Genomic DNA, 57,671 nt, shown 5'->3' on the forward strand with positions numbered 1-57,671 from the left:
GAGATTTTTTGATTTACGGATTTTTTAAATGCAGCAAAGATCTTAGCGAAAATCTTTGCTGCATTTAAAAAATCCGTAAATCAAAAAATCTCAAAATCCGAAAATCTCCCCTGCATTCTAAATCTCAAATAACTAAATAATTAAATAATCAGAACCATTTACTAATGATGTTTCTCCAGAAATCCAGGCCGTTGGCGAATAACAGGAGGCCAAACAGGATGACCATACCTACGATCTGGGCGTATTCCAGGAATTTCTCGCTGGGTTTACGGCCGGTAACAATTTCGTAGAGGAGGAACAGCACGTGGCCGCCATCCAGCGCCGGAATAGGCAGGATGTTCATAAAGGCCAGGATGATGGATAAAAATGCGGTCATCTCCCAGAACATCATCCAGTCCCAGGATTCAGGGAACAGGTTACCGATGCTCATAAAGCCTCCCAGGGATTCGCTGACTTTCACTTCTTTGGAAACAAAGATCAACCGCAGCTGCTGTACGTAGCTCACGAGTTTGTCGATACTCTTGGTGAAGCCCGCGGGGATAGCCTGCAGGAAGGTGTATGTTTTAACCTTGTAATCGAAGAATTTCTCCGGATCCTGGTAGTAGATACCCAGTTTACCGGTTTCTGTCAGCTTTACAGGGATGTTGAGCGTATCTCCATTTCTGATGACGCCAACGGTGATATCCTGGTTTTTATGCCCGCGGATTTCTTTGGCGAAGTCGGTAAAATAGGCTGCGGGCTTGTTATTCAGCGAGATGATCTGATCTCCTGGCTGGAACTTGCCGCTTTTTTCCGCTACAGAACCCTTTTCAAATTTGTCTGCGTAATACGGGAAACGTACATAGGCAAAAGGTTCCTTCTGTTTGATGAGGCGGTTTACAAATCCCTGCGGGATATTGAGATTCACCATTTCCCCGTTGCGGTCTACCTGAATGGTTTTGCCTTCATGCAGGATGATATCTGCAGGAATAGCGTTGAAACGTTCTATTTTGCGGTTGTCGACAGAAAGAATTTTATCGCCGTCGCGCAGACCGATGCTTTGTCCCAGGGAATCCACGGTAACGCCGTATTTCACGGCATCTGTAGGCAGGTATTTTTCGCCCCAGTACCATAACATCATGGCATAGATGAAAAATGCGAGCAGGATGTTGACGGTAACCCCGCCGATCATGATAATCAGGCGCTGCCAGGCCGGCTTGGCCCGGAATTCATAGGGCTGCGGCGGTTTCGCCATCTGCTCCTTGTCCATACTTTCATCTATCATACCGGATATTTTCACATATCCTCCCAGCGGTAACCATCCGATACCGTATTCTGTTTCACCTTTCTTGAATTTGAAAAGAGAGAACCAGGGATCAAAGAACAAATAAAATTTTTCTACCCTGGTTTTGAAAAGCTTGGCAGGGATAAAATGGCCTAACTCGTGCAATACAACCAAAATAGAGAGAGACAGTAACAACTGCCCGGCTTTCACCAATATAACCTCTGTTGTCATTTACTTTTTTTCTGCTTTAATCTGCCTAATATATCAGTTTTACTACATATTCCGGCAAAACCTTTTGTTAATTTTTAACGTCAGTTTATATAACTATAGAATTGATAAGGGAAGCAGCATGTTCACGCGCGGCATTATCGCACTCGTAATAATCATGCAGCGTGGGGGTTTCAATAAACGGCACCTTCCCCATCGTTTCTTCAATTACTTCTGTCATCTGCAGGAACCCGATCCTGTTTCGGAGGAACGCGTTCACGACTTCTTCGTTGGCTGCATTCATGACGCAGGCCGCATTACCGCCCTTCTGCATAGCCTCCATGGCGATGGCAAGGTTACGGAAAGTTTTGGTATCCGGCTGCTCAAAAGTGAGGGTCGGGTAATTCCTGAAGGAAAACCGCGGGAAATCGTTGGCCAGACGGTCAGGATACCCCAGCGCATACTGAATGGGCAGCTTCATGTCGGGCAGGCCCATCTGCGCTTTCAGGGAGCCGTCTACAAACTGCACCATGGAGTGGATGATAGACTGTGCGTGCACCACCACTTCAATCTGATCCGGATGCAGACCGAACAGCCAGCGGGCTTCGATCATTTCCAGCCCTTTGTTCATCAGGGTGGCGGAGTCAATGGTGATTTTCGCGCCCATGCTCCAGTTAGGATGCTGCAGGGCGTGGTCCTTTTTCACGTTGATGAGGAAATTGGGTTTCTTGCCCAGGAACGGACCGCCGGAAGCAGTCAGAATCACTTTTTCCACCTTACTGAAAGGCTCTCCCAGCAGGCACTGGAAGATAGCGGAGTGTTCAGAGTCTACCGGGATGATAGGCACATTTTTACGGCGGGCGGTAGCCATGACAATGTCTCCGGCTACTACCAGCGTTTCCTTGTTGGCCAGTGCCACAGGGGTGCCCTGTTCGATGGCAGACAAGGTAGGGGCCAGACCGGCAAAGCCCATAATGGCCGCCAGCATCATATCAATAGAGCTCCAGGAAGCCACTTCCACCATGGCTTTGGCGCCGGCAAACACTTTGATGCCTTTGTCAAAAAGTATGTCCTTTACCTGTTTGTATTTATCCTCGTTGCCAATAACAACGGCATTAGGCTTGAATCTGAGGGCCTGTTCTATCAGCAGGTCAGCGTTCTGCTGCGCTGTCAGCACTTCCACACAAAATCTGTCAGGATGCGCTGCGATCACATCCAATGCCTGTATGCCAATGGATCCGGTAGACCCGAAGATGGCAATCTTTCGTTTATTCATTACAGTGATTTACTTTTTTCTTCAGTTAACAAAAATGAACTTCCTGGCTGTAGCCTGCCGGCTTGCAGCTGTGGCTGTTTTTCAATTACTATTACTGTAAATACGGTGTCAGGTCATTGGCCAGCTTCCTGTCATTGCTCAGACGGGGTACCTTGTTCTGCCCGCCCAGTTTTCCAATAGCTTTCATATAGTCGATAAACCCTTGCTTGCGTACAGTCCTTATTTTCAGGGGTTGTAATATATTTCCTGTTAAAAGATCATCGTAATAAATATTCTTGCGGCGCATGTTCTCATCTACCTTCCGGGCAAAAGCCTCCAGGTTTTCCGGCATATTTTCAAACTCTACAAACCATTCGTGGAAAGGCAGTTCGCCGTTGGTCTGCACCATTGGCGCCACAGTAAATTCCGTGATCTGCACATTCTCTTCCTTTGCGGCTTTCATCAGGCTGTATTCTACTTCCTCCCCGATAACGTGCTCGCCGAAGGCGGAGATGAAATGCTTGATCCTGCCGGTCACCAGCAAACGATAGGGATTGGTGGATATAAACTTGACGGTATCGCCCAGGTTATAGCCCCACAGTCCGGCGTTATTGTTGATGATCATAGCGTAATTTACGCCTGTTTGCACATCTTTCAGTGATAAACGGGTAGGATTTTCGTTGAAAATTTCCTGCGCAGGGATAAATTCATAGAAGATGCCCGAGTTGGTATTAAGTAACAGGCCTTCCTGCTCCTGGGAGTCCTGGAAGGCGAAAAATCCTTCTGATGCCGGGAATGTTTCCACGGTATGTATCGGATGCCCTATAGAAGCCATCAGTTTGGCCCGGTACGGCTCAAAGTTAACGCCGCCGTATACCATCACATCAAAATTCTTGAATATCTCCCTGATGTGTTTGCCGTTGGTGCGTTCCATCAGTCTGTCGAAATACATCTGCACCCATGGCGGTATGCCGCTGATGAGGGTCATATCCTGATTGATGGTTTCTTCCACTATTCTGTCCAGCTTGGTTTCCCAGTCTTCGATACAGTTGGTTTCGTAGGCCGGAAGCTGGTTGGTACGCAGGTAGCGGGGAATATGGTGATTCACGATACCGCTGAGGCGGCCGGTAGGGATACCGCCTACTCTTTCCAGTTCGGGGGAACCGGAAAGGAAGATCATTTTTCCGTCAGCAAAAGCGGTATTGCCGGTTTCTCCCATATAGTTCAGCAACGCATTACGGGCAGTGTCTATATGATTGGAGATAGAATCTTTAGAGATAGGGATATATTTTACACCGCTGGTAGTACCGGAAGTTTTGGCCAGGTAAATCGGCTGTCCTTTCCAGAGTACGTTCTGTTTTCCTTCTTTGATGCGTTCAATGTAGGGTTTAAACTGTTCATAATCGCGGATAGGTACCGCCTGCCTGAATTCTTCGTGCGTACGTACAGCGTCCAGTTTATGATCTGCCCCGAATTCCGTCTTTTTGCCTGTCTTTATCAGCTCCTCCAGGATAGCATCCTGGTCTTCCACCGCCCTGAGCATCTCCTTCTTTATCTTATTATGAACGATAGAAGCAAATGGTTTGGCTAGCAGTGATTTAAACTTCATGCCCTTTATTTTATGATTGAGAGTACTTTTTTTCTGACATGCGGATGCCGGTATTCAGTTGTCATAGTTACGGTAAAAGAATTTAACCGGCTACACCATCCATCAAAAATGCCTGCATTCCTATTAACGCGTAAACGACAAAAGTATACAAAAATGCGTTGGATTGTACAGTAATTTAACAGTTTTTAGGGCTTTATTATATAATATAAACGGGGGATGCCTGACAGCACGCTGCACCACATAAAATGTTAAAAAAATATAAAATTCAGGAAAGTACGTATCTTTGAAAAGATTAAGTTTATTTCCTGCCTATAGTATATATTTACATATATGAATTAAAAAAAGCAGGAAATCTTTGTTCAATTGGAAAACAATTGATACTTTTGCGGAAATTATATTTTGGATAATTATGTTTGCAGTTGTAAAAATCGCAGGTCAGCAATTTAAAGTACAAAAAGACCAGGAAATATTTGTACAGCAGTTACAGGGAAATATTGGAGACAAAGTGGAGTTTTCCGATGTACTGTTGACAGATAACGCCGGTGCGCTGACCGTAGGCACTGATGTAAAATCAGTAGTAAAAGCAGAGATCCTGGGTCATGTTCAGGGTGAAAAAGTAATCGCTTTCAAAATGAAGAGAAGAAAAGGCTTCAGAAAGAAAATCGGTCACCGCACCCATTTTACAAAGATCAAGATCAATGAAATAGCTTAATATTTTAAGCTAGGTTAACTTATTTAGATAAAGTTTTTAAAGTAATTATACAATGGCACATAAAAAAGGTGAAGGTAGTGTAAAGAATGGCCGCGACTCCCACAGCAAAAGGCTGGGAGTAAAAATCTTCGGTGGTCAACCTGCTGTTTCTGGTAACATCATCGTTCGTCAGAGAGGCACAGTTTATCATCCCGGTCAGAATGTAGGCGTTGGAAAAGATTTTACGCTTTTCGCAGTTGCTGACGGTGTGGTTGAATTCAGAAAAGGCCGTGAGAACAAAACTTACGTTTCCGTTAAAGCATTTGACACCACTGCTCAGGCAGAAGCCTAATCAGTGTTAGCCATAAAGTTTTTTTATACCCAATATTTTTTTACTAACCCAAATTCAAAAAACAATGGCAACAATTAAAAAAGCGGCTGCTAAAAAAGCTGCGCCTAAAAAGAAAGCTGCTGCTAAGAAAGCTGCTCCTAAAAAGAAAGCTGCTGCTAAAAAAGCCGCTCCTAAAAAGAAAGCTGCTGCTAAGAAAGCTGCGCCTAAAAAGAAAGCTGCGCCTAAAAAGAAAGCTGCTGCTAAGAAAGCTGCGCCTAAAAAGAAAGTTGCTGCTAAAAAACCAGCTGCTCCTAAAAAGAAAGCCGCTGCTAAGAAAGCTGCTCCTAAAAAGAAAGCTGCTGCTAAGAAAGCTGCTCCTAAAAAGAAAGCCGCTGCTAAAAAACCAGCTGCTAAAAAACCAGCTGCCAAGAAGAAAGCGCCTGCTAAAAAAGCACCAGCTGCTCCTTCTACTCCTGCAGCTCCGGCAAACTAAGATCGGAATTACAAAATGTAGTTATAAGAACCCAGGTAGTAATACCTGGGTTTTTTCGTTTTAAGCATACACTTCAGGAAATTACGAATTGCGAATTGCGAATTACGAATGTTGAGCGAAGATGAAAGCGAAGAAATAAATTCTTGATTCGCTTTCATCTTCGCTCAACATTCGTAATTCGCAATTCGTAATTTGTAATTCCTGTATAACTCGTAATTCGTAATTTTATCCCATGGATAACTATTCAATAGCCGATAACTTCTCCCTGCTGTCCAAACTCATGGATATTCACGGAGAAAACAGTTTTAAAGCCAAATCCTTTGCCTCCGCGGCATTTACGATAGAAAAATTACCCGCACAGCTGAAAGATACTTCCCGTGACGAAATCTTTAAGATCAAAGGAATCGGTGAATCTACCGGTAAAAGTATTCTCGAAATGCTGGATACCGGCAACTTCGGACTGCTCGACAATTACCTGCAGATCACCCCGCAGGGTATCCTGGAAATGATGAAGATCAAAGGACTGGGACCTAAAAAAATTGCAACTATCTGGAAAGAACTGGAAGTGGAATCTATGGGAGAGCTGCTATATGCCTGTAATGAAAACCGCCTGCTGCTCCTCAAGGGATTCGGTGAAAAAACACAGGAAAACGTACGCCAGAATATAGAATTCTATCTATCCAACAGAAACAGGTTCCTCTACGCAGAAGCGGAAGAAACGGCCAACATCCTGCTCCGGCAGCTGCAGGAACTGCTGTCGCCTGCTCCAGTAGCCATTACCGGCGCTTTCCGCCGCCAGGCTATCATCATAGATGAGCTGGAATTCATCGCGGCTATACCCACAGCCACCCTGCAGGAAAAGATCGCAGCCCTGCCCGGATTCACTCACTCCGCTACCAACGATACACACCTCGTATGGAAATACCAGGAGAAATACAACGTGATCCTGCACAGCTGCGACTCCGCAGACTTCCACAGTAAACTCTTTACCACTACCGGTGCACCGGCATTCATAGATAAATTCAACGCCGGCGGCGGCGCTGCCCATATCAGGGGCGCTGCCAGCGAAGAAGCTATTTTCAGTAACGCCGGCATGGCATTCATCCCGCCCTGCCTGCGGGAAGGAGGAAATGAAATTGAACTGGCACGCTCACAGCAACTGCCGGCACTCATCAACGCCAGCGATATCAAAGGTATCATCCACTCCCACAGCCAGTGGAGCGATGGCCTCTATACCCTGGAAGAAATGGCTACCGCCGCCAGGGATCAGGGGTACGAATACCTCGTTATCAGCGATCACTCCCGCTCCGCTTTCTATGCCAACGGTCTGAGTATTGAAAGAGTTATCGCCCAGCAGGAACAGATAGATGAACTCAACAGACAACTGGCTCCTTTCCGCATTTTTAAAAGTATAGAAGCCGATATTCTCAACGATGGTACGCTCGACTATCCGGATGAGATACTCGCCGGATTCGACCTCGTAATTGCGTCTGTACATTCCAATCTGAAAATGACGGAAGAGAAAGCAATGGCCCGCGTACTGAAAGCCATCGAGAACCCGTATACGACAATACTGGGACATATGACCGGCCGCCTGCTGCTTAGCCGTAACGGCTATCCGCTGGATCATAAAGCCATTATCGACGCCTGCGCTGCCAACCAGGTAGTGATTGAACTCAACGCACATCCCCGCCGGCTGGATATAGACTGGACCTGGCTGCCCTATGCGCTGGAAAAAAAGGTGCTCATCTCCATTGACCCCGATGCCCACAGCATTCAAGGATATCACGATGTGCACTACGGTACCCTGGCTGCTCAGAAAGGCGGCGTAACAAAAGCAAACAATCTTAGCAGTTACAGTGTTGACATGCTCAGTAATTACCTGACGGAGCGCCGCAAACTAAAAAATATCTGACCATGATGCTGCTGGCCCTTGCCATTGCCCCCGGCCTTGCTATATGCCTGTTCATATACGCCCTGGATAAATACGACCGCGAACCTGTAGGGTTACTGCTGAAGTGCTTTATCCTGGGCATGCTGTGCGTGGTGCTGCCACTGGTACTGCAAGCCCTGGCGCTTGTTTTCGGATTACAGGAAACCAATGCCCGCCTGATCGATACCGCTATCTTCGCCTATGGCGTGGTTGGTCTGTCGGAAGAACTGGCCAAATTCCTGGTACTCCGCCTCTACGCCTATCGCAAAAAGGAATTCAATGAGCCACTGGACGGGATTGTATATGCCGTTATGATCGGAATGGGGTTTGCCACCCTGGAAAACATTGCCTATGTAAGCCGCTACGGCTTCGGCACCGGCGTTGCACGCATGTTCCTGTCTGTACCGGCACACGCTACTTTCGCCATCCTGATGGGGTACTACGCCGGCCTGGCCAAATTCATCCCGGCACAACGGAACTCACTGATGCTCCGTTCCCTGCTCATCGCCGTGTTCTTTCACGGCACCTTCGATTTTTTCCTGTTCACAGGTAATAATATCCTGGTACTAGGCGCTTCCGTTATAACGCTTATCATCGCGGCCCGGCTATCCATAAAGGCTATACGAAAAGATGTGGCGATTTCCAGAAGGGTGTTTGACCGCTGATAAACTTCTCACGGAAAGCTGACGATGAAAGATTATCTTTGTGCGCTAGCCCTCCATTCCAACTTACGAATGCTAAAGTCAGACAGCTAATAATGCGTTTATGAAATTTATATACGTTTTTGACCCACTTTGTGGCTGGTGTTATGGGTTTACACCCGTGGTACTACAATTGCAGCAACTGCACAGCACTATGGAGTTCGAGGTTCTCTCCGGCGGTATGATTGCCGGAGCCAATAAGCATCCCTGGTCTTCCATGGCCGCCTATATTCAAAGGGAACATACCAATGTGGAGGAAATGACCGGCGTGAAGTTCGGCCCTTCCTTCCTGGAAAAATTACTGCCCTCCGCTGAAATGATGGATTCGGAAAAACCATCTGTCGCACTTACCGTTTTCAAAACCTATCAGCCGGAAAATGCCCTCAGCTTTGCACACGATATGCAGGTGGCACTCAACTACGACGGGATCTCCCTTAACAACGATGATACTTACCGTAAGCTGATCAGAAAATTCGGCCTTCCGGAAGATGAATTCATCAGCAAACTGCACGAAGAACACTACCACCAGGAAACCAGGCAGGAGTTTGACCTGGTTCATAACTGGGGCATCACCGGTTTTCCGGCAGCCATACTGGATACAGGCGGACAATTATACCTTTGCGCGAGAGGATTTATGCCGCTGGACAGATTACAACAAACGATAGATAAAATCATTCAGGAAACTAACAGCTTATAATTACACAACATGTACCGCATCAAATCAACAACAGTAGCCGATATCCCTGTCATACAGCAACTTGCCGACAAAATCTGGCGCCCAACCTACAAGAATATTCTCACACCGGAGCAGACGGATTACATGGTCGATATGATGTATGGCACCGCTGCCCTGACCAAACAGATAAATGAACTGCAACACAAATACATCGTGCTGCAGGATGACAAAAAACCAATCGGCTTTGCCTCTTACAGCCCTACCGAAACTGAGGGCGTATATAAGCTGCATAAAATCTATCTGTCGCTGGACTACCAGGGAAAAGGCGTAGGAAAATTCCTGCTGGATACCGTCATCAGACAGGTAAAAAACCTGGGCGCTACCTCCCTCGAACTGGATGTAAACCGCTATAATAAAGCGCGTTTCTTCTATGAAAAACAAGGATTCACCGTCTATGGAGAAAAAGATACTGAAATAGGTAACGGCTTTCTGATGGAAGACTATTTAATGCGTAAGACTTTGGTATAAAAAAAGAGCCCGGTAAGGACATACCAGGCTTTTCCCAAGTTAACCATTAAAAGACACAACTCTTTTATCTTTAGTATTTTGATTAGTATTATTCAGATGCTATACAATTACCTACGATAAAGAAATTCCTACGGATTTTTAAGATATAAAAAAAGCAGCATCTTTATTTTTATAATATAAAGAATGCTGCTTTTCTTATTTTTAGGAAGAAATCAGTCCGGTTTTAAAAGCAACATTTATCGCTTCAGTCCGCTTATCCGGTTATTCAGGCTGCCGCCACTCCCCCTCTTACCTTCAACAGACCTTCATCTTTCTAAAAAAAATTCCCGCATAAGTGAATTATGCGGGAACGTAGGTGTTGCCTGAAGCAGCGTATATCGGTTATTGATTCAAGCCATATTTATTTGGCTGTTAAAACAGTGCCTTCATCGTTATCATCATCGTGGATAACAGCAACTGCCTTATTTAATTTCAACTCAGGCGAAATTTTCAGCACGCCTGCAGTAACAGCAGCAGTAGCATCGCGGAGTTTCACGGCTACCAGTGCATCGGATTCTTTCACACGGTCGTTTACCAGCGCTACCTGAATATCGGTTTCGCTGAATGCACAATCACCGGTAATTTTCACCATATCGCCGTTCATAATTACGTAATCTTTACCGTAAGCAGCCGTGCTGGCGGAATCCACACCAAAATAGATATTGATATCGCTGCCGGTGCAGTTGGTTTGTACGGTCTGATCAGCGGCTTTCACCAGGATACATTTGAACATGCTCACCGGAGCGGTGGCAGATTCGTTGGCATCCGTCAGTTTCACCAGCGTAATGTATGCCGCTTGTTCCTGGATGTACTGGGAAGCAGAGATGGAGGTAACGTCGCCGTTATAGCCTACAATCGCTTCATTATCTGCTTTAATTTCACTCAGTACCAGCACTACTGTTTCTGCCAGTTCAAAACGGTTATCGTCTTTCACTTTTACAGACAGGCTGGCAGTAGTAGCGCCGCTGTCAATTGCAAACGGTGCTTTGATGCTGCTGACGAAATCAGCGCCCGGTAAAGCGGTGCCGTTACCGAATTTATAGGTCAGGCGTACCGGTTTGGAGGTTGCATTCACCAGCGGCGTATTGTCGCGTTTGAACAGGCCGGCAGAGAAAACCACATCTGTAGCAGGTTCTGCGCCGTTGGTACCACCAATGAATTTCACCATGGCCGGCTGATCCAGGATGGTTACTTCTCCTTTGGCTTTGGTCAGATACAGTTCAGATGCATCCAGTACTTCCACATGGAATGCTTCTTTTCCTTCCAGGAGGTTGTCGCTCTTGATAGGTATCTGAATAGTTTTGGAGATAATAGCACCTGCAGCGAATTCAGACGGCACGAAGGAAATAGTTCCTTCTGTAGCATCGTAATCGGCAGTGCCTGCGCCGGCTTTATGCGGCATTGTTTTATAGTGTACATTCACAGGAGTACGCACGCCATTGCTTCTCAGAAAGCCTGATAAAGTAATGGTCAGCGTTGCATTGGATAAACCATTCAGAGGTTCAGATACCGCGATGTCATTGATAGATACACCGTGGCTGATTTTGATAATACGGTTACCATCTTCTTCACCACCGCCGGCAGCAATGATTTCACCGGAAGGGCTCATCAGCAGGGAGGCCAGCGTTGTTTTGGCATCATACTTACCCAGCTGCTTGTCGAACATCATTTCACCATCGGGTGTCAGTTTAATGAGGCGATAGCCGTCTTTGGTCACCACGCACATTTCATCGTCTTCTGTCAGCAGCAGGTGCTGGAAAACGCTGCCTACATTTTTGTTGACAACCTGTGTACCATCGGGCAGCAGTTTCACAATTTTACCGGTATTGCCGGAGATGTTACCACCGGTAGCCACTACCTTACCATTCTTGCCTACTTCCAGTGCAAACAGGGCAGCGTCTACTTCCTTGTTGAAAAGCTCGGTACCATCAGGGCGCAGTTTCACAATACGGCCTTTATCCTTTTCTTCTGCGCAGGCAAAGATCTGTCCCAGGTCATTCACCCGCATGGCATTGAATTTACCATCAACGGTGCTGTATTCCTTATCGAATACAATCTGACCTTCCGCATTCACTTTGGTGATGCGGCTGGCATTGCCGGTACCATAGGCGCCACCGCCCATAGCCAGTACTGCGCCGTCTTCCAGCAGCAGCATTTTTTCAAACACAGCGCCTGGTTTACCGAAAGAGAGATCATATTGTTTTTCTCCCTTGCCGTCCACCTTCACCATAAATGCTTTACCTTGTCCGTCGCCAACATCGCCACCTACTGCGATGATGTTTTCATCTTCGTCTATCAGCACATTGGTAAACACGTTATGTGCACCGAATCCTTTGTCAAATTCGATTTTACCATCCGGAGACATTTTGGTGATACGTGCCTGTGCCGGCTTGCTACCATCAACTCCAACGGTGATATAGTTACCATGACGATCTGTAATGATCTTTGTAAAATAGCCACCCTGGCCATTTCCAATGCTTTTGTCAAACACTACTTCTCCGGTCGATGATAACCGCGTGATGCGCGCATTACCATAGGCGATAGTACCGCCCCCTACCGCTACCAGCTCATTCTTTGGCAACAGCAACAAATCCTGGTAAGCTACCAGGCCCCCTTTGTTTAACCGGGTATTATAAATCAGATTCCCTGTGGCAGATAATTTAGTGATACACCCGTTATCTGAGCCACCACCGATAGCCACAACCGCATTATTCTCCGCAATCGCCAGCTTTCTGTACTGGTTTTTGGGAGCCCCCATGCTCTTGTTGAACACAACCGGCATTTCCTGTGCGAAGGCTTGTGTACCTGCCGCCAGTAATAGCATTAGTGAAGCAATTTTGTTCATTGTGTTAGTTTGATATACGCAAAAAATAATTACTGAATTCTGATCTCACATCTCCGGTTGATACCCTGCTGCAGGATATATTTTTCCCGGTCTGCATCCAGCGTATACTGGCTTATAGCCAGCACCGGCCTGGTGGACCCGAAATAATTGATCCTTATCTTGTCTGCATCCACTCCCCTGCTGAGCAGGCACTCCTGGATGTATGCCGCGCGGTTCTTGGATAAGGTGAGATTATATTTCTCCGTGCCGATAACATCCGCATGGCCGTTCACCTGGATGATACGGCGGGGATTGGCTTTCCAGAGATAAAAAATGGAATCGAGCTTCTTATATTCCTGATCTTTCGGCACATACGAGTTCAGATCAAAATACACGGCGCCAGGGATTTTCCAGCCGGCGCTGGCGGCTATCAGCGCGCTGTCTGATTGCGCCGTATAGGCGTTTACGTGTACCACGGATGCCTGCAGGGAATCTGTACGGCGTGTGTCCGGTACCGTTACTACCGGCTGCTGCGCTTTAACAGGAGCAGCTTTGCCTGTACCTGCCGGTGCTGCTGTATTACCGCCCTGCTGCCAGCTGTGCTGGTCAGGAGCCGCAGCAATGACTTTTGTACTGGCTGGTATCACTGCAGCAGTTGCCGCCACAGGCGTTACCGGCAACGCTGCACGGGCCGGACCACTGTCCTGCCACTGGATTACCTCCGGCTCTGTATCTATATTTTTCTGTGCATAATCTATGACATGGCGCTCTTCTTTAACGGAAACGGCTACACGCACAGGAGCGACCGCTACTACGGGAGCTGGAGCTGGTTTGGTTTCCACAGGCAGATGGTCATAACGGGTATCGCCTACTAAAGTTTGCTGCTGGCGGGCTTCCGCCGGGTTCATAGTATAAGGCACTTTATCTTCGTCTTTTGCAGACTTGCCGGGATATGGCAAATCCAGCTGTTTCAAAGGATTCTTCTTCAGATTCAATACATAAATGTGGTCATTGTCATGCACGCCGGAACGATCGGAAGTAAAGTACAGTAACAGCTTTCCTTCATCCAGTACAGGATTCAGGTCATCAAACTGTGTATTCACCGGATAAGGCAGGTGTGCTGCCCTCTCTTCCGGCTGTTTTACATTCACCATAAAGATGTCTAATCCGCCAAAGCCCTGCAGGCCATTGGAAGAAAAGAACAACTTATCTCCTACCACAAACGGATACAGTTCATTACCATTGGTATTCACCGCAGGTCCCATGTTCACCGGCGCTTTCCACCGCTTTTCCGTTTTGTCCCAGTCGGCATAATAAATATCTGTACCGCCCTGACCACCAGGCATATCGGATGCAAAGTACAAACGTTTACCATTCGAAGCAACTGAAGGATGCAGAAAGGAATAATTTTCAGACTTACCCAGCTTCACCGGCACCGGCTTGCTCCAGGTGTCATGGTCCGGCTGGAATACAGACGACAGCAGCTGCGTACCGTTATTGTAATTGATAAAGGAATTCTTCTCATTCTTAATATCTGTATACCGGTTGGAAGTATAAATTACTTTCTGCCCGTTATCAAAGAAAGAAGCCGGCCCTACCTGCAGCACGCCACGCAGGCTGCTGTTGAAAGGTTCTACGCCATCTTCTGAAATCATATACAGTTTGGAATTGGTGTAAAAAGACTGTGCTGCCGATTTCTTGAAATCGTTGGATAAAAACACCACATTCTCCTTATACAGCGCCAGCCCGTACTGATACCCCGGTAAATTCAGCCGCAAGCTGTCTACCCGTATATCTCTGACGGAATCATGATTAAAAAAGGTATAATAATTCACCAGGGATTGCTGCAGGTTGTTAAAACGTGCGTTGTTCTTGTAGTTTCTGGCATACAGTTCACTCACCTCTTTGGCTTTGCCTACCCTGCCGGTACGTTTCAGCAGGTCGATATAGTTGGTAACATCCGTTACCAGGATATCATCTGCCGGTTTATACAATACCTCATCATACAGGCTGATGGTTTTTTCGAACTGTCTTGTTTCAAAATAGATACGCGCAAGCTGGAATTTTGCCTTACGCCGGGATGCTTCGTCGTTGCCATTGTTGAGCACATCATTGCACAACGAAATAGCCTTCTCATATTCCTGTCTTTTAAATAAACGTTCGGCACGGTTTACTTTGGCCATACCGCCGGCGCCCACCTTTACAACTGAACAGGAGCCGGTAATGAACATAACGCTCAGAAAGAGTATGAGGGAATTAAGATAGTTTTTCCGCATATGTTCCGTGATTTGGGTTCTCATAATTCAAATAAGATTGTATTAGAAATAACGGGGAGCTACCACTTTCCACTTAGACCAGGAGAAACGGTAATTAATCATTACTTCATGGGAAGCTGTTTGTGCGCCCTTCAGATTTGATTGCATAGGGGTATCATAAGAGTAACCAAGCTGCAGATTTTTCGTCAGCTGTACCTGCACTAACCCTGTCATGGTTTTTTCTGAACGCCAGGAGGCGCCCAGCCATACCAGGTTCTTCAGCAGTATATTGGCATTCAGATCATATTGCAGTCCTGATCCTTTCACAACGCGTAGTAATACATTGGGCTTGAGTTTCACATCATCGTTCAGCGTAACCAGGTAGCCGGTCTGCAGATAATAATGCGATTGCACCACCACCTTGTTCACACTGTTCCCCAGATCAAAACTCTTGAAGGTGGGGGATGACAGCCCTACGAAAAATTTATCCGTGAAGAGCATAAACCCGAAGCCTATATCTGTTTTCCAGTAACTCTGGTTGTTGGCAAAGACCGGATCGGAGGTAGACAGCGAGCTGTTGTCTTCCCGGAATTGCGTCATACCTCCCTTAATGCCCATGGCGAGATATACCTTTTCATTCAGCTTCACCCGCTGGGATACATTAAAGTGTACGCCGGTCTGTGAGTTGACGGTAATTTTCTCGTTCATCAGGGAAACCCCCAGGCTGGTATTGGTTGCTTTCAGCGGCGTATAAAAAGATGCAGTCGCCGTTTTGGGGGCGCCTTCCACCCCGACCCACTGGTTACGCCCAACGGCAGTAAGACTGGAGGACTCGTCCATGGAAGGATAGGCCGGGTTGATAATCATCCCGTTGAACATATATTGCGAGTACAGCGGCTGCTGCTGTGCCTGCACCAGCAGGCCGCAGCAACAGCTTAATAATATAGCAATCCCTAAAGCTTTATAAAGTCGCCTGGTCATAGGTATCAGCTTAATAATTTCAAAAAACGTCTGCTTACTAATTCAGTTTCTTCGTATAGTCCTTAGCGTTTAATCACGATAAATCCTGTGTAACGCTCTACCTTCCCGCCTTCCGTCCAGATGTCAATAGCAAAGAAGAAGGAACCATCCGGCACATCTGTACCTGACTGACCACCGGTATTGGAACGACCTCTGAAATTTCTGGACTTGTTATCGTAGTTGCTCATTTTAAAGATAGTACCACCCCAACGGTTGAAGATCACCACTTCGTTCTTCGGATAGCGTTCAATGTTTTCAACGAACATTGCATCGTTACCCTGTCCGTCGTTGTTCGGTGAAATTGCCGGATGCACGCGGATCTTCTTGTTATTATCATCTATGTGGCGTTTGTCTCTGGTGAAGCGCTCTACTGAATCAGGTACACCGTCGCCGTCGGAATCGAGGTCCAGGAAGTTGGGGATGCCATCTCCGTCGGTATCATCATCAAACGGATCACCGTTGTTATTGATATCTTCTTCTTCGTCTGTCAGCCCGTCGCCGTCGGTATCACATTTCTTACACATGGCATCGTCGTTGAGAATGATACCGGTAGCGGCTGCCGGCGTACCCAATGTTGGCGTATGCTGACCGGAAGGAACAGTGACTGTTTTCATTCTCACCACAAATGTTTCATTCTGTTCAAAGGTGGTATCGCCGATAATATTAACCGTGATCTTACCTTCCGCTGCCAGCGCAGGGATAACGGTCTGTTTAATGGTATTATCGAAATCAGTACCTGGCGTGGCTTTGTAATCGAGGTACGGATAGCTTACCCCGTCTGTTGATGCTTCATAATCATAGTTCAGGGTAACAGCGCGGGAGCTTTTGCGGTTCATCTTCACCACAAAATGCAGCGGCGTATTTTCTCCCTTATTACCTTCCTTTACACTGAATTTATCGGCAGCGAAAGACAGCGTGAGCGGATCGTTATCAGTGATGGCTGTTTCAGCTGTGTTCACGGTACCGGGCTTATAGGCCGCAGCGCCGTTGTTGCTCTGGTACGGCAGAATGGTAGCCTTGATAAATCCGTCATCATCATTAATGTCATTATCAGCGGCGGCCAGTGTAAAGCGGGTGTTATTAGTGTATGCGGGCAGGTTAATGGTTACGATGTTACCACCTGCCACACCGCCTGTTACCGTATAGGTTCTGGCTGCATCCTGATCCACCTGGATACGTACCGGCAATGCCTTCGCCGCACTGTTCACTGATTTCAGCGTGAACTCAATGCTTTCTCCTTCAGCTGCGGTTGTCTTGTTGCTGAACAGCTCTATTACCAGGGTATCGTTGTCATGAATCAGTACGTCCGCAACGGAGGTGGCAGACAATGGCCAGGTTACCCCAGGTATGGCTGCCGTTACAGACTGTATACTGAGCTGCACATTTTCATCGCCTTCCACTACATTGTTATCTATCGGCTCCACCTTTACATCCGCGAAGTTCTTACCTGCCGGGATAACAACGATGCCACTCAGCTTCTTATAGCGGCTGTCTGCTACCGCGGCGCCGCTTACTGTATAGGTCACGGTCACATCTTTTGCGGCAGACAGCTGCGCATCGGTGAAATGTATGCGGAAATTTCCGGCAACAGCAGGTTCTGAAGCATCAGCCGTTTTCTCCGCCTTCATTTCACGCGCCACAGCCTTCGGACCGGTGGCATCGCTTTCATCGTCATGAACAATCAGTGTTACCGTATCTTTTTCATTGGTATCAAAGGCCAGGTTTCTGCCGAAGCGCTTCATCTGCGCCAGCTGCAGGGCTACCTTCACTTCTTCGTCTCCTTCTATTACCCTGTTGTCTATCACATTAACGGGAACGGATACACTGTTTTGTCCGGCCGTAATAGTAGCTGACTGTGCAATGGGGGCAATATTGGTAGTACCCGCAATACTGCTCACATAGAATACTACCTTCACATCGGCGGCGGCAATACTGTTACCCGGCAGCTTAATGGAATAATTACCCGTAGTAGCCGGCTCGGAAGCATTATTTAACTTCAGCAGCTGCACGCTCATATCTCCGGTTTCAGGAATGAGCAGTAAGCCTGGCTGACCAATTGTATAACCTGGTGTTACCAGCTGTGCAGTGAACTGTATCTGTTCATCTCCTTCAATAATGTTATCATTGACAGCCTGCAACGTATATGCTTCTGCGTGCTTCATGGCTTTCAGCGTCACCTGTGCAGGCAGTCCGCTGAAATCAGCCTCATCGGCAGTAGATACCGCCGTATTCTTTCCGATATTGATCACAATATCTTCTGTAGAAACGATACCCGGATTTACAAATCCGATGGTGACCGCGCTGTTGTTTCCTTCGCGCAGCATCACGGAATCGATACGCAGTTCCAGTTTAAGGTTACCCGGATTCAGGCGGGTAGCATCTTCTATGATTACGCCGAGAGTATCTCCTCTCATACCGTTTACCGATTGAGGTATGGCGGTGATTCTCAGCATTTCATCTTTTTCGAGAATAAGATCCGGTTCAGCCCTGAAGGTAAAAGGCTCTTCAGATTTGCCCGGTGTAATAACCACCGTTGCAGGCAACCCGCTGATGTCTGCAGTACCGGCCGCAGAAACAGGGCTGATACCCAGCGCCACGGTGATAGGTTTGCTGGAGGTAACACCCGGAGCAAGGGTTACTTTTCCGTTGAAGATATCTCCTTCTTTTACGCGGGTAGCGCCGGTTACTGCAGGCACAATGCGTATCAGGCCGGTGGCCGGATCATCGTGCGTTCTGTCCCGGATCACGATCGTCTGACCGGTAACCGGGATATTTACATCGCCGGTGCTGCCAGTGAGAATTACATTTTCATCATCTTCCAGGATCAGGTCTGCCTTGGCTTTCAGCTGAACGGCAGCGGTAGCGCCGGGATTATTCTTTTTAATTACGATACTGAAATTATCCGGGAACGGGAGGTAGTCAGTAGCGTCTGCAGTAGAGTTAATCAGGTCTTTGCTCACATTCACGGTGAGGTCATAACCAGCCCTGATGCCTGCAGGCAACTCCGCGGTGATGATGGCTGGCGCGCCGTTTTCATCGATAGCCGCAGGGGTGGCTACTATCTTAACCGGTGCAGGCAGCGGGTATTGTGCATCTTTGATATCTACTTTAAATGGTGCAGTTACATAAGTGCTGATACCATCGTTGGCAGCCGGTGTGATGGTCAATGATTCTGTCTTCTCCAGGAGGTTGTCTGCCGCAATTTTCAGGGCAATGGTGGTATCGCCTGCATTGTTGAAGGAGATGGCCGTTGCCATGGTGTAGTCAGCGCCGGCTTCGGCAGTACCTGCTGTCTGTGGTAACTGCACGGTAACGGGTATTTCTGTGGTAATACCTGCCGGCAGGCTGATTTTCACATGACCATTATCACCTTCCGCCGCATCGGCAGATTTATATGGCGTTGTGCTGAGCTGCAGGTTGGCCGGTACTTTCCGGGTCAGGTCTTCAATTTTCAGACTGAGACCATTTACCGTATATACGCCGGCGTTAGCAGTCAGGTTCAGGGATTCATTTTTCTCCAGCACCTTATCTGCGGTTGTCTGGATAATATCGAAGGTGTGGCTTTTTTCAGTAATATCCAGTACTGCCGTTTTACTGATCCAGGCGTAGTCATTCTTTACCAGGCTGGCTTCTGTGGTAACATCTGTATCAAAAGTGATGGTTACTTTTTTGGTAGATGTGTATAATCTGCTGGCAGTAATCTGCAGTTTTTCACCTTCCGGCAGCAGTACTTTATTGGCTGTAAGCGTGATCGTACGGGCGCCCGGCTGATTAATGGTGTTATCAGCTATATGAACAACGGCGCTGTTTGCCGGTATGGCTGCATTGCCCTTGTTAGCGTCTATATTAACATCTGCATCATCATCCAGTACATCATTGGAAGTAGCAGTCAGCGTGGTTAAAGCATGATCGCTGCCCGGCTGAATAGTCAGTTTTGCCGGAATAGCCGAGTGACGGTCATCGCCGGCGGTGGAGCTGCTGTTCTTTGACAGTACTATATCCAGCGGGATAGCGGTTTTCCAGCTGTTGGGCAACATGGCTTTCAACGTGGCGCCGGTAGCATCTCCTTCTGTGATGGTGGCTGGCGTGCTGCTTAATACCACCGGATTGGCAGCCAGCAGCGGATATTCCAGGTCATTGATGGTAAATGCCAGAGAAGCCGGCGTGCTGGTATAGGCCGTAGCATATTCATCTGTCATTTCTGCCTTGATGCTGAAAGTCTCCTGGTTTTCTATCAGGTTATCTTTCACCACTTCCAGCTGCGTGGTGGCGGCTGTGCTGTTTTTATCGATGGTCAGCGATGTCAGTGGCAGATAATCGTCTGTACGTGTAGCCGTTCCCGGTATATCCGTCAGGTTGATGGTCAGCGGTATTTCCGTGGTCACCTGGCTTGGCAGACTCACCTTCACGGTGGTTTTGGACTGTTCAGCCAGCGACGTTGCCGTTGCAGAAAGTTCTACCTGGGCATAGGCAGGCGTTAACCTGGTCTGATCGTCTATCACCAGCTGTGCGGAAGTAACGCTGTAATCTTTGGCAATACCATATATAGATAATGTCTCGTCTTTCTCAATAATTTTATCAAAGGCGGCCTTTATGACCGGTACGGTAGTCAGATAATCGCCGGTAGTATTGGCTGGCAGTGTCACCTGTGTAACGAGGTAGGAAAAGTCCGTATCTGCCGCTTCTGATCCCGCAATATTTTTCTTCAGGTCAATCACTACCGGCTTCAGGGAGCTATAGCCGGCAGGCAGCGAGATGATGAAGCGGGTATCCTCATCTTCCTTCAGATGTTCCTTCTCTGGTTTCAGCGTAACGGATTTCTGCCGGATATCTGTCTTATCATGAATGTTGAGTGTTTGTCCGCCGGTAACCGGCACGTCGCTGCGTGCAGACGTTACTGTTAGTACCACGTTGCGGTCATCTTCAAATACTTTATTGGCGGGGGCGATAACAGCGGATTTCACCGATGCGGTGCTGCCGGGAAGAATGCTGATAGTAGCCGGCACGCCGGTATAGGAAGCGGGCAGGGCTGTGGAAGCTGCGCCTGCAGCAAGATTAAAATCCAGTTTTATATCTGTGGCGGTGATACCGGCCGGCAGCTCTACCCAGTACTGTGCGCCGTTAACATCTCCTTCATCAATATCAGTTGCAGAAAGATGAAAAACTGCCGGGGTGCTCAGTGGCAGCTGTGCGTCTTTTATCGTCAGGGTAGCCCCCGCGATGGTGAATACAGTAGCTGTACCGTCTGTGGCAACCGGTGCGAAAACGATGGTTTCATCTCCTTCAATCCTGCTGTCGTTAATAAGGTTCAGCGTAGCAGGGGTAGCAGGCGCATTGCCTGTAAAGCTGAAAGAGGCAGGCAGTGCATCAAAATCCTTTACCGGTGTGGCTGTACCACTCATATTCAGGGTCACCTGAATAGGAATATCGGTTGTTACGCCTGCTGGCAGGCTCACATTCAGTTTACCGTTAAGAAATCCTTCCTTGTAGGTGAAAGCCGGATAAGACGGGTCCGGATCCGGTTTATCTACTCCCAGGGTAAGCGTTGTATTTTCCTGGTGGTTACGGGTATCGTCCAGAATGGTGAATTCCGGGCTGGTAGCAGTTTTAAGCTGCCCCAGTACATCACCTTCCGCGTGTACGGAAAATTTCTCCGCATACTCCAGGACTTTATCTTTTTCCAGGTTAATGCTGATGGTAGCATCCGGCTGGCCGTTGAGGATGGTTACTTCAGCCGGCATCGTATAGTCGATACCGTTAGGCTGCGCCGTATTGCCGGCGGGTGTAGTCAGTACCACCCTGATGTTTTCTGAAGTCAGTACACCGTTGGGCAGACTGATCTTCCCGGTAATGGTATTATTCTCCAGGATGGAAGTCTGCGCCGGGAAAGTCAGCGTCAGCGTACGGTCTTCATCATCCGTGATAGTATAGGTCGTCAGTTTTTTTGCACCTGGTTTTACCAGTGCGTTGGATGGAACATCCACCAGTTCCAGTGTCAGATTGCGGCTGTATTCCAGTCTGTTGTTACCGATGATGGTAAGATTGGTCAGGTCCACATATTTAGGAGTAGAGTAATCGCCGGCAGGTATCATGAATACTGCGTCGAAGGTATAGTCCGTTCCCTGTACCGCAGGATGCGGATCCGCCGGATTAGGGACCAGTTTCATTTCCAGGTAGGCCGGAGCTGTCAGCACCTGACCGGGAGCGCCGGTTACTTTCAGGCGCAGATTGGCCGGAGCGTGGTTATCGCCGGCATTGCCCTCATTACCTGCGGCGGTCGTGCCTTCAAACTCTACGGTAACAGCGGAGCTACCATTGCTGGTAGGAGTGGAATTGATAACGGTGTAGATGTTGCTGATATCGCCGTAGGCCAGATCTTCGCCGTAAGACATTGCTATCCTGGTACCGAAAGATTTATTCAGTGGTTTGCTGAACAGGAATTTCTGTACGGCAATGGTTTTATCATCTATTTCAGGGTCCAGGTTGGAACCCCATTTATTATCGTACGGGTAATTAGGCTTGGTCACATCTTTTTTCAGATCGCCGGGGTAGCTGATGGAGTAGCTGTTGAAAGTACCGTTGGCGATGATGGCATGGGTAAAATTGCCGGGGAAGTTGCTGCAGGTCATTCCATCCCTGTAAACGCCTGCATATTTATTGGCGCCGTCGGTGAATCCCCAGGAGCAGGTACCTGCACCTGCTGTGGATGGCGGGCGGCGGGTGAGTATTGTTTTACCGGATCTGCCGTAGTTAGGATGCACCAGGTCTTCCTGCAAGACGGTCTGCTCTTCCATATATAACAGTACGTCATATCCCTGGTCTGCGGAGCTGAAGGTATAGTCGATGGTAAAGTAATTATTGGGAAGTACGTAGTTCAGTGATCTTGTTACATATACGTCCTGGCGCTGGTTGGCGCCTTCCCATACTTCAAACTTGTAGAATGTGGTGATATTGTAAGGGTTGGCGGCAGTTCCTTTCCCGGAGAGCGGCGACATATACGTCAGGTTATCTTCCAGGGCCTGTTCTGCTAAAATGGCGCCGGTGCTGTAACGGAGCATCATCACCTCTTTCATGCCTTTGGCGATGTTACTGAATACCAGCGATTCCGTTTTGCCCAGGCGGAAGATCTGGCATTTCCCTTTGACGTCCATTTCTATTTTCAGTCCGTCTGCCGTGCTGTTGCCACCGGTGGGATTGATGGTGCGGACAGCAGGGAGTACCTGTGCGCCGGCATATATATTACTCAGAAGTAAGGTAATCAATAAGACCAGGTATCTGAGGGATATACGCTTACCGCTAAGGGCAATAAGCCGTATCTTTTTCTTAGGATAGGACAGGAGTAACATATAAGCGTGTAAATTTCTATTTATACATATAGATTTTTAGTCAAAAATGTGAAAAACAGTCCTTTGTAAAACCCTATATGCCTATTTTCAAAATTGGCTCTCTCCGGCATTCCTCTCTGTTGAGCATTTGCTGATATAACTGAAAAACCTGCTGCCGGTAATACTTTATTTCAAATAGCCTTGTATGATGAATTCATAAGCTGCGGTAGATGCAGCATTTATGATTTTTAATAATTGCTCATACCCTTCACACTGTGGAATATCACTAAACAATTAATTATTAAATCATATATATTTTAATTAGCAAATTTAAAGTAATATTTATATTAATGCAAATTAAATTTGATTTCCGGGGGAAGAAGGAGTTATAATCGGATGATTAACAAAAAATTAGGTCAATTTTGACGGTGCAGGCCTATGGCCATTATGTAAAGAGTTAAAATAACCCTAGATTTGCAGAAAATTATATCTTAATGTCTACAATTGCGAAATCAAATATCGACTTTAGCCTTCCCTACAAGGTGAAAGATATGTCTCTTGCGGCCTGGGGTCGTAAAGAGATTGAGCTGGCAGAAGCTGAAATGCCCGGACTGATGTCATTACGTGAAGAGTATGGCAACAGCAAACCCCTGAAAGGCGCGCGTATCGCAGGTTGCCTTCATATGACTATCCAGACAGCCGTTTTGATCGAGACACTGGTACACCTCGGCGCAGAAGTACGCTGGAGTTCCTGCAATATCTTCTCTACTCAGGACCATGCTGCTGCGGCTATCGCGGCTGCGGGCGTTCCTGTGTTCGCCTGGAAAGGTCTGAACGAACAGGACTTTGACTGGTGTATTGAACAAACCCTGTTCTTCGGCAGCCCTGAGCGTCCGCTGAACATGATCCTGGACGATGGTGGCGATCTGACCAACATGGTACTGGACAAATATACTGAGCTGATTCAGCATATTAAAGGTCTGAGTGAAGAAACCACTACCGGTGTTCACCGCCTCTATGAGCGCATGAAAAACGGCACCCTGCCCATGCCTGCTATCAACATCAACGACTCTGTTACCAAATCCAAATTTGATAACAAGTACGGTTGCCGCGAATCCTGCGTAGATGCGATCCGTCGTGCTACTGACGTGATGATTGCCGGTAAGGTTGCAGTAGTAGCTGGTTTCGGTGACGTAGGTAAAGGTTCTGCTGAATCCCTGAGAGGTGCAGGCGCCCGTGTTATCGTAACTGAAATTGATCCGATCTGTGCTTTACAGGCTGCGATGGAAGGTTACGAAGTGAAAAAAATGACAGATGCCATCAAGGAAGCAGACATCGTAGTAACTACTACGGGCTGCCGCGATATCATCACAGGCGAACACTTCAAACTGATGAAAGATAAATGCATCGTTTCCAATATCGGTCACTTCGATATCGAAATCGACGTTGCATGGCTCAACAAAAACTACGGTAATACTAAAGTGGAAATCAAACCACAGGTTGATAAATACACCATCGACGGTAAAGATATCATCCTGCTGGCTGAAGGCCGCCTCGTGAACCTCGGTTGCGCTACCGGTCACCCATCTTTCGTGATGAGTAACTCCTTCACCAACCAAACCCTGGCTCAGCTGGAACTCTGGCTGAACGCAGACAAATACGAAAACAAAGTATACGTACTGCCTAAACACCTGGATGAAAAAGTTGCCCGTCTGCACCTGAAAAAAATCGGTGTTGAACTGGACGTACTGACATCTGCTCAGTCCGAATACCTCGGTATTCCTGCTGAAGGTCCATTTAAGCCGGACTACTACAGATACTAAAATATACGCTGCGCGTAATTACGAATTACGAATTAGGAATTGCGAATGTAGCGAAGATTAAAAGCGAAGACCGAAGCGGATACTTTTAAGTATTATCGCTTCGGTCTTCGCTTTTATCTTCTCACTGCTCCTCTTCGCTCCTTTCTCCGCTTCTCATTCGCAATTCATAATTCGTAATTCGTAATTAACTATTAATTTTGTAGTATGACAAAGCTGAGTGTAAACATCAACAAGTTTGCTACCCTGCGGAATGCACGCGGCGGCAACCTCCCGGATATAATTAAAGTGGCGAAGGATTGCGAGCGCTTCGGCGCCGATGGCATTACCGTACATCCCCGTCCGGATGAACGTCATATCCGTTATCAGGATGTAAGAGACCTGAAACCCATCGTTACCACCGAATTCAACATTGAGGGTTACCCATCCAAAGAATTTATGGACCTGGTACTGGAAGTTAAACCGCACCAATGTACGCTGGTACCCGATCCGCCGGACGCCATCACCTCCAATACAGGTTGGGATACCATCCGTTATCAGTCCCAGCTGAAAGATGTGATCTCCACCCTGAAAAATGCAGGTATCCGCGTATCTATCTTCCTCAACCCGGAAGTAGACAAGGTAGCAGGCGCCAAAAGCGCCGGCGCTGACCGCATTGAATTATATACCGGTCCTTACGCCGAAGAATATACGAATGCACGTACACAGCAGCAAAACCTGCAGCTGTTCAACGACTATAAAAATACCGCCCGCGAAGCTACCGCCATCGGACTGGATCTCAATGCCGGCCATGACCTCAACCTGGACAACCTCCGCTTCTTCAAACTGCACATCCCACAACTGAAGGAAGTATCCATTGGCCATGCCCTCGTCGCTGATGCACTCTATTATGGCCTGGAAAACACGATACAGTTGTATAAGCGGCAACTGGCGGATTAAAATAATTACGAATTGCGAATTGCGAATGAAGCGCGAAGATATATGCGGATAAGAAATTATTTTTCCGCATATATTTTCGCGCTTCATTCGCAATTCGTCATTCGTAATTCGTAATTATTTTTCCGCATATATCTTCGCGCTTCATTCGCAATTCATAATTCGTAATTCATAATTACTCCAAACTCTTCCAAACTTTAAAGCCACCCCATCAAGAGGTGGCTTTAAAAACCCTTAAAACAATCAACATGATGCTCATACCGGGGTCACAACAAAACCGATATGAACCATTTATAAGTTGCCGCTGACTGACTGACGGCAAGTTTATACTAAGTTACTTCTTTAATAACGCAATTTCCAGCACTTGGTTCATTTGTTTTACATAGTGGAACTTCATTCCCTTGATATATGACGGATTGATGTCCTTTATGTCCTTCTCATTCTGCCAGCAGAGGATAATTTCGCGGATACCGGCTCTTTTGGCAGCCAGAATTTTTTCTTTGATCCCCCCTACCGGCAGTACCTGCCCGCGTAAGGTAATTTCCCCGCTCATAGCCAGGTAGGATTTAACTTTCCTGCCGGTGAATACGGATGCCAGGGCTGTCAGCATAGTGATACCTGCACTGGGGCCGTCTTTAGGCACTGCTCCTTCCGGAATATGCACATGAACGCTCTTGGTTGCAAAGATTTTCGGATCCAGCTTCAGCAATGCTGCATTTGACTGCAGATAGGTGAATGCCGTCACAGCAGACTCCTTCATTACATTCCCCAGGTTACCGGTCAGCTTCAGGTCGCCTTTACCATCACTCAGGCTGCTTTCAATAAACAGGATATCCCCGCCTACATACGTCCAGGCCAGCCCTACGGCTACGCCCGGAGGATTGCCAACCTTATAGATTTCATTGGAGTATCTCGGTTTACCCAGTATTTTTTCCACATTCGCCTCCGTAACGGATTCCGGCAACCGCTGCTCCATAGCTACCTGTTTGGCCAGGTTACGCATAATGGATGCAAACTGACGGTCCAGCTCACGGACACCGCTTTCCCGTGTATAGTCAGTAATAATGTGTTCAATAACATTATTGGCTATACGGAATTTATAATCTGTCAGGCCATGCGCGTCCTTCTGTTTAGGTATCAGGTGACGTTTCGCAATTTCTGTCTTCTCTTCAATGGAGTATCCGCTCAGATCGATGATTTCCAGCCTGTCACGCAACGCAGGGTGGATAGCGCCGATATTGTTGGCGGTAGCAATAAACAACACCTTACTCAGGTCAAATTCCAGTTCCAGGTAGTTGTCGTAGAAGGTACTGTTCTGTTCAGGGTCCAGTACTTCCAGCAGGGCGGAGCTGGGGTCGCCGCGCAGATCGTTGCCTATCTTGTCTATTTCATCCAGGATCATTACCGGATTGGCAGATTTGGTTTTGCGGATAGACTGCATCACCCTGCCCGGCATAGCGCCGATATAGGTTTTACGGTGGCCTCTGATCTCGCTTTCATCATGCAGACCGCCAAGGCTCAGCCTCACATACTTACGTCCTACCGCATTGGCAATAGAACGTCCGAGAGAGGTTTTACCGATACCCGGAGGACCGACGAAACACAGGATCGGAGATTTCATATCTCCCTTCAGTTTCAGCACTGCCAGGTATTCCAGGATACGCTCCTTGATTTTTTCCATGCCATAATGGTCATGGTCCAGTATTTTCTTAGCCTTTTTCAGGTCGTAGCTGTCAGTGGTATACTCGCCCCAGGGCAGGTCCAGTAACAGGTCCAGGTGGTTGTACACCACGCTGTAATCCGGTGTGCTGGGGTGCATGCGTTCCAGCTTTTCGATGCCTTTGGCAAAGGCTTCGGCAGCTGCCTGCGGCCATTTCTTTTCTTCTGCCTTCCGCTTCATCTCTTTGATTTCGCGGTCGTTGGAATCACCGCCCAGCTCTTCCTTGATGGACTTCATCTGCTGTTGCAGGAAGTAGTCGCGCTGCTGCTTGTCAAGGTCTGCTTTGGTTTTGTTGGTGATTTTATTTTTCAGCTCTGCCAGCTGCAGTTCTGTCTGCAGTAACTTCATCAGCAGCTCTGCGCGGGTACGCAGGTTGTTGATTTCCAGCAGTTGCTGTTTTTCTTTCAGGTCAGAATTGAGATTGGATGATACAAAATGTACCAGGAAAGAGGCATTCTCTATATTTTTCAGGATAATGCTCGCTTCCGAAGGCAGGTTGGGAGATAACTGAATAATCTGGCCTGCCAGATCCTTGATGGAAGAGATGTATGCTTCAAATTCGGAATCATCTTCCGCAGCTTCATCCTGCAGTACCGTTATTTTAGCTTTAAAATACGGATCTTCCGTAACTATCTCATTAATTTTGAAGCGTTTACGTCCCTGTATAATGATGGTGGTACCACCATCGGGCATTTTAATCAGCTTTACAATGCGGGCTACGGTACCCACTTCGCTGAGATCTGCCACATTGGGGTCTTCAATTGTACTGTCTTTCTGCGCTACAACCCCGATCATTTTGTCAGTTTTGTACGCATCATTTACCGCCTTTATAGATTTATCCCGGCCAACCGTTATTGGTAAAACGACACCCGGAAACAATACTGTATTTCTTAATGGTAATAATGCCAGCTCATCGGGAATGTTTTCATCTTCCTGACCGTCCCCGTCTTCATTCAAAGGGATAATAGGCATGAACTCCATTTCATCTTCCGAATTTCCTAAATAAAATCTGTTCATCTGCGTTATTTAAAGCCTCGGAGGACATTCTGTCAGACAATCATCTATCAGGTCCTCTTTTTTATATATACCTACCCTTGTCAAGTTTGATGCCAAGTGACGTGATGGCAGAAAAGAATCACGAATTACGAATTAGGAATGATGAGTTGGGGCGAAGACCTAAGCGAATAATGATATTTTATCATTCGCTTAGGTCTTCGCCCCAACTCATCATTCCTAATTCGTAATTCGTAATTTCTTACAGCGTTACACCAACTCCCAACTGTATACTCTGGTTTTTCCAGTTTTTGGAATCGCCAATGCTGCTGATACCTTTTACGTCGTTGAAGCCGATGATGTAACGGGCACTGATGTTAATGATCGGCAGTTGCAGCCATAAGCCGGCAACACCGGAAATTTCACCGCCTTTGAAGGCTTTGTTGGCAGCGCCGAATACTTTTCTGTCGCTCACCATAGCGCCAAACTGAGGACCTACCTGCAGTTTGAGACGGGGCGTACCGAGGTCAATGTTAGCGAGCAATGGAATGCTCAGGTAGTTCAGATTTACTTTTTTGCGGTTGTCCGCAGTGCTGACACCTTCGTAAATGTCTTTGAAGTTGTCAGTTGTTTCAGTTTTGGTAGAGGAGAATATCACCTCACCCTGTACACCGAAACCTTTTGCCAGGTTCACCTGGGCAAAACCGCCGAGATGGTAACCCAATTTGAAGCCATCCTGAAATCCGGCTCCATCCAGCTTTCCGAGGTTAGCACCTCCTTTTACTCCAAAGCGCAGAAACTTGGTTTGTGCACTAACGGTTGTTGTAACTGCAGCAAACATCAGCACTGCAACGGCGAAAAACAGTTTTTTCATAATTGTTTTGTTAGTAATGGTTAAAATATAGACGTCCGAACAGGTAAATACCCCTACTTTCATTTTTGCCGGGGGCACAAATACAAATTCCGTGCTATTTGTTAAGATTATCAGAAATTGTAAGCCAGACGTGCTGTGAAATAGCTCATGACACTGAGGTCTTCGCCGGCCAGCGGCTTAAAAACCGTGAATGCGGGAGAAAAAGTAAAGCGGCCGAGCAGATAGGCTGCATTGAGGGTAATATCTACTGCCCTGGGTTCAAATCCGGTATGGTCTTCGAAATACAGTTCCCGTGTGCGGCGTATTTTTTCCTTGCGCATTTTGGGGGAGCGGGAAATATACTGAAAGGCTTTCAGCTGACTGAAATAATTAGCCGTGCCCATGGTAAAGGCAATGGAAGGCGTTAACAGCAGGCCGTCTGCTTTTCCGAATACTGTATTGAAAATAAACGGGTGCCGTACGGCTGCAATGATATTAAAATCGTTGCCCCGCAGATGTTGCTCCCGGCGGTATCCTTCATTAACATCATGGCCCCATCCGTAATCCAGGCTGATGCTCGGTTGCAGCCACCATTGCCGGTACAGGAAGTAGGCAAATAATTCATTTTTTATCGGTGTTTCCGGAATATCGGTGGAGTCGGCGAAAAAATACCTGGTATAGGAGATGCCTGTCAGGAATTTACGGTTTTTCGTATAGTCGTAACCTGCAGTCAGATCACATTCAAACCAGGGATTTTTTTCTGTATTGAACAGATAATACCCTGCAGCTCCTGCATAAAAGCCGCTTTTATGATACCAGGTCACGGAAGGTGATAAAAATGTTTTCATCACAATGGGCAGTTCCACATTGGTGGTTTTACTGCCATAAGCCGGATTGTTTCCGTAGGCAACGGCTACAACTACTTCACTTTTCTGCTGTTTGTTCAACAGTGAGTCCAGCTGCCTTTCCAGCTCGGCCAGGGACTGACCGCGGGCAATAATACAGCCACTAAACAGCAACAGACATGTCAGGATAATGCGCATTATATAGAGATACCTGCACAATATAGGATATTTCCCTATCCTGATATTTGCGAATTTTAGTAATTACGCGAGATCGATGACGGTGATTTCCGGCAGTACGCCTACCCTTCCGGGGTAACCGAGGAAACCGAAGCCCCTGTTCACATACAGGTGCTGATCGCCGGATTTGTACAGGCCGGCCCATTCCTTATAAAAGTATTGGGACGGGCTCCATCTCAAGCCCGGGATTTCAATACCGAACTGCATGCCGTGCGTATGACCGGCCAGTGTCAGCGCAATATCCGGGTATTCGGGCCTGATCTGTGCATCCCAGTGGGTAGGATCATGGGACAATAGTATTTTGAAGGGGATGTCTCTGGCGCCTTCGTAAGCGCGCTTCAGGTCGCCGTAGCGCGGGAAGCGTTTGATGGCGCTCCAGTTTTCCACGCCCAGCAAGGCAATCTGCTCTCCTCCCCTTTCCAGTACCGCATGTTCATTCATCATCAGTTTCCAGCCCAGTTCCGCATGCACTTCCTTGAGCCTTTCCAGGTTCCTGATCTGCATATCACTGTGACCGGCAGGAGTTTTATCCGGCCAGGGGTAATAATCGCCATAGTCATGGTTTCCCAGGGTGGAATATACTCCCATGGGAGCTTTCACCTGACTGAAAACATCCATCCACTGTTCCATTTCCACCGCGCGGTCGTTCACCAGATCGCCGGTAAAGAGTACCAGGTCCGGTTTCTGGGCATTAATCATCTGAACGCCCTTGAGCACGGCTTCGCGGTTGGCGAAGCTGCCGGAGTGGATATCGGAGATCTGTACGATGCGCATGCCCTTGAAGGAGGCTGGCAGGTTTTTAAAGGCTATCTTGATTTTATGAACACGATAATTATATTTGTTGGAGAAGCCATACATGAGGGTGGCAAAGAAGGTGCCGCCGGTGATGAGCCCCAGGCGGTTGATAAACTGGGAGCGGCTCATACCGCTGACAACGCCTTTCTCCTGTGTAACGGGTTGCTGGCCGCCGAACTGACGGATGATCCATAAAACACCGCGGCGCAGGTCGTCTATCAGCAAAAATACCGTCACGAGCAGCTTGGCGACTACCAGCCCCATAAAAATGGCCATCAGATAGGATTTCATCTGCTGGGGCCAGCTATGCCAGTTGATGTACGGCAGGAGAATGATCATGAGGAGGCAGATGCCGGAAATACCCCAGTAAACAGCATAGGTAATGCTCCGTACGCGGGGGGCAGACATATACACCATGGCCCTTACCGCCTGAAATACATAAAGGTCCAGGAGCAGCAGAAAGAAAACCAGTATCAGGGAATTTAATCCGGGTCTCATTATAATTATTTAATATAAATAGAGAATAATCAGGCAATTTACTCAAACTTCTCTGGTCGGAAAAGTTAAAACACCTGTATGGGGATGCAGACGAATGGCAGGGAGGAAAATTGCATACTTTGCGAATAAATAAATTTGTGCATAAATAAATATACTACAGCGCCCGATTTCTAGGTAATCGTTGTATTTTTGTCCGATTCAGGCCCTTTTTATTTTTAAAGGACTGATTTTTGACAATAAAAAGCGTACCCGGAGCAGCGGAGGAGCAATGAGTGTTTTGCAATAACAATTGCATCCTTGCTCCTTTGCTGCTTTGGTGTCGGGTTACATCAGGAAACACAGGAAACAACAGACCATGAGATTTACATATTACGGCCATTCCTGCTTTGCAGTGGACATCCAGGGTAAAAGGATTCTTTTCGATCCTTTCATCACGCATAACGAGCTGGCAAAAAAGGTGGATATCAATACGATAGAGGCAGATTACATTTTTGTTTCCCATGGTCATGAAGATCACGTAGCGGACCTGATTGCACTGGCGAAGCGGACCAATGCCACGGTAGTCTCCAATTTTGAGATTGTTACCTGGGCAGGTAAACAGGGCATCAGCAAAGTGCATCCCATGAATACCGGCGGCAAATGGAAATTTGACTTCGGCACCGTAAAGTGTGTGGTGGCGCAGCATTCCAGCGGCCTGCCTGACGGTTCCTACGGCGGTAATCCGATGGGGTTTGTATTTATGACGGAAGACGGTAACTTTTACTTTGCCGGAGATACGGCGATGACAAGGGATATGGAGCTGATTCCGGACTTTACGGAGTTGGATTTTGCTGTATTACCGATAGGCGATAACTTCACCATGGATGCAGCAGATGCGGTAGCGGCTGCAGAAATGATTCAATGCGAAAAGATTATCGGTGTACATTACGATACGTTCGGGTACATCAAAATAGATAAGCAGGCTACCATGCAGCTGTTTGACGAAGCTGGCGTGGAACTGCTGCTGCCGGAAATAGGCAGCACCATAGAGGTTTGAGGAAGAAGCGATCTTGCTATTTTATCCTTTATCCTATAAATGAACCTTTGAATTTTTAAATTACACAATGGCTAGAGTAATCGCAATCGCTAATCAGAAAGGTGGGGTCGGAAAAACTACCAGTGCAATCAACCTGGCAAGCAGCCTGGCTGTACTGGAATTTAAAACATTGCTGGTAGATGCTGATCCCCAGGCTAACAGTACCACAGGATTGGGCTTTGACCTGCGCAATGTGCAGCAGAGCCTTTATGACTGTATGGTCAACGATGTTCAGGCCAAAGACGTTATACTGGAATCAGATACCCCTAACCTGAAGGTACTGCCCTCCCATATAGACCTGGTAGGTGCAGAACTGGAACTCATCAACCATCCCAGCAGGGAAAGGGTGATGAAACAGGTGGTGGATTCCGTGAAGGATGATTACGATTTTGTAATAGTTGACTGTTCCCCTTCCCTCGGATTAATTACGGTGAACGCGCTTGTGGCGTCCAATTCCGTTATTATTCCGGTACAATGTGAGTTTTTTGCCCTGGAAGGCCTGGGCAAACTGCTCAATACGATCAAGATTGTGCAGAGCAGGCTGAATATAGCCCTGGAGATTGAAGGCATCCTGATGACCATGTACGACGGGCGTCTGCGACTGAGCAACCAGGTGGTAGACGAAGTAAAACAACATTTTGAAGAAAGCGTTTTCAATACGATCATTCATCGTAACACCAAACTGGGAGAAGCGCCCAGCTTTGGTAAATCCGTGATTATGTACGATGCATCCAGTACAGGCGCTATCAATTACCTGAACCTGGCAAAGGAAATACTGCAGAAACATAATTTCACCCAAATTAAATCCAAAGACAAAATCTTAGCTATTAACGATGACCAATCCAAGTAAGAAAGAGGCGTTGGGTAAAGGCATCCGCTCTTTGCTTCAAAACATTGACACGGACCTGAAGCAGACTGCCGGCGCCCTGGGCGATAATGCAGCGGTACATGTGGCCACCGGAATAGAACGCGTAGCGCTGGATCAGATTGTCACCAATCCGAAACAGCCGCGCCGTGATTTTGATGAAACGGCATTGCAGGAACTGAGTCAGTCTATCAAGCTGCACGATGTTATCCAGCCAATTACCATCGCCAAAATCAACAATAAAAAATACCAGCTGATTGCCGGTGAAAGACGTTTGCGCGCCAGTAAAATGGCCGGTCTGAAAGACATACCTGCGTATGTCCGCCAGGTAAACGACCAGGAACTGCTGGAACTCGCCCTGCTGGAAAACCTGCAGCGCGAAAACCTCAACGCCATTGAAGTGGGGCTGAGTTACAAACGTCTCATGGAAGAATGCAGCCTCACACAGGAGCAGGTAGCAGACCGCATGGGAAAGGAAAGAAGTACTGTTACCAACTATATACGCCTGCTCAAACTGCCGCCTGATATCCAGGTTGCAGTAAGAAACGGCCAGCTGAGTATGGGTCATGCCCGTGTGCTGACCGGTGTGGAGAATGTGGAAAACCAGCTTTTCCTCTACAACGAAATTCTCCAGAATGGCCTGTCTGTAAGACAGACTGAAGATCTGGCCCGCAAGATCAACCAGGCGGATAAAACCAGTCAGCAGAAACCCACCAAAATAAAATTACCGCCTGCATTTCAGAAGATACAGGACAACCTGGCCTCCCACTTCGCTACCAAAGTGAAACTGGACAGAGGCAAAAACGGCAAGGGAAGTATTGTGATTGAATTTTATTCAGACGAAGAACTGGATAGCATCCTGGAAAAAATAGATATATACGGTGGCTAATAAGGCTGGAAAAATATTCCATTTATTTCGCAACAACTTCCTGGTATTACTGGTAACAGTGATGGTCACATCCGTGCAGGCACAGGATACTTCCCGCGCTGCAGCAGTAAAACCCATTGATACGCTGGTACGGCCGGCAACCCAGGCGCTGACAGATACGGCAGCCGGCAGGGAACCTGTCAGGCTGACGATGGACGCTCCTCCGCCGCACAGCCCCCGGAAAGCGGCCCTGTTTTCGGCTATCGTGCCGGGTCTGGGCCAGATCTATAACCGGGAATACTGGAAAGTGCCGCTGGTATATGCTGCCATAGGTACCTGTACGTACTTCTTTATCTGGAATATGGGCAATTACAAGGATTACAGGGATGCCTACCGCCTCGCGATGGACGGAAACCCTGATACCAATACGCCTAACCAGGAAATTGCCAGCCATAAATACTCTCCGGAGAACCTGAAAATCATACGCGATTATTACCGCCAGAACCTGGACTACTCCGTATTGTTTTTCATTCTGGCGTACGGGTTAAACATTGCAGATGCTACGGTATTTGCCCATCTCCGTTCCTTTGACATGTCTGATGACCTCAGTATGCGGATTTCACCGGCACTGATCAACAACAGAACACTGGGCATCAGCGTCAATCTATCCATCGGTGGTAAAAAGGCAAAGAAACAGCCTTATTTTGCCGGTCGCTGGTAACATCTTTATCAACATAAAAATCAGAAAGCAAGGGTCATGAAAATAGCGCTCATCGGATATGGTAAAATGGGAAAGGCAATAGACGCCATCGCCACTGCAAAAGGACACGAGGTGATCCTGCGCATTGATGCAGACAGCCAGCATCTGCTGGAAAAAGAACAGCTGGGGCAGGCGGATGTAGCGATAGAATTTACCACACCCGAAACGGCTTATCACAATGTATTGAAATGCTTTGAAGCCAAAGTACCTGTTGTTTGCGGTACTACCGGCTGGCTGGAAAAGCTGCCCGCTATAAAGGAGCTGTGCAGTAAATACCAGGGCGGTTTTTTACATGCCACCAACTTCAGTATCGGGGTGAACATTTTTTTTGAAGTGAACAAGAAACTGGCCGACCTGATGGCAGCACAGCCGCAATACAACGTATGGATGGAAGAAATTCACCATACCCAGAAGAAAGATGCCCCCAGCGGCACCGCCATCACCCTGGCAGAGCAGCTCCTGGGCGCTGTAACACGTAAAACAAACTGGGTAAATGCATCCAGTGAACAACCGGAAACGCTGTCTATCATCTCCAAAAGAATTGATCCGGCTCCCGGCACGCATACGATTACCTATACATCAGCGATAGACGATATTACGATTACTCATACCGCCCATTCCCGGGAAGGCTTTGCTGCCGGCGCTGTTACAGCTGCCGAATGGCTCACAGGCAGACAGGGAGTGTTTTCTATGAGAGATGTACTGAACCTGTAGCCACCACTGTAGCTATCAGCCGCCGGAAAGTATACCACGAACTGCCGTCCGCTGAAAGCTAACTGCAAAAGCTTATATTTGTAAGTCAAATGTTCATTGCACTACCGATAGAGACATCCAAAGGGGGATGCAAATAATACAGTATGTTATCTAAAAAAACACAATACGCATTTCACGCATTAATACACCTGGCAGAGAATGTAGACAAAGGCCCGATCCTTATCTCAGAGATTGCGCAGGAAAAAAATATATCCATTAAATTCCTGGAAAATATCCTGCTGGAGTTAAAAAATGCAGGTATTCTGGGCAGTAAGAAAGGAAAAGGAGGCGGGTATTACCTGATGCGCCCTCCGAAGGAGATAGCGCTGGCCAAGATTATCCGCCTGCTGGACGGACCTATTGCCCTGCTGCCCTGCGTGAGCCTGAACTATTACGAGCGCTGTGAGAACTGCCGCGACGAAGCCGTATGCGGCCTGAATGAGGTGATGAGCAAAGTGCGGGACGCCACGCTGAAATTGCTGGAAACCAAGACACTGAAAGATATTCTGACGCGCAACGCCTAGTCATTTTATTATTTTATTATTTGAGATTTTGTATAAGTAACTGAAGCCCTCCGGACCATCCGGGGGGCTTTTCTTTTTGGACTAAAATCTCAAATAATAAAATAGTAAAATTCTTAACAATTTTCCTACATAGTCTATCTTTCTTATAGGATTTATGTATTTTTGTAGACGGCTTCACCAAAAGTGTGAAGGCTGGCACAAGGCTTATCATCTTTAAGGAAGATTACATGACAGACATTACCAACGCACTGGTCAACAAATCAGTGGAAGAATCCATACAGTACCTCGTGGAGCAGTATCCCGGCGCTGTGGCATTTTCCACCTCGTTTGGCCAGGAAGACCAGGTAATTGCGGACATTATCTGGCGCAACCAACTGCCCGTTAGAGTTTTTACCCTGGACACCGGAAGGCTTTTCCAGGAGACCTACGACGTAATGGACCTGACTATGGCCCGCTACAAGCATCCCGTAGAAGTTTTTTTCCCTGACACCGCAGCTGTAGAGCAGCTGGTGAAGGAAAAAGGCCCCAACAGTTTTTATGAATCTGTGGAAAACCGCAAGCAATGCTGCGGCATCCGTAAAGTGGTTCCCCTGAACCGCGCGCTGGAAGGTGTGAAAGTATGGATCACCGGGCTACGCGCCGAACAATCGGAGAACCGCCACAACATGGAAACGCTGGAATGGGACGAACAGCGTCACCTCTACAAATACAATCCGCTTATCCACTGGGGATACGATGAAGTGCTGAACTACCTCAACACCCACAAAGTGCCTTACAACAAACTGCACGACAAAGGTTTTATCAGCATCGGCTGCGCACCCTGTACACGCGCCATCGGCCCGGGAGAGCATCCGCGCGCCGGCCGGTGGTGGTGGGAAGAGTCGCACAAGGAATGCGGCCTGCACGGATAATCTAACAACTACTATTGATCTAAATTATTATAGTCGATGACTAACAAAATAAATTGGGAATTCCCGCAGGCGCTGGAAGATGAGGCTATCTACATCTTACGTGAAACAGCCGCCCAGTTTGAAAAACCGGTGTTGCTCTTCTCCGGTGGCAAAGATTCCATCACCCTGGTAAGGCTGGCCCAGAAAGCCTTCTATCCCGGTAAAATTCCCTTTCCCCTGCTGCATGTGGATACCGGCCATAACTTCCCGGAAACCATCGAATTCCGCGACTGGCTGGTGAATACACTGGGGCTTGACATCATCGTAAGAAATGTGCAGGACAGCATAGACCAGGGCAAAGTGCAGGAAGAAACCGGCAAATATGCCAGCCGCAATGCTTTGCAGACAGTAACCCTGCTCGACGCCATTGAAGAAGGTAAATTCGATGCCTGCATCGGCGGCGCACGCCGCGATGAAGAAAAAGCACGCGCCAAGGAACGCATCTTCTCCGTCCGCGATGAATTCGGACAGTGGAACGCCAAAATGCAACGCCCTGAACTGTTTGACATCCTCAACGGGAAAATTAATATAGGCGAAAACGTGCGGGTATTTCCTATCTCCAACTGGACAGAGCTGGATGTATGGAACTATATCCGCCGGGAGCAACTGGAAATACCATCCATCTATTTCGCGCATGAAAGAGAAATCATAGAGCGCGACGGGCTTTACTGGCCATTCTCCTCCTATCTCAACACGACCGCTGATGAAGTGCCTTTCCGGCAGAAAGTACGTTTCCGTACCGTGGGTGATATGACCTGTACTGCCGCCGTTATTTCCGAAGCAGATAAACTGGAAGATATTATCGCCGAAATCATGGAAGCCAAAATCTCCGAAAGAGGCGCCCGCATCGATGATAAACGCTCCGAAGCCGCCATGGAAAAGAGAAAACAGGCGGGCTACTTCTAACAATTTTTTCTACTGTAAAAAGATATCATATTATGGAGGTTTTACGTATAGCCACTTCCGGTAGTGTAGACGATGGTAAAAGCACATTGATTGGTCGCCTCTTATACGACACCAATTCCATTCCGCAGGATAAAATGGAAGCACTCCATGCCGCCAGCAAGCGCAAGGGGCTTGACTTCACCGACCTGTCGCTCCTGACAGACGGCCTGGTAGCAGAACGGGAACAAGGTATCACCATTGATGTGGCACATATCTACTTCTCAACGCCTACCCGCAAATATATTATTGCCGATACCCCCGGCCATATCGAATATACCCGTAACATGGTTACCGGCGCTTCCAACGCGCAGGTATCCCTGATCCTCATCGATGCCCGCAGGGGAATTGTGGAGCAGACGTATCGTCACTTTTTTATCGCCAACCTGCTGCGCATCCCCTACCTGGTAGTATGCGTCAACAAAATGGACCTGGTGGATTACAGCGAAGCGCGTTTCAACCAGATCAGGGAAGACTTTCAGCAGCTGCTGGATACCGCCTCCTTCAAGGCGCAGGAAGTGAAATTCATTCCGGTTTCCTCCCTCTACGGTGAAAACGTGGCTACCCGCACCAACACCATTCCCTGGTACCAGGGCGATACGCTGCTGGAATACCTGGAACAGATTACCTTTGACCAGGAAGACAGCCGCCACCCGGCGCGCTTCCCCATTCAAAGCGTTATCAGGCCCAGAACCAATGCCTATCATGATTTCCGCGGCTTTGCCGGGAAAGTGTCCAGCGGCCAGTTCCAGGTTGGTGATGAAGTCATCTCCCTGCCATCCGGACAAAAAAGCAACATCAAAACCATAGAGCAGTTCGAAAAGCAACTAACGGCAGCGCATGCACGCGAAAGCGTAGTCATCACCCTGGAAGATGAAATTGACAGCAGCCGGGGTAACATGCTGGTGAAGCCGGAACAGGCGCCGGAACTAAGGAAGGAACTCACCGCCAATATCTGCTGGATGGATCAGCAACTGCTCACCGCCGGCAAAACATACCTGCTGCAGCATAACATCAACCGTGTTAAAGCAAAAGTTCAGCAGATCAACTTCGTTACCGATGTTACCAATCACACCCGCACCACAGATAAAACATCCATGGGCTTAAACGATATCGGCAACATCACCATCAGAACCGCTCAGCCGGTATTCGCCGACAGCTACCACGAAAACCCCGCGAACGGAGCGTTTATACTGATTGATGAGTTTAATAATACTACGGTAGCGGTAGGGTTTATTATTTAGAATTACGAATTACGAATTACAAATTGCGAATTACGAATGTAACCCGAAGATAAAAGCGAAGACCGAAGCAGATACTTTACAGTATTTCCGCTTCGGTCTTCGCTTTTATCTTCGGGTTACATTCGTAATTCGCAATTTGTAATTCGTAATTAAATTATATATTCTTCAGCATATCGGCTGTCATCTTCTCCAGATCATATTCGTGTTTCCAGCCCCAGTCTGCGCGCGCCTGGCCGTCGTCCATGCTGTTGGGCCATCCGTCGGCAATCTGCTGGCGGTAGTCTGGTTCGTAGCTGATGGTGAATTCAGGAATATGCTTCTTGATTTCTGCAGCGATCTCTTTAGGGGAGAAGCTCATGCCGGAGAGGTTGTAGGCAGAGCGTACGGAGATCCTGGAGGCGTCTGCTTCCATGAGTTCGATGGTAGCGCGGATAGCGTCCGGCATGTACATCATGGGCAGGTAGGTATTTTCTGACAGGAAGCTGGTATATGTTTTATGTTCTTTTGCTTCATGGAAGATTTCCACGGCGTAGTCGGTAGTACCGCCGCCTGGCGCTGACTTGTAGCTGATAAGGCCGGGGTAACGCAGGCTTCTTACATCCACACCATAGCGGTGATTGTAGTATTCGCACCAGCGCTCGCCGGCGAACTTGCTGATACCGTAGATGGTAGTTGGTTCGATGATGGTGTGCTGAGGCGTATCCTGCATCGGGGAGTTAGGACCGAATACCGCGATAGAGCTGGGCCAGTACACCTTATCGATATTTTCTTCCTTGGCTATATCCAGTACGTTGAGCAGGCTCTGCATGTTGATATGCCATGCCAGCAGCGGATTCTTTTCGCCGGTAGCAGACAGGATCGCCGCCAGCAGATAGATCTGGGTGATATTATGCCTGATCACCAGCACGTGCAGCATTTCCTTGTTCATCACATCCAGCGACACGTAAGGACCGGTACCTTTCAGCAGCTCATGCTCTTCCCGCAGGTCTGACGCCAGTACGTTGGCATCGCCATACATTTTCCTTAAAGCCAGGGTCAGCTCCACGCCAATTTGTCCACAGGCACCAATAACCAGGATCTTATCTTTCTTCATACAAAAATATAATTGTAAGCAATTTTAAATGGGAGCGTAATATTAACAGGTTCACCGGTATTTCCGTACTACCCGCTCACGCGCATGACAATGCTATAACAATAAAACCAACAATGGGTGAAGTTACCCTTCAGGGGATTACAAAAGTATGACAAATGAAACAAATCCCGTAAATCAACCTACTTTTGCACTTCGATTAATGACCCAATAGTTATAAAATTATGAAGCACCTTAAATCATTGTTCAAAGAGCAGTACAATCCGGAAAACTTTTTTCTGATTGCAGGCCCCTGTGTTATTGAAGAAGAAGAACTGCTGATGACTGTAGCGGAGAAGGTTTCCGCCATTTGCAAACGGCTCGCTATTCCTTACATTTTCAAGGCCTCTTACCGGAAGGCCAACCGTACCAGTATGCATTCCTTCACCGGCATCGGCGATGTGGAAGGGCTGGAGCTGCTGCAGAAAGTAGGAAAGACATTTAATGTGCCTGTCACCTCCGACATCCACTCTGCCGCAGAAGCGGCGATGGCAGCGGCTTACGTAGACGTATTACAGATACCTGCCTTCCTTTGCCGTCAGACAGATATTCTGCTTGCGGCAGCAGAAACAGGGAAAGTGGTGAATGTGAAAAAGGGCCAGTTCCTGAGCGGCGAGTCCATGAAATTTGCGGTGGAAAAAATCCAGGGAGCCGGCAACAACAACATCATCCTGACCGAACGCGGTACCACCTTCGGTTACCAGGACCTGGTAGTGGATTACCGTAACATCCCTATCATGAAACACCTGGGAGAGCCGGTAGTGATGGATTGTACGCATTCCCTGCAACAGCCCAACCAACCGGGCGGTGTAACCGGCGGTAATCCGCAGATGATCAGCACTATCGCCAAAGCGGCCATTGCTACCGGTGCAGACGGACTGTTTATAGAAACACATCCTAATCCTGCAGTCGCAAAGTCTGATGGCGCTAACATGCTGCGTCTTGATCTGCTGGAAGAGCTGCTGGAAAAACTGGTAGCCATCCGTAAAGTAGTGAAATAAATTTTCAGTGTTCAGCCGTTGCCATTACCTGCAGCGTAACGGCTGAACCCTTTGTTGTTCTGGGTTGTTTTACGTAAATTCATTACACACTAAAACAGCTCGCTATGATCAGTTTGCACCATTTAAAATCCGGCGACACCGTTATCACCAGCTATGGCGGTGTAGAGAAAACAGGCAAGGTTTTACAGGTAGATCATGAGGATAAAAAAGTGCTGGTAGCCATTGACGACGAAGAAAACGACCTTTGGTTTGACCTGGACAATCTCTATTCCATTCCCCTGGAAGAGTCCACCCTGCTGCGGTTACAGTTTCACATTGACGAAGCACAGTCCGGTAACGGCAGAGGCAAGTTATACGTACGCGGCCCCTTCTCTGTCAGGATCTTCGGTGAAGGCCACCAACCCCGGCTGGAGCTGCACTACCGCGATGAAACCCGCGACCTGAAAGAAAATATTACATTGAATGAACTGCAGAATCATTATTATCAGATGACGAACTTTCATCTGGAGTAATTACGAATTACGAATTGCGAATTACGAATGTATAAGCGAAGATCTGCACGAAGATTAAAAGGAATAACTATTGCATACCTCCTTTAATCTTCGTGCAGATCTTCGCTTATACATTCGTAATTCGCAATTCGTAATTTGTAATTATTTATTACTACAGATATCTCAACGGGTTTCTCCTGGCATTCATAATATAATTCTTCATATTTACCCAGAAGGCCAGAATCATATACACGATGAGCGGGGATCCCATCGCAAGAAAAGTGGCATAAATGAAAAAGATGCGTATCCGGGAAGTAGCTACCCCTAGTTTATCACCGATAGCAGTACATACACCGAAAGCCTTCCATTCCAAGAAATCTTTAATCCGGTTCATGTTCCAAATTTATCAAATTCTGTCCGGAAAAACAAGCGGCGGCCTGGCGGAAGACTGCTGTCACAGGGCGGCAGCCACTGCGGGGTAACAGCGCCCGGTAAGGCTTTAAAGCAGGCGCCCTTTCTGCCCGGATAGCGGGGAAATATCTAATATAATATTTTTTAACAATTCTTTGAGGAGTCGTTTCCAGACCGGCAGATATAAATTTTTGTTGCGCTGCACGGGAATTTCAGGGCCCGGGAAACGGGGAAAGTTTCCCGGGCTGCCTGCAGATCTTTAGTATTTAATTTAAAAACTTGTTGATTTTAGTTTAATTTTGCGAGCAATTTTTAACCGCTCTTAAATTATTTTTTTCCCATGGTGTTTGATATTGACATGATTAAAAAAGTGTATGCGGCACTACCGGGTAAGGTGGAAGCGACCCGGAAGATGTTAGGTCGCCCGCTCACACTTGCCGAAAAGATTTTATATGCACACCTGTTTGCACCTGCAACCACTCCCTATGAGAGAGGTAAGTCCTATGTTGAATTTGCGCCGGACCGTGTAGCCATGCAGGATGCAACAGCCCAGATGGCTTTGCTCCAGTTTATGACCTGCGGTCGTGATAAAGTTGCGGTTCCCTCCACAGTACACTGTGATCACCTTATACAAGCGAAAGTAGGCGCCACACAAGATCTGGCGACTGCTATAGATACTAATAAAGAAGTTTACGATTTCCTTTCCTCCATCTCCGACAAATACGGCATTGGTTTCTGGAAACCAGGCGCTGGTATCATTCACCAGGTAGTGCTGGAAAACTATGCATTTCCCGGTGGTATGATGATCGGTACCGACTCTCACACGCCTAACGCAGGTGGTTTGGGTATGGTGGCTATCGGTGTTGGCGGTGCTGACGCGGTAGACGTAATGGCTGGCCTGCCCTGGGAGCTGAAAATGCCGAAACTGATCGGTGTAAAGCTCACCGGCAAGATGAACGGCTGGACTTCTGCAAAAGACATCATCCTGAAAGTGGCAGGTATCCTCACCGTAAAAGGTGGTACCGGCTGCATCGTGGAATATTTCGGCGAAGGCGCGGACAGCCTTAGCGCTACCGGTAAAGGCACCATCTGTAACATGGGTGCTGAAATCGGCGCTACCTGCTCCCTCTTTGCTTATGACAGCAAAATGGCCGACTACCTGAAAGTGACCAGCAGAGCTGAAGTAGCAGCACTGGCCGACGGTGTGAAAGATCACCTGCGCCCTGATACTGAAGTATATGCTGATCCTTCCAAATTCTACGACCAGGTAATCGAAATCAACCTGTCTGAACTGGAACCGCATGTAAACGGTCCGTTCACACCGGATCTGGCATGGCCTATCTCCAAATTCGCGCAGGCAGTTAAGGAAAACAACTGGCCTGAGAAACTGGAAGTAGCACTGATCGGTTCCTGCACCAACTCTTCCTATGAAGATATCTCCCGTTCTGCTTCCCTGGCGAAACAAGCCATCGATAAAGGACTGGATATGAAATCTGAGTTCACCATCACTCCGGGTTCTGAGCTGGTACGCTACACCATCGAAAGAGATGGTCTGCTGGCTACCTTCGACCAGGTAGGCGGTGTTGTTCTCGCTAATGCGTGCGGTCCCTGCATTGGTCAGTGGGCCCGTCATATCGACGATCCAAACCGTAAAAACTCCATCATCACTTCCTTCAACCGTAACTTCGCGAAAAGGAACGATGGCAACGCTTCTACACACGCATTCGTAGCATCTCCTGAAATTGTTACTGCGCTGGCTATTGCAGGTGATATCACCTTCAACCCGCTGACAGATAAACTGAAGAACAAAGCAGGTGAAGAAGTAATGCTGGACGAACCTACCGGTTATGAACTGCCGGTGAAAGGTTTCGCAGTAGACGATGCCGGCTACCAGGCTCCTGCTGAAGATGGCAGCGGCGTAGTAGTGAAGGTATCTCCTACTTCCGATCGTCTGCAGCTGCTGGAACCATTCGCTGCATGGGAAGGTACAGATCTGAAAGGTCTGAAACTGCTCATCAAGGCGAAAGGTAAATGTACCACTGACCACATCTCTATGGCTGGTCCATGGCTGAAATACCGCGGTCACCTGGATAACATTTCCAACAACATGCTGATCGGCGCTATCAACTACTTCAACGATAAAAGCGATACCGTTAAGAACGCATTAACCGGCGAATATGGCGCAGTTCCTGCTACCATGCGCGCTTACAAAGCTGCCGGCTTCGGCGCGGTAGTGGTAGGTGATGAAAACTACGGTGAAGGCTCCAGCCGCGAACACGCTGCCATGGAACCCCGTCACCTCGGCGTTCGTGCTATCCTGGTGAAATCCTTCGCCCGTATCCACGAAACAAACCTGAAAAAACAGGGTATGCTGGGTCTGACTTTCGCTAACAAAGAAGATTACGAAAAAATCCAGGAAGACGATACCATCGATATCGTTGGCCTGACCACATTCGCTCCGGGCAAACAACTCACCGTTGTGTTACATCATAAAGATGGCAGCAGTGACGAATTTGCGGTAAACCACACGTACAACGAACAACAGATCGAGTGGTTCAAAGCAGGCGGCGCACTGAATGTAATCCGCGCTGAGGCAGCGAAAAAAGCATAATACAAGGCTTTCTGTCAAATAGGAAAACGGGCTGAAATTTCAGCCCGTTTTCTTTTTATATTGCCTCCGGAAATTCATCTTTATGTCAGTACATCCATTCAGCGAAACCTGGGACCAACTCAATGCCCCCTTCCTCGCCGGCCATACGCCCGCTCATGATACGCTGGCCCTGCTGGTATCGGCCTACAGCGAAGCACAACGCTATTACCATAACCAGCAGCATATCCTGGATATGCTCTCACTGTTACGGCTGCACGCTGCTGAAATAAAAGATCCGGCAACCGTAGCCTTCGCCATCTTCTTCCATGATGCCGTATATGATGTTGCCCGCCAGGATAACGAAGCGAAAAGTGCAGACATGGCCGTTGCCTACCTGCAGCAAACCACTTTTCCTGCCGAAAAAACAGCACTGGTAAAGGAATACATACTGGCCACCCAAACGCACCGGAATCCGCTGCAACATACTGACCTGGACTATTTCCTGGATGCAGACCTCCGGATACTCGGCGCACCGCCGGCAGCATACGCCGCCTATGCAACGCAAATCCGCCGGGAATACCACATCTATCCCGACAACATATACCATCCGGGCCGCCGTAAAGTACTGCAGCATTTCCTGGACATGCCTGCCATCTACCGGACGCCCGCATTCATCGCCGCCTGTGAAACACAGGCCCGGCATAATATACAGACAGAACTGAATTCTCTTAATACAAGCAACTGATTTTATGAAAAATATTGTAGTTTTTTGCGGCTCCAGCCCCGGTTATGATCCTGTCTATATGGAACAGGCCCGGCTGCTGGGCGCCACCCTCGCCCAACGGAACATCGGACTGGTATACGGCGGAGCAAAGGTTGGCCTCATGGGCGCTGTAGCCGATGGCGCCCTGCAGGCAGGCGGCCAGGTACACGGCGTTCTGCCCCGCTTCCTGCAGGAGAAAGAGCTGGCCCACACCGGCCTGACCACCCTCCTGCTCGTTGATACCATGCATGAACGTAAAACAAAAATGAACGAACTCGCCGACGGCGTCATCGCCCTGCCAGGTGGCTTCGGCACCATGGAGGAACTCTTCGAAATGCTTACCTGGGGACAGCTCGGCCTCCATAAAAAACCTATCGCCCTGCTCAACATCAACGGCTTCTACGATGCCCTCAACCAACTATCGCAAACCATGACCGATCAGGGCTTCCTCTCCGCCCCCAACCGCAGCATGCTCCTCTGCAGCAACAGTATAGACGACCTCCTTACACAGATGGAAAACTATAAGGCGCCGGAGAAAGATAAGTGGCTGACGAAGGAGAAAACCTGAATAATTTGAATTACGAATTACGAATTGCGAATTACGAATGAGGAGCGAAGACATAAGCGGATAAAGAAATTTACTTTTTCGCTTATGTCTTCGCTCCTCATTCGTAATTCGCAATTCGTAATTCGTAATTAATTCCAAAGTGGTTTTTTTAACGCGAAACGCTTCACCAGGCTCACTCTTATATTGCCTGCACCGAAAGCCTGGTAGGTGTTGGGAACGGGCATCTGACTGCGGGCGGTCATGCCTACGTAGTGGACGCCGGCGAAGTAGCGGCTGGAATTGTAGCCCAGTGCGGCACGTATGGTGTTGCTGAACTGGAGGCCTACATTACGTTTTATGGTGCCGTCTTCCAGGAAGAGCGCTGTTCTGGCGGCGCCCAGCCCTGTGGTTAAGGACAGGGAAAGAAAGAAGTGCTTTTTGTATACGAAGGTATGCGCGTAGCCTACGTTGGCAGCCAGGCTGGCAATACCGGAACGGTAATAGTGCAGTTCCCGCAGGAAGGTGGTATCCACAATATTGGAGGGGATCAGGGAGGAGTCGCCTTTGATTCTTGCAAGAAATATTTCTCCGCCAACGATGAAGGAGCCGGCACTTTTCTTCTGATATTCATTCTGCAAGTTAGGTGCGCGGTAGGAGAAACGTTCATCGTTGAAGATATACTGTACATTCAGGCCGAAGTTGGAATTACGGATGTCAGGACGTTGAGGATGCGGATTGTTTCTGACGTATTCCTTATCAAAAACGGCATTGGGATTGGCGACATAATATCCTTTGTAGGTCTGCGCATAAAAATCGACGACCAGTTTACGCAGATAGATATGCGACTGCAGGTCCAGGTATTTTGTTTTACCGAACCTGTCATTGTGCCTGTTGATGAAGGGCAGGTTAAAGCCTATGTTAAGCCCCACGAACCGGTAGTTGGCCCCGAATCCTATATTGAAGGGCGTATTGGGCCGGTAGAGTATATCTTTCTTCTGTTTTCTGTCTATAATATCATATTTGGTATATTTCCGGGAGCCGTAGAGGCGAAAGGTGATATCTTCCGTATGCTCTTCTATGTAAGCTGTATCATTATTGGTATGCAGCCATTTCAGGATTTTACGTTGCGCCGCCGCGGGCAGCACCACACAACAGAGCAGCAGCATTACCATAGTGCGTTTAGTCATAAACGTTAACAGTTGAGGTGAAGCCTGTCAGGGCAGTTCAATTACTTCCAGGTTTTCGATGCGTCCTGCATTCAGCTGAAACCGCAGCAGCGTTTTCACTTTATGCCAGCCCTGCTGGCCGCAGGCGCCCGGATTCATGTGTAACAATTGCAATGCCGGATCAGGCATGACCTTCAGAATGTGCGAATGCCCGCAGATAAAGAGTTTTGGCGGCTGCTTTTTCAGCTGCTCCCTGATACCGGGGGCATATTTCCCCGGATAGCCTCCAATATGGGTCATTAATACCTCTACCCCTTCCAGGTTAAACCTTAACGTTTCCGGATAACGGATACGTATATCCGCACCATCAATATTACCATAAACGGCTCTGAATGGCTTAAATGCTTCCAGCTGATCTGCCAGCCCCACATGACCAATATCGCCGGCATGCCAGATCTCATCTACCTCTTCGAAGTATTTAAATATTTGCGGATGCAGATAGCTATGCGTATCTGACATCAATCCGATTTTTTTCAACAGCAATCTTTTACTGATTATTATTCCGGGAGTAACTGATACCCATGCAAATATACTGGATGCGGGTTAACACAGGGGGGAATAAATTGCGAATTACGAATTACGAATTGCGAATGAGGAGCGGAGAACGGAGCGGGTGAGATTTTTTCATTTTATTATTTTATTATTTGAGATTTTCTCTCTCATCTGTATGTATCTGTAACTTCAGGGACATACTGATGAGAGAGAAAATCTCAAATAACAAAATAATAAAATCTCAAATGAAACTATTTATCGAGGAATCTTGCCAGTTTTTTACCGGAAACGGCATAGGCTTCGGTAATGCGGACGCCGGTATCGAAGTCGTAGCCACCGAAGATGCGGCCGGGAGCATTGTCTACAGTGATTTTAGCGACTACGTTGCTTTTGTTGGCGGTTTCCACGATCAGTGCTTCGGCATCGATGTAAGCGTTTTTGCGCATTACACCTACGTTAAAGCCGGGCTCCATGGAGGTGGTGTGGAAGATCAGGGTGTATCTGGCTTTGGGGAATTCGCCGACAGATACATCGCCTTTTTCATTGAAGAGCTCTTTGAATTTAGGCTCATAGCGGCTCTTGCGGTCTGCTACCCAGGCTTTTGCCCATTGGTCGCCGCGACCGGTTTCTTTCTTGTTATACTCTTCTGTTTTCTTTTTTATGTAGTCTGCTTCATTATCAAATTTACCTACGGAAAGGTCATTGTAGGTAAATTCAATGTTTAATTGCTTCTCATCTTTCAGGGCAGACAAATCGCCGTTTACCAGCTTGATTTTCTGTGCAAAAACAGTTGTGCTGATAGCTACCAGGGAGAAGGTAGTCAGCATGATGTGCGTCAGTCGCATAAAGTAAAATTTTGGCGAAGATATATTTTAAGGCATATATCATCAACTGAGATATTACGCAACTTTTCCAGTAACTTTAAATACATGCTAAAGGCGACGTTATACAAATATCTTCAGCAGGAATGTGATACGGTTGCTGATGCTTTCGGACAGCTGGAAACGGCCGCCAAAAGGCAGCATGCCATTCATACCATCCGGGTGAGCGGTAAAAAGATCCGGGCGTTGCTGGCTCTGGCGGCGCAGCTACCGGACTACCGGCTGAAAACAGGGCGGTATCTGACTTCTCTGAAACTGCTGCAAAGCGTCAGTGGTATTTCCAGAGATACGCGCCTGCAGGAGCTGGCTTTATCAAAGCATGAAAAGCAGCTGGCATGGCGGTTTGGCATTGCCCACCTGTTGCTGAAAAACAAACAGCGCCTGGCAGATGACCAGCTGATGACCACCATCAAAAGAATCTCCCTCAAAAAGCTGCTGCAACTACCGGCACATTTTGAAGCAGCGCTGGCGGCCGTTGATGAAGTAACGGGAACGGCTGTACTGCAACATCGTATCCTGGCGCAATACCATGACACCAGGCTGCCATCGGTGAACGCACGGCATACTGCCTGGCATGACCTGCGTAAACGTATGAAGGCGCTGTATTATCAGCTTTCCATCATGAAAATGCTGCTGCCGGATGCATCAGCGGAAAAAGATTTATTAAAACGCTGTAAGGCTGCAGGAGAGCAGCTGGGTAGCTGGCATGATGCCAGTGAGCTGTTGCTGTTTGTGAAAGATGTTATTGTACAGGCGAAGAAGGAACAGCTCCGGTTACCGGTTAAGTCGGGGCAGCTGTTGAAGCTGCTGCAGCAGGACGCAAAAGAAAAACTGCTGGCAGTCAGTATATAACCCCCTGCCAGCAAAAGACTCAGTAGTTCTCACTCAGGTTGTTGACCACTTCAAAGATAATAGCAGCGCCGAGTTTAGCGGTTCTGTTATCTACATCGAGAGAAGGATTCAGTTCTGCGATATCCGCTCCCACTACTTTCCCGCTTTCCAGGATAGCGCGGTAGCACTGCAGGAAAACGCCGCCCGGCGTGATACCGTTGAAGGCGGTAGCGCTTACTCCCGGCGCATAGGCAGCAGCAAATACATCCAGGCAGGTGGTGAGGTAAATATAATCTACCTGGCTGAGGAAGTGCTGAATAGCGGCGAACAGCGTATCGCGGTCTTCCAGGTGGAAGGCGTCTGCACCAACATAGGTAGCCCCTTCATCGCCGGCGATGTTGAACAGCTGCCTGGTATTGCCGTTTTTCTGGATGCCCAGCGCCAGGTAGTGGAAAGGTTCTCCTGCCTGTTTGCAGTCCTGTGCCAGTTGCCAGAATCCGGTGCCGGAGCTGGGGCCTTCTTCTCCGGGAATACGTATATCGAAGTGGGCGTCGAAGTTGACGAAGCCAACAGTGCCTTTACGTTGCTGTGCATATTTGCGGATACCACTGGCATGGCCATACGTAATTTCGTGACCGCCGCCCAGCAGGAGTGGCAGGTAACCTGCCAGCAGTATGCTTCTTACGGCTTCGCTGAGTACCAGCTGTGCATTTTCCAGGTCGTTGCCCTGACATACGATATCGCCGGCATCCAACAGCAGGGTATGTTCGTTGAAGTGAACGGGGAAGTTGGAAACGGCTTTGCGGAGGGCTGCCGGACCGGCTACAGCGCCGGTTCGTCCTTTATTGCGGCGTACGCCTTCATCGCAGGCAAAGCCCAGGAATACGATGCCCCGTTGCCCTGGCTGCAGTGGTGGCAGGTCTGATTCCAGCAGGTTCACCACACGGATGACCTGGTGCCAGCGCAGGAGGTCTGCTGCTGTTCCATCAATCCGGCCGGTCCAGCTGCTGGCCTGTGACGGCTGATAGCTTTCCTTGGTTATCATAGCGTTATTTTACTTTTTCTCCTTTCTTCCATACCATAGCGGGTTTCATCTTGCCCTGGTAGTAGAGTATGTCGCGGTAGTCTGCCGTAGGATAAGCCTGCAGGTCTGCCACAAACCCTGTTATCAGCTGACCGGCGTCCTGCAGTTGCAGTGCCGGGGCGGCTCTCAGTGTCAGTGCTGCCAGTACTTCTGCGGTAGATAATTTTTCTGCAGCGCTCATCACCGCAGCCTGTATCAGCAGGTCACCCATGGGTGCTGATCCTGGGTTCCAGTCACTCGCAATCGCCACACAAGCGCCTGCATTCAGCAGTTTACGTGCGGGAGCGTACTGCATACCCAGTCCTAATGATGCGCCGGGCAAAACTACGGCAACGGTGGAAGATCTGGCCAGCAGATCTATTTCTTTCTGTGTGCTGGCTTCCAGGTGGTCGGCAGACAAGGCGCCGGTATTAACCGCTACTTCCGCACCGCCTGCGCTGAACTGATCCGCATGTACGGTAGCAGCAAAGCCCTGCTGCATGGCCTTTTGCAGGTAGGTGGTACTGGCGGCGGCGGAGAAAGCTGTTTCTTCAATAAATATATCCACGCGGCTGGCGAGGCTTTCCTGTTTTAAAACAGGCAGCAGCTCGTCGAGCGCCCATTGCAGATATTCGTCTTCCGTACCGGTATAGTCGCGTGGTTTCATATGTGCAGCCAGGCAGGTAGGTATCAGCGTTGCCGCGGTATGCAGCCCCGCCTGCTGAATGGCGCGCAGCATTTTCAGCTCGCTTTCCATATTCAGTCCGTATCCGCTTTTTACTTCGATGGTGGTCACTCCTTCCTGCAGGTGACGGTTGGCTCTGGCCACGGTATTTTCCACCAGTGTAACGGTGTCGGCTACACGCGTTTTGGTAACGGAATCCCAGATACCGCCACCGGCGCGGGCTATCTCCAGATAGCTTTTACCGGCTATACGCATGGCATAATCGCGGCTGCGGTTACCGTCGTAACAGATGTGCGTATGACAGTCAATGAATCCCGGCAGCAACACCATCGGCTGATCAATGAAATGTACTTCACAGTCAGGATATTGCTGCAGCAGCTCCTTATAAGGCGCTACCGCCACTATACGGCCATCATTCACCACAATACCGCCCTTTTCTATCACCGTCAGCTCCTCATCCTGCAGCGTCCCTTTCAAAGGTATACCGGTCATGGGGAGTATCTGCGAGAAAGGACCAATTAATATATTCATGGACTGTTATTATGATTGGTGAGACTGATTATTTGAGATTTGGTTATTTGAGATTTGGTTATTTAAAATGCAGCGGAGATATAAGCGAATACAATTAACTAAGGTCTTCGCTGCATTTTAAATAACCAAATCTCAAATAACCAAATCTCAAATAATTAAATGTTTATTCCGAATTTATCTGCCCACTCCTGCGCCTTTTCGTAGCCGGCGTCTGCGTGGCGGAAGATGCCCATGGCCGGGTCGTTGAAGAGGACGCGGCTGAGGCATGCGGCGGCGCGGTCGGTGCCATCGGCGAGAACGACCATGCCGGCGTGCTGGGAGTAGCCCATACCTACGCCGCCGCCGTGGTGGAAGGATACCCAGGTAGCGCCACCGCCGGTATTAGACATGAGGTTGAGCAGTGTCCAGTCGCTGACAGCATCAGAGCCGTCTTTCATCGCTTCTGTTTCGCGGTTGGGAGAGGCTACGGAGCCGCAGTCCAGGTGATCGCGGCCGATCACGATCGGAGCTTTCACTTTACCTGTTCTCACCAGTTCGTTGAAGATGAGGCCGGCTTTCTCTCTTTCTCCCAGGCCCAGCCAGCAGATGCGGGCAGGTAATCCCTGGAAGGCTACTTTTTCCTGTGCCTGTTTCAGCCAGTTGATGAGGTGTGTATTTTCCGGGAAAGCCTCCATCAGTGCGCGGTCTGTGGTGTATATATCTTCAGGATCGCCGGACAGCGCTACCCAGCGGAAAGGTCCTTTTCCTTCGCAGAAAAGCGGACGTATGTACGCAGGCGTGAAGCCGGGGAAGTTGAATGCATTGGGTTCTCCGCCTTCTCTGGCGAATTCGCGGAGGTTGTTGCCATAGTCGAAGGTGACAGCACCTTTCTGCTGCATGTCCAGCATGAAGCCAACGTGGCGGGCCATGCTTTTCAGCGACAGCTCGCGGTAGCGGGCAGGATCGCTCTTGCGCAGTTCCAGTGCGGCTTCCAGCGTGAGGCCATTCGGTACGTATCCGTTGATGGGATCGTGCGCGGAAGTCTGGTCTGTTAATACATCCGGGATGATATTATCTTTCAGCAGGCGTTCCAGCATATCGCCGGCATCGCTGACAAGACCGATAGACAGCGGTTCTCCTTTGGCTACGGCTTCTTTCGCCCAGGCTACTGCTTCTTCGTAGGAGTAGGTCATCCGGTCGATATATCGCGTATCGATTCGTTTCTGGATACGTGTAGGGTCGATGTCTGCAGCCAGCATTACGCCGCCGGCCATAGTAGCGGCCAGTGGCTGTGCGCCGCCCATACCGCCGATACCGGCAGTTACTACCAGCTTCCCTTTCAGGGTACCGCCGAAGTGCTGACGGCCGCATTCCATAAAGGTTTCGTAGGTTCCCTGCAGAATGCCCTGTGTACCGATATAGATCCAGCTGCCGGCAGTCATTTGTCCGTACATCATCAGTCCTTTGGAGCGCAGCTCGTTGAAATGCTCCCAGGTAGCCCATTTCGGCACGAGGTTACTGTTGGCCAGCATGACGCGCGGCGCCTGCGGATGTGTGCGTACTACACCTACGGGCTTACCGGATTGTACCAGCAGCGAGTGTTCTTCATCCAGCACCAGCAGCTGTTCGATAATTTTCTGCAGTGCTTCGCGGTTGCGGGCAGCCTGTCCGATACCGCCGTAAACAACCAGTTCATCCGGGTTTTCGGCTACTTCGGCATCGAGATTGTTGAGGAGCATGCGCAGCGGAGCTTCTGTCTGCCATGATTTAGCGTGCAGCTCAGTGCCGCGTGGCGCTTTGTATTGCGGGTGTGCCGCGTATGTTTTAATAAAGTCCAAACTGTTCATGATAGATGCCATTTAAAGGTAATTGATGCTGTGCGGCAGCTTCGTTGGCAACGCGCACAAGTGACTGGTCAGCTACAATCTGGTGGAGTGCTTCTATATCGTAGGCGAAGACGCGGTCTTTCGCTGCGAAGGAAACTTTTTCACGGGTGTAGCGGTGTACTGCTTCGAGGATGGGACCTGATTTCAGCGGGCGGCGGAAATCCACGGCCTGTGCGGCATACAACAGTTCAATGGCCAGGATGTATTCGAGGTTGCCGATTACCTGGTTGAGTTTGCGGCCGCTGATGGATCCCATAGACACGTGGTCTTCCTGTCCGAGAGAAGTAGGTACGCTGTCGGCGCTGGCGGGGAAGCAGAGGGTTTTATTCTCTGTTACCAGGGCAGCGGTGGTGTATTGCGGTATCATGAAACCGGAGTTCAGGCCGGCGTCTTCGATCAGGAGTTTGGGCAGTCCGTATCTGCCTTCTATCATCATGTAGCTGCGGCGGTCGGAGATATTGCCCAGCTCTGCGGCCGCAACGGTGGCGTAGTCCAGCGGCAGCGCCATTGGCTGACCGTGGAAGTTACCGCCACTGATGGTATCGGTAGCGCTGAAAATGATCGGGTTATCGGTGACTGCATTCAGTTCGATGGTAGTAAGTTGCAGGAGGTGCTGCCATGCGGTGCGGGAAGCGCCGTGTACCTGTGGCATACAGCGCAGGGAATACGGGTCCTGAACGCGGCCGCAGTCTACATGCGATGCCATTATCTCTGAATCGTCCAGCATGGTTTTGAGGCGGTGCGCCACCAGCTGATTACCGGGGAACGGGCGTATGGCGTGTAAGCGCGGATCAAATGGTTTGGCGGTGCCCATGAGTCCTTCGAGGGAGAGCGCGCCGATGATATCTGCCGCTTCGAGGGCATTATGCAGGCGTTGTACGGCTTTCACGGCGAAAGACAGAATGAACTGGGTACCATTGATAAGGGCCAGGCCTTCTTTGGGACCGAGTATTACGGGCGACAGTCCCTCCTGCTGTAAAACATCTGCCATAGCGGTTTTCTGGCCCTTGTAATATACATGGCCCAGGCCTATCAGCGGCAGGAACAGGTGAGATAATGGCGCCAGGTCCCCGGATGCGCCTACAGAGCCTTTTTCAGGCACCAGCGGCGTTACACGGTTTTCGATGTGCCAGATGATACGTTGCAGTGTAGCGAGGGCGGCGCCGGAAAAGCCTTGTGCGAGTGCATGCACTTTGGTGATGAGCATGATGCGGGCAATCTCTTCCGGGATGGGCGCTCCTACGCCAACGCTATGGCTTTGCAGGATATTATACTGCAATGCGCGGGTATCTTCTTCTGAAATTTTGGTATCGCATAAAGGGCCAAAGCCGGTGTTGATACCGTATACGGTAGTATGCTGCGACACTATCTCCTGTACGTATCCATGGCTGGCTTCCACCCTGGCAATCACTTCCGGCGACAGCACCCCTTTTACCTTACCGGCGGCAATGTCGAGCACAGTGCCTACGGTCAGCTGGTCTATGCCGTATTTAAAAATATCACTCATGATGCATTGATTTATGACTGATTGTTTTGGTGTATGTATATATTGTTCTGGTGTATGATACAGGTGTTATTTTTATTCCGGCAGGGCAGCACCGATGCGCGCTGACAGCGGCTGTTGCTGTACTGCCTGCTCTATCTGCGCAATAGCGGCGAGCAGGTGTTGTGTTTGTTTGTTTTCTGATACCAGTGTTTCCATGGCAGCAGAGATGGCCTCCCATACCGGTTGTATCTGCTGCAGCATCTCTGCTCCCTTCTTCGAAAAGGCTACCAGCTGGCGGCGGCCGTCTTCCTTACAGGGCGTGGTTTTCAGCAGCCCTTTCTTTTTCAGGTTGGTCACCATCTGGCTCACGGCAGAGTGGGATATCTCCAGCTGCTCGGCAATATCAATCATGGGCATGGACTGGTGCTTAGATAACAGGTAGAATACCGGAAACCAACTGGCATCAAAAGGTATTCCTGCCTGCTCATACACCTTGTTCACCTCCATCAGAAAATATTCACTCAGCCGGCGAAGGCGGCTGCCAAACACGAGATAACCGAGAGACTGGTAGAATGACATGTTATTTAATTACGAATTACAAATGACGAATTACGAATGTGTGCGAAGATCTGCGGGGATCATCAGTCCTTTATCCGTAAAATATATAAGCACTTACATATTTTCTCTTTAAAAAGATGATAACGGGCGGAGGTCATTAGAAAAAGATGATCCGGGTTTATCATCATAATTATATAAGCACTTATACAATATTAGTAAAAAAAAACAATTTCATTTGAGATTTTATTATTTGAGATTTGGTTATTTAAATGCAGCGGAGATTTTCGCGTATATTATTATAATGTGGACCTCCGCTGCATTTTAATAACCAAATCTCAAATAATAAAATCTCAAATGAAATTTATTTGGTTTGTCCGTTTTTCTTCTTCATATCAAACCATACCGGGGAGGTATCGGTAACGTCTCCATTGTAGTTAATGAACAGTTCCTCTCCTCTTTTGATTTCCCGGCGGGTGATGATGCTCATGGTTTCGGCGTCGAAATCCATTTCATACTCACAGTTCGGATCGTAGTCATGGTTGTAGATGGAGCAGAAGCCCAGCGCTATACAAGAGCGGGTTTCGCGCACGCCCCAGAGAAAAATATAGTTGTGGAGTTTTGTCTGGTCCACAATTCCGGTATCGTCGTTGGAAAGCACAAGCACCGGCGAAGTTTCGATTCTCGTTCCGGCGGGGATTCTTTCTTTTGTGTAGACACCCCTGCCTTTTCCTTTTGACTTATCAATGTACAAGTACGGCTTTATCATAGCGCTAATTCAGTATAAAAGAAGGCGTAAAGTAAAGTTAAAGAAGGAAGTTATCAAAATCATGTGTAAAAATTTTAGGTTTGCGGCCGAAAATATTGCTTTTACTTGTTACCTTTTGGTTAACAGGGTATTAAAAGCCTGCAACAACGCTAATCGTTTTATATGATCAATTATAACCCGAAAGACTGGTTCACCTTCATTTTCCGCATTCATAAGGCGGATACCGTACGGAAGCTTTTCCCTATGTTTATTGCCTTGTCCATATATTCCGCCCTGATTGCCTGGCTGGAACTGTCGGTATGGAAGCTGTCGTCCAACAGTGAGCTGAAGAATATTTCCCTGATGCACGGCCTGCTGGGCTTTGTCATTTCCCTGCTCCTGGTATTCCGTACCAATACCGCGTATGACCGCTGGTGGGAAGGACGCCGGCAATGGGGTACGCTGGTGAACATCAGCCGTAACTTCGCCATCAAGATCAGGGCCATGCTGCCGGATAACCCTGGCGCCAGCGCCTATTTCAGGGCCA

The 57,671-nt window shown here is 48.4% G+C and carries 47 protein-coding genes (1 of these 47 running past the window's edge); 24 read left to right on the forward strand and 23 right to left on the reverse strand.

From position 1 onward, the window contains the following. Positions 1-148: 148 nt before the first annotated feature. The 3 genes from rseP to GWG06_RS29555 form a co-directional block, all read right to left on the reverse strand. On the reverse strand, positions 149-1,495 hold the full coding sequence (gene rseP, locus GWG06_RS29545; protein ID WP_160718076.1) for an RIP metalloprotease RseP: 1,347 nt from the start codon (positions 1,493-1,495) through the stop codon (positions 149-151). Positions 1,496-1,580: 85 nt separating this feature from the next. Then, the gene (locus GWG06_RS29550) at positions 1,581-2,747 is read right to left on the reverse strand and encodes a 1-deoxy-D-xylulose-5-phosphate reductoisomerase (protein WP_173962795.1); all 1,167 of its coding nucleotides are present in this window, start codon (positions 2,745-2,747) and stop codon (positions 1,581-1,583) included. A gap of 91 nt (positions 2,748-2,838) precedes the next feature. Next, a complete protein-coding gene (locus GWG06_RS29555) occupies positions 2,839-4,335 on the reverse strand; it encodes a GH3 auxin-responsive promoter family protein (RefSeq protein ID WP_127044435.1) in 1,497 nt (498 codons plus the stop codon). A 409-nt stretch (positions 4,336-4,744) separates the two neighbouring features. Here GWG06_RS29555 and rplU point away from each other — a divergent pair, with 409 nt between their 5' ends. Both rplU and rpmA read left to right on the forward strand, forming a co-directional pair. Continuing rightward, positions 4,745-5,047, forward strand: a complete 303-nt coding sequence (rplU, locus tag GWG06_RS29560) for a 50S ribosomal protein L21 (protein ID WP_160718077.1) — start codon at positions 4,745-4,747, stop codon at positions 5,045-5,047. Between the two features lie 52 nt (positions 5,048-5,099). Beyond that, a complete protein-coding gene (rpmA, locus tag GWG06_RS29565; protein ID WP_127042317.1) occupies positions 5,100-5,378 on the forward strand; it encodes a 50S ribosomal protein L27 in 279 nt (92 codons plus the stop codon). Positions 5,379-5,432: 54 nt separating this feature from the next. On the opposite strand, the gene GWG06_RS30490 is transcribed toward rpmA, so the two are convergent. Further along, a complete protein-coding gene (locus GWG06_RS30490) occupies positions 5,433-5,786 on the reverse strand; it encodes a hypothetical protein (RefSeq protein WP_202183164.1) in 354 nt (117 codons plus the stop codon). 296 nt (positions 5,787-6,082) lie between these two features. Between GWG06_RS30490 and GWG06_RS29575 the strand changes: the two genes are divergently transcribed. The 4 genes from GWG06_RS29575 (at position 6,083) to GWG06_RS29590 (ending at position 9,688) form a co-directional block, all read left to right on the forward strand. Then, the gene (locus GWG06_RS29575; RefSeq protein ID WP_160718079.1) at positions 6,083-7,765 is read left to right on the forward strand and encodes a DNA polymerase/3'-5' exonuclease PolX; all 1,683 of its coding nucleotides are present in this window, start codon (positions 6,083-6,085) and stop codon (positions 7,763-7,765) included. Positions 7,766-7,767: 2 nt separating this feature from the next. Beyond that, positions 7,768-8,448 carry a PrsW family glutamic-type intramembrane protease gene (locus GWG06_RS29580; RefSeq protein ID WP_127042311.1) on the forward strand — a complete coding sequence of 227 codons (681 nt, stop codon included), beginning with the start codon at positions 7,768-7,770 and terminating at the stop codon, positions 8,446-8,448. A gap of 100 nt (positions 8,449-8,548) precedes the next feature. Next, the gene (locus GWG06_RS29585; protein ID WP_127042309.1) at positions 8,549-9,181 is read left to right on the forward strand and encodes a DsbA family protein; all 633 of its coding nucleotides are present in this window, start codon (positions 8,549-8,551) and stop codon (positions 9,179-9,181) included. Between the two features lie 9 nt (positions 9,182-9,190). Continuing rightward, positions 9,191-9,688, forward strand: coding sequence for a GNAT family N-acetyltransferase (locus GWG06_RS29590; RefSeq protein WP_127042307.1), 498 nt, complete (start codon positions 9,191-9,193; stop codon positions 9,686-9,688). 400 nt (positions 9,689-10,088) lie between these two features. Here GWG06_RS29590 and GWG06_RS29595 read toward each other — a convergent pair whose 3' ends face one another. The 4 genes from GWG06_RS29595 to GWG06_RS29610 all read right to left on the reverse strand — a co-directional run bounded on the left by GWG06_RS29595 (position 10,089) and on the right by GWG06_RS29610 (position 23,172). After that, entirely contained in the window at positions 10,089-12,572 is a 2,484-nt protein-coding gene (locus GWG06_RS29595; protein WP_127042305.1) for a Calx-beta domain-containing protein, read from the reverse strand. A 29-nt stretch (positions 12,573-12,601) separates the two neighbouring features. Beyond that, on the reverse strand, positions 12,602-14,851 hold the full coding sequence (locus GWG06_RS29600) for an OmpA family protein (protein WP_160718080.1): 2,250 nt from the start codon (positions 14,849-14,851) through the stop codon (positions 12,602-12,604). Between the two features lie 18 nt (positions 14,852-14,869). Next, complete coding sequence (locus GWG06_RS29605) at positions 14,870-15,787, reverse strand: PorP/SprF family type IX secretion system membrane protein (protein WP_160718081.1); 918 nt, start codon at positions 15,785-15,787, stop codon at positions 14,870-14,872. Between the two features lie 62 nt (positions 15,788-15,849). Next, positions 15,850-23,172: a Calx-beta domain-containing protein gene (locus tag GWG06_RS29610; protein WP_160718082.1), complete on the reverse strand. Its 7,323-nt coding sequence runs from the start codon at positions 23,170-23,172 to the stop codon at positions 15,850-15,852. Between the two features lie 473 nt (positions 23,173-23,645). On the opposite strand from GWG06_RS29610, the gene ahcY reads away from it, so the two are divergent. Beyond that, positions 23,646-24,974, forward strand: coding sequence for an adenosylhomocysteinase (ahcY, locus tag GWG06_RS29615; protein ID WP_127044592.1), 1,329 nt, complete (start codon positions 23,646-23,648; stop codon positions 24,972-24,974). Positions 24,975-25,178: 204 nt separating this feature from the next. Continuing rightward, positions 25,179-25,910 carry a pyridoxine 5'-phosphate synthase gene (locus GWG06_RS29620; protein ID WP_127044593.1) on the forward strand — a complete coding sequence of 244 codons (732 nt, stop codon included), beginning with the start codon at positions 25,179-25,181 and terminating at the stop codon, positions 25,908-25,910. 331 nt (positions 25,911-26,241) lie between these two features. Here the strand turns inward: GWG06_RS29620 and lon are convergent, their stop codons facing one another. From lon to GWG06_RS29640, 4 genes are all read right to left on the reverse strand, one after another. Beyond that, positions 26,242-28,644 (reverse strand): endopeptidase La, encoded by a 2,403-nt coding sequence (lon, locus tag GWG06_RS29625; RefSeq protein ID WP_127043501.1) that lies wholly within the window; start codon positions 28,642-28,644, stop codon positions 26,242-26,244. Positions 28,645-28,882: 238 nt separating this feature from the next. After that, on the reverse strand, positions 28,883-29,494 hold the full coding sequence (locus GWG06_RS29630; RefSeq protein WP_158631627.1) for a porin family protein: 612 nt from the start codon (positions 29,492-29,494) through the stop codon (positions 28,883-28,885). A 110-nt stretch (positions 29,495-29,604) separates the two neighbouring features. Next, on the reverse strand, positions 29,605-30,516 hold the full coding sequence (locus tag GWG06_RS29635) for a hypothetical protein (protein ID WP_127043503.1): 912 nt from the start codon (positions 30,514-30,516) through the stop codon (positions 29,605-29,607). Between the two features lie 63 nt (positions 30,517-30,579). Beyond that, positions 30,580-31,848 carry a metallophosphoesterase gene (locus GWG06_RS29640; RefSeq protein ID WP_127043504.1) on the reverse strand — a complete coding sequence of 423 codons (1,269 nt, stop codon included), beginning with the start codon at positions 31,846-31,848 and terminating at the stop codon, positions 30,580-30,582. Positions 31,849-32,203: 355 nt separating this feature from the next. Between GWG06_RS29640 and GWG06_RS29645 the strand changes: the two genes are divergently transcribed. The 9 genes from GWG06_RS29645 to GWG06_RS29685 all read left to right on the forward strand — a co-directional run bounded on the left by GWG06_RS29645 (position 32,204) and on the right by GWG06_RS29685 (position 39,829). Beyond that, the gene (locus GWG06_RS29645; protein WP_160718083.1) at positions 32,204-32,884 is read left to right on the forward strand and encodes a metal-dependent hydrolase; all 681 of its coding nucleotides are present in this window, start codon (positions 32,204-32,206) and stop codon (positions 32,882-32,884) included. A 67-nt stretch (positions 32,885-32,951) separates the two neighbouring features. Continuing rightward, positions 32,952-33,773: a ParA family protein gene (locus GWG06_RS29650; RefSeq protein ID WP_127043506.1), complete on the forward strand. Its 822-nt coding sequence runs from the start codon at positions 32,952-32,954 to the stop codon at positions 33,771-33,773. Then, the gene (locus tag GWG06_RS29655) at positions 33,757-34,677 is read left to right on the forward strand and encodes a ParB/RepB/Spo0J family partition protein (RefSeq protein WP_160718084.1); all 921 of its coding nucleotides are present in this window, start codon (positions 33,757-33,759) and stop codon (positions 34,675-34,677) included. Before GWG06_RS29650 ends, GWG06_RS29655 begins: the two co-directional genes overlap by 17 nt. After that, entirely contained in the window at positions 34,670-35,377 is a 708-nt protein-coding gene (locus GWG06_RS29660) for a DUF5683 domain-containing protein (RefSeq protein WP_160718085.1), read from the forward strand. The genes GWG06_RS29655 and GWG06_RS29660 overlap by 8 nt, the downstream gene beginning before the upstream one ends. A 36-nt stretch (positions 35,378-35,413) precedes the next feature. Next, the gene (dapB, locus tag GWG06_RS29665; protein WP_160718086.1) at positions 35,414-36,130 is read left to right on the forward strand and encodes a 4-hydroxy-tetrahydrodipicolinate reductase; all 717 of its coding nucleotides are present in this window, start codon (positions 35,414-35,416) and stop codon (positions 36,128-36,130) included. Positions 36,131-36,273: 143 nt separating this feature from the next. Next, entirely contained in the window at positions 36,274-36,693 is a 420-nt protein-coding gene (locus tag GWG06_RS29670; protein WP_078672022.1) for an RrF2 family transcriptional regulator, read from the forward strand. Between the two features lie 185 nt (positions 36,694-36,878). Next, entirely contained in the window at positions 36,879-37,604 is a 726-nt protein-coding gene (locus GWG06_RS29675; protein WP_235938595.1) for a phosphoadenylyl-sulfate reductase, read from the forward strand. 36 nt (positions 37,605-37,640) lie between these two features. Next, on the forward strand, positions 37,641-38,549 hold the full coding sequence (gene cysD / locus GWG06_RS29680) for a sulfate adenylyltransferase subunit CysD (protein WP_127043510.1): 909 nt from the start codon (positions 37,641-37,643) through the stop codon (positions 38,547-38,549). A 32-nt stretch (positions 38,550-38,581) separates the two neighbouring features. Then, on the forward strand, positions 38,582-39,829 hold the full coding sequence (locus tag GWG06_RS29685; protein WP_127043511.1) for a sulfate adenylyltransferase subunit 1: 1,248 nt from the start codon (positions 38,582-38,584) through the stop codon (positions 39,827-39,829). 154 nt (positions 39,830-39,983) lie between these two features. Here GWG06_RS29685 and GWG06_RS29690 read toward each other — a convergent pair whose 3' ends face one another. Continuing rightward, complete coding sequence (locus GWG06_RS29690; RefSeq protein WP_160718087.1) at positions 39,984-40,922, reverse strand: NAD-dependent epimerase/dehydratase family protein; 939 nt, start codon at positions 40,920-40,922, stop codon at positions 39,984-39,986. A 221-nt stretch (positions 40,923-41,143) separates the two neighbouring features. Here GWG06_RS29690 and kdsA point away from each other — a divergent pair, with 221 nt between their 5' ends. Both kdsA and GWG06_RS29700 read left to right on the forward strand, forming a co-directional pair. Then, entirely contained in the window at positions 41,144-41,959 is an 816-nt protein-coding gene (gene kdsA, locus GWG06_RS29695; protein WP_160718088.1) for a 3-deoxy-8-phosphooctulonate synthase, read from the forward strand. A 104-nt stretch (positions 41,960-42,063) separates the two neighbouring features. Next, entirely contained in the window at positions 42,064-42,471 is a 408-nt protein-coding gene (locus GWG06_RS29700) for a hypothetical protein (protein WP_160718089.1), read from the forward strand. A gap of 151 nt (positions 42,472-42,622) precedes the next feature. On the opposite strand, the gene GWG06_RS29705 is transcribed toward GWG06_RS29700, so the two are convergent. Further along, a complete protein-coding gene (locus GWG06_RS29705; protein ID WP_160718090.1) occupies positions 42,623-42,844 on the reverse strand; it encodes a PspC domain-containing protein in 222 nt (73 codons plus the stop codon). A gap of 357 nt (positions 42,845-43,201) precedes the next feature. Here GWG06_RS29705 and GWG06_RS29710 point away from each other — a divergent pair, with 357 nt between their 5' ends. The 3 genes from GWG06_RS29710 to GWG06_RS29720 all read left to right on the forward strand — a co-directional run bounded on the left by GWG06_RS29710 (position 43,202) and on the right by GWG06_RS29720 (position 46,782). Then, positions 43,202-45,472 (forward strand): aconitate hydratase, encoded by a 2,271-nt coding sequence (locus GWG06_RS29710; protein WP_127043562.1) that lies wholly within the window; start codon positions 43,202-43,204, stop codon positions 45,470-45,472. Positions 45,473-45,554: 82 nt separating this feature from the next. Further along, positions 45,555-46,196, forward strand: coding sequence for an HD domain-containing protein (locus tag GWG06_RS29715; RefSeq protein ID WP_160718091.1), 642 nt, complete (start codon positions 45,555-45,557; stop codon positions 46,194-46,196). Positions 46,197-46,200: 4 nt separating this feature from the next. After that, positions 46,201-46,782, forward strand: a complete 582-nt coding sequence (locus GWG06_RS29720; RefSeq protein ID WP_160718092.1) for an LOG family protein — start codon at positions 46,201-46,203, stop codon at positions 46,780-46,782. Between the two features lie 128 nt (positions 46,783-46,910). Here the strand turns inward: GWG06_RS29720 and GWG06_RS29725 are convergent, their stop codons facing one another. The 3 genes from GWG06_RS29725 to GWG06_RS29735 form a co-directional block, all read right to left on the reverse strand. Beyond that, a complete protein-coding gene (locus GWG06_RS29725; RefSeq protein ID WP_127043559.1) occupies positions 46,911-47,948 on the reverse strand; it encodes a DUF4421 domain-containing protein in 1,038 nt (345 codons plus the stop codon). Positions 47,949-47,975: 27 nt separating this feature from the next. After that, positions 47,976-48,446, reverse strand: coding sequence for a metallophosphoesterase family protein (locus tag GWG06_RS29730; RefSeq protein WP_262888750.1), 471 nt, complete (start codon positions 48,444-48,446; stop codon positions 47,976-47,978). A gap of 284 nt (positions 48,447-48,730) precedes the next feature. Next, positions 48,731-49,324: a hypothetical protein gene (locus GWG06_RS29735; RefSeq protein WP_160718093.1), complete on the reverse strand. Its 594-nt coding sequence runs from the start codon at positions 49,322-49,324 to the stop codon at positions 48,731-48,733. An 84-nt stretch (positions 49,325-49,408) separates the two neighbouring features. Here GWG06_RS29735 and GWG06_RS29740 point away from each other — a divergent pair, with 84 nt between their 5' ends. After that, a complete protein-coding gene (locus tag GWG06_RS29740; protein WP_160718094.1) occupies positions 49,409-50,212 on the forward strand; it encodes a CHAD domain-containing protein in 804 nt (267 codons plus the stop codon). A gap of 19 nt (positions 50,213-50,231) precedes the next feature. Here the strand turns inward: GWG06_RS29740 and hutG are convergent, their stop codons facing one another. The 6 genes from hutG to GWG06_RS29770 form a co-directional block, all read right to left on the reverse strand. Continuing rightward, positions 50,232-51,236 carry a formimidoylglutamase gene (hutG, locus tag GWG06_RS29745; protein WP_160718095.1) on the reverse strand — a complete coding sequence of 335 codons (1,005 nt, stop codon included), beginning with the start codon at positions 51,234-51,236 and terminating at the stop codon, positions 50,232-50,234. A gap of 4 nt (positions 51,237-51,240) precedes the next feature. Continuing rightward, the gene (hutI, locus tag GWG06_RS29750; protein WP_160718096.1) at positions 51,241-52,470 is read right to left on the reverse strand and encodes an imidazolonepropionase; all 1,230 of its coding nucleotides are present in this window, start codon (positions 52,468-52,470) and stop codon (positions 51,241-51,243) included. 155 nt (positions 52,471-52,625) lie between these two features. Then, complete coding sequence (gene hutU / locus GWG06_RS29755) at positions 52,626-54,296, reverse strand: urocanate hydratase (RefSeq protein ID WP_160718097.1); 1,671 nt, start codon at positions 54,294-54,296, stop codon at positions 52,626-52,628. Further along, on the reverse strand, positions 54,274-55,842 hold the full coding sequence (gene hutH / locus GWG06_RS29760) for a histidine ammonia-lyase (protein ID WP_160718098.1): 1,569 nt from the start codon (positions 55,840-55,842) through the stop codon (positions 54,274-54,276). Before hutH ends, hutU begins: the two co-directional genes overlap by 23 nt. A 72-nt stretch (positions 55,843-55,914) precedes the next feature. Beyond that, positions 55,915-56,400, reverse strand: a complete 486-nt coding sequence (locus tag GWG06_RS29765) for a MarR family winged helix-turn-helix transcriptional regulator (RefSeq protein ID WP_127043563.1) — start codon at positions 56,398-56,400, stop codon at positions 55,915-55,917. Positions 56,401-56,740: 340 nt separating this feature from the next. Beyond that, a complete protein-coding gene (locus GWG06_RS29770; RefSeq protein WP_127044549.1) occupies positions 56,741-57,145 on the reverse strand; it encodes an SET domain-containing protein in 405 nt (134 codons plus the stop codon). Between the two features lie 162 nt (positions 57,146-57,307). On the opposite strand from GWG06_RS29770, the gene GWG06_RS29775 reads away from it, so the two are divergent. After that, positions 57,308-57,671, forward strand: the 5' portion of a protein-coding gene (locus GWG06_RS29775; RefSeq protein ID WP_127044548.1) for a bestrophin family protein. Its footprint extends 509 nt past the window's final position; the window shows 364 of its 873 coding nt (coding positions 1-364); the start codon lies at positions 57,308-57,310; its stop codon lies beyond the right edge, outside the window.

Origin of the sequence: Chitinophaga solisilvae (assembly GCF_009928525.1) — a bacterium.
Lineage (GTDB): Bacteria > Bacteroidota > Bacteroidia > Chitinophagales > Chitinophagaceae > Chitinophaga > Chitinophaga solisilvae.

Excerpts from the sequence above, each read along its gene's own strand:
- GWG06_RS29555 (WP_127044435.1), bottom strand. The coding sequence starts at position 4,335 with ATGAAGTTTAAATCACTGCTAGCCAAACCATTTGCTTCTATCGTTCAT.
- cysD (WP_127043510.1), top strand. The coding sequence starts at position 37,641 with ATGACTAACAAAATAAATTGGGAATTCCCGCAGGCGCTGGAAGATGAG.
- lon (WP_127043501.1), bottom strand. The coding sequence starts at position 28,644 with ATGAACAGATTTTATTTAGGAAATTCGGAAGATGAAATGGAGTTCATG.
- GWG06_RS29595 (WP_127042305.1), bottom strand. The coding sequence starts at position 12,572 with ATGAACAAAATTGCTTCACTAATGCTATTACTGGCGGCAGGTACACAA.
- GWG06_RS29550 (WP_173962795.1), bottom strand. The coding sequence starts at position 2,747 with ATGAATAAACGAAAGATTGCCATCTTCGGGTCTACCGGATCCATTGGC.
- GWG06_RS29605 (WP_160718081.1), bottom strand. The coding sequence starts at position 15,787 with ATGACCAGGCGACTTTATAAAGCTTTAGGGATTGCTATATTATTAAGC.
- GWG06_RS29705 (WP_160718090.1), bottom strand. The coding sequence starts at position 42,844 with ATGAACCGGATTAAAGATTTCTTGGAATGGAAGGCTTTCGGTGTATGT.
- GWG06_RS29600 (WP_160718080.1), bottom strand. The coding sequence starts at position 14,851 with ATGAGAACCCAAATCACGGAACATATGCGGAAAAACTATCTTAATTCC.
- GWG06_RS29645 (WP_160718083.1), top strand. The coding sequence starts at position 32,204 with ATGAGATTTACATATTACGGCCATTCCTGCTTTGCAGTGGACATCCAG.
- ahcY (WP_127044592.1), top strand. The coding sequence starts at position 23,646 with ATGTCTACAATTGCGAAATCAAATATCGACTTTAGCCTTCCCTACAAG.
- rpmA (WP_127042317.1), top strand. The coding sequence starts at position 5,100 with ATGGCACATAAAAAAGGTGAAGGTAGTGTAAAGAATGGCCGCGACTCC.
- GWG06_RS29575 (WP_160718079.1), top strand. The coding sequence starts at position 6,083 with ATGGATAACTATTCAATAGCCGATAACTTCTCCCTGCTGTCCAAACTC.
- GWG06_RS29690 (WP_160718087.1), bottom strand. The coding sequence starts at position 40,922 with ATGAAGAAAGATAAGATCCTGGTTATTGGTGCCTGTGGACAAATTGGC.
- GWG06_RS29770 (WP_127044549.1), bottom strand. The coding sequence starts at position 57,145 with ATGATAAAGCCGTACTTGTACATTGATAAGTCAAAAGGAAAAGGCAGG.
- GWG06_RS29710 (WP_127043562.1), top strand. The coding sequence starts at position 43,202 with ATGGTGTTTGATATTGACATGATTAAAAAAGTGTATGCGGCACTACCG.
- GWG06_RS29735 (WP_160718093.1), bottom strand. The coding sequence starts at position 49,324 with ATGCGACTGACGCACATCATGCTGACTACCTTCTCCCTGGTAGCTATC.
- GWG06_RS29670 (WP_078672022.1), top strand. The coding sequence starts at position 36,274 with ATGTTATCTAAAAAAACACAATACGCATTTCACGCATTAATACACCTG.
- hutG (WP_160718095.1), bottom strand. The coding sequence starts at position 51,236 with ATGATAACCAAGGAAAGCTATCAGCCGTCACAGGCCAGCAGCTGGACC.
- GWG06_RS29700 (WP_160718089.1), top strand. The coding sequence starts at position 42,064 with ATGATCAGTTTGCACCATTTAAAATCCGGCGACACCGTTATCACCAGC.
- GWG06_RS29725 (WP_127043559.1), bottom strand. The coding sequence starts at position 47,948 with ATGACTAAACGCACTATGGTAATGCTGCTGCTCTGTTGTGTGGTGCTG.
- kdsA (WP_160718088.1), top strand. The coding sequence starts at position 41,144 with ATGAAGCACCTTAAATCATTGTTCAAAGAGCAGTACAATCCGGAAAAC.
- dapB (WP_160718086.1), top strand. The coding sequence starts at position 35,414 with ATGAAAATAGCGCTCATCGGATATGGTAAAATGGGAAAGGCAATAGAC.
- GWG06_RS29685 (WP_127043511.1), top strand. The coding sequence starts at position 38,582 with ATGGAGGTTTTACGTATAGCCACTTCCGGTAGTGTAGACGATGGTAAA.
- GWG06_RS29590 (WP_127042307.1), top strand. The coding sequence starts at position 9,191 with ATGTACCGCATCAAATCAACAACAGTAGCCGATATCCCTGTCATACAG.
- GWG06_RS29635 (WP_127043503.1), bottom strand. The coding sequence starts at position 30,516 with ATGCGCATTATCCTGACATGTCTGTTGCTGTTTAGTGGCTGTATTATT.
- GWG06_RS29620 (WP_127044593.1), top strand. The coding sequence starts at position 25,179 with ATGACAAAGCTGAGTGTAAACATCAACAAGTTTGCTACCCTGCGGAAT.
- rplU (WP_160718077.1), top strand. The coding sequence starts at position 4,745 with ATGTTTGCAGTTGTAAAAATCGCAGGTCAGCAATTTAAAGTACAAAAA.
- GWG06_RS29730 (WP_262888750.1), bottom strand. The coding sequence starts at position 48,446 with ATGTCAGATACGCATAGCTATCTGCATCCGCAAATATTTAAATACTTC.
- GWG06_RS29640 (WP_127043504.1), bottom strand. The coding sequence starts at position 31,848 with ATGAGACCCGGATTAAATTCCCTGATACTGGTTTTCTTTCTGCTGCTC.
- GWG06_RS29765 (WP_127043563.1), bottom strand. The coding sequence starts at position 56,400 with ATGTCATTCTACCAGTCTCTCGGTTATCTCGTGTTTGGCAGCCGCCTT.
- GWG06_RS29630 (WP_158631627.1), bottom strand. The coding sequence starts at position 29,494 with ATGAAAAAACTGTTTTTCGCCGTTGCAGTGCTGATGTTTGCTGCAGTT.
- hutI (WP_160718096.1), bottom strand. The coding sequence starts at position 52,470 with ATGAATATATTAATTGGTCCTTTCTCGCAGATACTCCCCATGACCGGT.
- GWG06_RS29610 (WP_160718082.1), bottom strand. The coding sequence starts at position 23,172 with ATGTTACTCCTGTCCTATCCTAAGAAAAAGATACGGCTTATTGCCCTT.
- GWG06_RS29580 (WP_127042311.1), top strand. The coding sequence starts at position 7,768 with ATGATGCTGCTGGCCCTTGCCATTGCCCCCGGCCTTGCTATATGCCTG.
- rseP (WP_160718076.1), bottom strand. The coding sequence starts at position 1,495 with ATGACAACAGAGGTTATATTGGTGAAAGCCGGGCAGTTGTTACTGTCT.
- hutU (WP_160718097.1), bottom strand. The coding sequence starts at position 54,296 with ATGAACAGTTTGGACTTTATTAAAACATACGCGGCACACCCGCAATAC.
- GWG06_RS29655 (WP_160718084.1), top strand. The coding sequence starts at position 33,757 with ATGACCAATCCAAGTAAGAAAGAGGCGTTGGGTAAAGGCATCCGCTCT.
- GWG06_RS29585 (WP_127042309.1), top strand. The coding sequence starts at position 8,549 with ATGAAATTTATATACGTTTTTGACCCACTTTGTGGCTGGTGTTATGGG.
- GWG06_RS29650 (WP_127043506.1), top strand. The coding sequence starts at position 32,952 with ATGGCTAGAGTAATCGCAATCGCTAATCAGAAAGGTGGGGTCGGAAAA.
- GWG06_RS29715 (WP_160718091.1), top strand. The coding sequence starts at position 45,555 with ATGTCAGTACATCCATTCAGCGAAACCTGGGACCAACTCAATGCCCCC.
- GWG06_RS29720 (WP_160718092.1), top strand. The coding sequence starts at position 46,201 with ATGAAAAATATTGTAGTTTTTTGCGGCTCCAGCCCCGGTTATGATCCT.
- GWG06_RS29740 (WP_160718094.1), top strand. The coding sequence starts at position 49,409 with ATGCTAAAGGCGACGTTATACAAATATCTTCAGCAGGAATGTGATACG.
- hutH (WP_160718098.1), bottom strand. The coding sequence starts at position 55,842 with ATGAGTGATATTTTTAAATACGGCATAGACCAGCTGACCGTAGGCACT.